Here is a 57,671-nt window from a genome sequence, read left to right as displayed (position 1 = left end):
AGGTCTATTTAATGTAATTGTGGCAACGTGGTCTTGCACTTCAAAAAGTAAATCAGTCATTGAAAACACTCCTTATCATGTCATAGTGGTTTGTCACAAATTAATGATGGTAATTTGCCTTATCCTTCTACTTTGAGAAGGGGAGAGCTTGCGCTACTTGAAGTTAAATATCCCCATAGACTATCTCCACTATTTTCTAATAGTTGAGTTGCTACTAAATTAGTCCAATAAGAGGTGCTGGCTCCTTCATCGCGCCATGACCAAAGTCTGCGTGTAAATTGATGCAAACTATGCTCGTGTGTCGTACCAATTGCAGCGTGTACTTGATGCGCAATTGTTGTCACTGCTTGAATAACTTCTTCGAAACGAATGCAGGCGTATGCAACTTCACTATTTTGATTATTCTTCTGAAGGGCTTCTGTTACATTATTAAATGCTGCAAGAGCAATCGCTGTTTCACCTGCTAAATGTACAATATGCTGCTGAACGAGCTGGAAGCGATGAATCGGTCGACCAAATTGCTCACGTTCTTTCGTATATTGAACGGTTAAATCATTTATTTTATCGATGGCGCCAGTCATCAGTGCTAATTGAAAGGCAGAATGGAATGTTGTTATAGCGTGTACCTTGTCAGGAGATAACGTAGCAGATACTTGTGAAACCGCAGCATAATGGAATATCACAGTATCACGCGGTTCGCCTGCTAAATTCGACCCTAGCTTAATTTCAGCTTGGCTTAAATCTATTTCTACAAGATGAGTACCCTCCGTGCTATAGGCAAGTGTAACTAAGTGTTTTGTATGACGTGCCCAAGGGATTTGGATTGCCTCACCCGTTAATTTGCCATTCTCTAACGTAAAGGCTTGGTTAGGGCAGAGCATATACGTCGCCAAGTCTTCAATTACTTGTAAACTAGTAAACTCTAATAAATAATTTGCAAATGTTGTTTCAGCAAATGGAATCGGTGCCGCGTATTTTCCAGTTAAACGAACAATATTCAATAAATCCTCTATGTCGCCACCTGCACCGCCATTTTCTTCTGCAATGGCTACAGCTGTCATACCGTTTTCTTTAAACAGATCCCATAGTTCTGGTGCCCAATGACCTTGTTCCACTGTATCGACTAACTCTTTATCGACTTTTTCTTTTAACATGCGCTCTACAACATCAAGAATCATATCTTTCATTTCACTCATTGTGCTACAACCCCTTTCGCTACAACGCCATACAGTACCTCTGAAGTTCCTCCTCGGATAGTGAAACCTGGTGCATGTAAAATGGATTCAGCCATAAAGCGATCAATTTTACGATGCGCGTCAAGAGTAGGATAAGTCTGTACGATTAAGCGTGTAATTTCAGGAATACTCTGCTCAAATTTCGTACCGAGTGCTTTCACAAGTGCTGCAGGAATAGATACATCTTCACCATTACCAGATTCTAAAAGCTGGGCTACTCCAATTGACAAATTACGTAGACCCCAAAGACGAGCTATTATTTTAGACGCTTGCTGTAACCCTCCTAAATTGTTTTGGCGTTTTAACTCTTGAATAAGTTCATCGATTAATGGGAACGTACTCAATATTCGCTCTGGACCACTGCGCTCAAAGGCAAGCTCTGCTAATCCTTGAGCCCAGCCATTACCGATCTCTCCAACAACCATATTGTCAGGTACAAAAACATTGTCAAAGAACACTTCGTTGTAATGATGCTCACCAGTTAAAAATTTGATCGGAACAACCGTTACACCTTCCGCATGTAAATCAACAATCAATTGACTGAGCCCTGCATGTTTACTTTTCCCATCAAAAGGACTTGTACGTACTAAAGTCACCATATAGTGGCAAAGATGTGCGTTACTCGTCCATATTTTTTGACCGTTGACAATCCATCCACCCTCTACTTTTTCAGCACGTGTGCTTACCGAAGCGAGATCAGAGCCACTATTTGGTTCACTTAAACCTATGCCGAAGTAGCATTCACCTTTCACGATTTTTGGTAAGAAATATTCACGCTGCTCTTCTGTTCCATACCGTAAAAGAAGTGGTCCTGTTTGGCGATCAGCAAACCAATGTGCAGCAACCGGAGCACCAACAGCTAAAAATTCTTCCGTTAAAATGTATCGATCAATAGTACTCCTCTCTTGACCGCCATATTTTTTAGGCCAAGTTAAGCCAATCCAACCTTTTTGACCAATTATTTTAGAGAATTCAGGATCATCTCCACTTAGCCAAGAGTCACATTTAGGCGTGAAAGTTCCTTTTGCTAATTCATCCTGTAGAAACGTTCGAACATCTAAGCGAAATTGCTCTTGCTCTTGTGTAAATTGCACAGTTGGTACATGAAACATTTAATCACTCCTTAAATTTTACCGTAATGTGGTAACTATTATTGTATATGTGTATTTTATGACCAGTTATAACTGTAGTCAATTACTTTTTTGGAATTATTAGAAAATTCATGTGAGTGGAGGGAAAAGGGTTTAAGATTTATTACCAAAAAACGTATGGCGGATTTTCGTTCTGACTGGGGTGTTGTCTTTATACTTTCCTTAGCTTTTGATGATAGCAATGTATATAAATAAAATTTGATTAAAAAATGGAAAATAGCAGAATAAACATGTTACTATGTAGAAAATTCTGTAATGGAGGTATGGGCATGCAAATAGCTATCAAAACTTCCCAAAAAATAATGCAAGTTTTATCACCACAATTAGTGCAGCATTTAGAAATACTACAATATTCAACAAATGAGCTAGAACAGTATATTTATGATAAGGCTAATGAAAATCCACTGTTAGTTGTCACGGATGCGACGGTTAAGACGCAATATGAGGAAATTATGCAATTAGCAAGTTATTCCGATAAGAGTAATTCTGCGCAATATTATGCACCGCAACATCATTCGTTTAATTCCATTGAGATGAAGTTTGCAGTAAAAGAAAACTATGAGCATTTTTTATTGGAACAAGTACCTATGCATAAAAATCTTTCTTCTGTAGATTTAAAAATCTTAACGTTTTTAATTCAATCGTTAGATGAACGTCTATTTTTAGATGTTGATGTAGAAATTGTCGCTGATAGATGTAATACAAATGTTTTGCATGTAGAGGCACTATTGGACTTACTTCAAACTTTTGAGCCAGTAGGAGTAGGGGCGCGTAATTACAAGGAATTTTTACTCATTCAGGTAGACAGTGATGCGCTTGCACCGAAATTGGCCTCTCGGTTTATCGAAGCGGATTTAGAGCTAGTGGCAGCACAAGCTATTAAACAATTAAGTAAAAAGTATAAGACGTCTCTACATGACGTGAAGAAAACGGTCAACTATATAAAAAATTTAAAACCAGTGATGACCGGAGATAAATTCGAAGCGATTCCATATGTCATTCCAGAAGTCGAAGTAGAAAGATTAGGAGAGGAATGGCTGATTAAATTAAATCGTGGATATTTACCAAGTGTCACTATCGATAAACATTATGTTGAAATGCTAAAGAATGATCCGAACTGTAAAACATATTTTAACGACACAATGAAAGATGCTCTTTTATTAATACAAGGAATCGAACAACGTGATAAAACATTGTACGAATTAGCTAGATTGCTAGTGGAATTACAAGAAGATTTTTTCCATAAAGGCATTGAAGCATTAAAACCTATGCGGTTAAAAGATGTAGCGGACATTTTAAGTCTACATGTATCAACGATAAGTCGAGCTGTACGTGGAAAATATATAAAAACCTCCCATGGCGTATTTACTTTACAATCGTTATTTACAAAAGGAGTAATGAATATTTCTGGAAAAATGGATTCGATTATGTATATTAAAAAACGACTCAAACAGTTAATTGAGAAAGAGGATAAACAAAAGCCTTTAACTGATCAGCAGCTTACAAATACGTTAAGTGCTGAAGGTATCCAAATATCTAGACGGACAGTAGCAAAGTACAGGGAAGAGATGAATATTACGAGTTCATTTAATCGTATATATGGATAAAAGTTGATGTAAATAAACTGTTAATGATGTATTTTTGCATCATAATTTGAAAAATGCATATAAAAAGATTCGTAGATTTTTTAAAGGCTCCTCACCATAACGTGAAGTTGATTTCCGTTCCGGCTGGGCGCTTTGTTGCTGTCGCCACGCTTTCGCACAGAGCAAAGCTTCCTGGGGGCGTCCGATGAGCCGCTTGGGCCAACAGATGTTTTTTGCGCGAAAGCGTAGTGTTAACGTAGCGGCAGCAGCACCGATGTTGGTCACGAAGGCGTTATCACAGGACGTGATGGTTTTAGCCTTCGTTCCTCTATATCGCTGATCCCCAAGGAGTCGCCCAGCCTCCACTCCAATCAACTAAAATTACTCCGTTTTATAAAATGTCATCGACAATTTTTGGTGATAAGACAGTTTTTAAATAACAACATAGATGGACAGATTGATAATTTTTTGAAATTTTTAATAATTAAGTAGGTTTGGCATCAGAATTGCTCATTAAACGGTAGACATTGATGTAGAGGAAAGGGGCTAGTAAATGTCTACATAAAACACAAAAGGGGTGGTTTAATGGGGGCTTTGCAAAAATCACTGAAAACACGGCATATTACAATGATTTCCATTGGAGGGGTTATTGGTACAGGGCTTTTTGTTGGGACAGGGAAAAATATATTAAGTACCGGTCCGGCAGCGGTGGTTTCATATGCGATTGCATGCTTACTCATTGTTCTGATCATGCAAATGGTTGGGGAAATGGCAGCTGGAGAAATAGTATTAGGGAAGAAATCCGGAGGTTCGGCAGAGCTAGGTTCATTTGCTTCTTATGCAGGGAAGTATATTGGCCCATGGGCAGGGTTTACAGTCGGCTGGCTTTATTGGGCAAGCTGGGTATTTATTGTAGGATTAGAAGCAGCACTCATAGGGGGAATGCTGCATAATTGGTTTCCGCTAATACCGACATGGCTCGGAAGCGTAGGTATAACGTTATTAATGACAATAGTTAATATTTATTCAGTAAAATCATTCGGTGAATTTGAGTATTGGCTGTCCTTTGTTAAAGTTACTGCAATTATTGTATTTTTAGTTGTTGGTATAACTATGATTTTAGGGATATGGCCAAATTCTGAACCGAAGGGATTAGGTATTTTAACGGAATTTGGTGGATTTGCACCAAATGGAATTGTCCCGATTTTTACGGCCATTGTCTTTGTTATTTTCTCGATATGTGGTGCTGAGGTTGCAGCCATCGCGGCAGCAGAGTCAGAGAATCCAGCGAAAAATATTGTCCGCGCCATTCGCAATGTTGTCTTTCGATTAGGTTTATTTTTTGTAGGCTCAGTAGCTATTATGGTTTTACTTATACCTTGGAATGATACAAAAATGTTGGCAGCACCCTATGCAAATATTTTAACAATGGCGGGGCTTCCAATTGCTGCTCAACTAATTCAAATCGTCATTTTTATTTCATTAATCTCTGTGTTAAATTCCGCTCTTTATACAAGCTCACGGATGTTACTTGAAATGTCGCGTCAAGGCGATGCACCAAAAATATTCTCGCAAATTAAAAATAATCGAGGTGTGCCTGTTCCGGCTGTTATTGGTAGTACGGTGGTTGCGTATATTTGTGCGATGTTATACTTCATTTCACCTGAAGTTATTTTCTACTTTTTAGGAAATTGCGTTGGAGGATTAATGATTGCAGTTTATATTTTCATTGCCATTTCACAAATTCGTTTCCGACGTCATTATGACAAAGTTTCAGATGAGACTTTATCGATTAGAATGTGGCTATTCCCATATTTATCGTATGTCACAATTGGTATTTTAACAGTCGTTTATTTCTGCCAGGCCCTCATCGAATCTTTACGTTCACAATTCTATTTAAGTACATTAGTATTAATTGGTTCAGTTGTGTTGTTCATGATTATGCGAAAACTGTCGACAAGACCAGCGGAGCAAATAGAGGAAAAGCTAGCCTCAGAGTAGAATACTATAAAATACAAAAAATTCGCGATATTTCTGCGAGATATCAAGCCATGAAAGAACTTAAAGGATACTTTAAGACCTTTTAGGCTTCCAGATGCCCCGTAGAAAGAGCGAATTTTTTTGTATGAAAAAGTTCTTTAAAGTTCAAGAGGGAGTGATCTAGATGTCGATGACTCAACTACATAAAGATGAGCATTTTTTTATTGTAAAAAATGATGAGGTAATGATTAAAAGTGATATCCAAATAGAGCTTCTTGAAAAAATAATTAAAAATTATCGTAAAGGAATAGAAACCTTTGAGGTAGAAGGCTATTTTATTCATGTATTAGAGACCTCGCAAGGTAGCTTATTTCATGTCAAACCATTCATGCAATATAGCTATATAGACTTTATGAATCCATTGTCAATAAAAGTATTAAACTCCATATCTGATGGTGTTACAGTATGTGATAGCGATGGCAAAATTTTATTTCAAAATGATATTGATATTGAAATTGTTGGCATTGATTTAATGGGGAAATATGCAAAAGACGCAATCGCTGAAGGATTAATGAGTGATTCCATTTCGATGAAAGTAATTGAATCAAAAGAAAAAGTAACTATTTTGCAGACGTTCATTAATGGCAAATGTTTTTTAGTTTCAGGTAAGCCAATATTTGATGAATACGGTGAATTACAATATGTAGTTGCTATTACTCGTGATATGACACAATTAAAACTGTTAGAGAAAGAAGTAAAAAAATTAGAAGTTCAAAATGAGAATTTTAAAAATAAGCTACATGCCTTACATAATAAAGAAAACACAAAAAGTAGTTTAATAGCTGTATCTTCAGCAATGATGCAGGTTGTAGAGCGTGTTATGAGAGTTGCAGTGGTCGACTCAACTGTATTAATTGGTGGGGAATCGGGCGTAGGTAAAGAGGAAATTACTAAGCTTATTCATGCAAATAGCCGACGTCACGATAAACAAATTTTAACGATTAACTGTAGTGCAATCCCTGAGAATTTATTAGAATCTGAACTATTCGGTTATGAGGCAGGAGCATTTACGGGTGCATCAAGAGGTGGTAAGGCAGGGCTATTTGAGATTGCGTCAGGTGGTACAGTGTTTTTAGATGAGATTGGAGAGATGCCCTTACTACTACAGGCGAAATTATTACGTGTGCTTCAAGAATCAGAGGTTCAGCGTCTAGGTAGTGGAAAGCCTATACCTATCGACGTACGCATAATCGCTGCGACAAATCGAAATTTAGCGGAGATGGTGAGACAAGGTAATTTTCGTGAGGATTTATATTATCGTTTAAATATTATTCCGATTGAAATTCCTCCTTTAAGACATCGTCGCCAAGATATTATCCCACTAGTCAACCACTTTTTAGCTGTTGTTGAAGAAAAATATAGTATCCATCGGACAATCGAGTCATCTGCAATGAAAATATTAGAGTTTTATGATTGGCCAGGAAATGTACGTCAACTTAAAAATATGGTGGAACGTATTTGCTTACTAGCAACACAGCCAGAAATAACATCATATATTGTCCAACAAGAGTTAGACAGTAACCCGATTATTACACGTGATCTAGAAAATCCTGTAGAAATACAAAGCATCCAGGAACAAGTTGTAACTTCGAAATTTAGTGGTACTTTAAAGGAGCAAGTAGCTTCATTCGAAAAACAAATTATTAAAGAAGCTTTATCTAAATATCCAAGTATTAGGCAGGCTGCTAAATCACTAGGTTGTGATCAGTCAACATTAGTACGGAAAATACAAAAGTTCCAATTAACGAAACAAATTTCATATGAGGACTAATGATGTATTTTTGCATCAAAATTTCATTCATGCACAATAAGTTGTAATATCGCATCATTCACTAATAAGTACAAAGTAAATGATGAAATACATCATAAATACTGTTAATTGATTTAGAAGAAAAGGAGCATTTTCAAAAATGAAAGCGTTCCTTTTTCATTTTGTTGCAGTTGTTGTGAAGCGTTTTGATTTTTTCACTCATTATCAAAAGAAAGGAATGTTTTGTTAAAACGTATGTCAATAATATAAGTTGATTGGAGTGGAGGCTGGGCGACTCCTTGGGGATTAGCGTCACAGATGAGACCCTGCAGCGCAGCGAAGCGGCTCATCGGACGCCCCCAGGAAAGCGCCCAGCCGGAACGGAAATCAACCTCACGCTATTGAAGTAAGGCAATATTTTTTCGTTAAAATAATTTTTTTCATCAGTTGGCATGAGAATTGCTACTAAAAAAATGTATGAAATTATAAACGAAAAGAGGTTGGCAATTATGACAATTCAACTAAAAGAAGAGCTAAAAACGTTAGATCAAAAACATTTTCTACACCCAACAACGTCGATTGAACAACAGCAAACACAAGGTCCGGCAGCCATTTTTACAGAGGGCAATGGCATTTATTTAAAAGATATAGAAGGAAATATCTACATTGACGGGATGTCTTCTTTATGGAATGTAAATATTGGGCATGGTCGTAAAGAAATTGCCGAAGTGGCAAAGGAGCAAATATCTACATTAGCATTTAGTTCCTGCTTCGCATCGTTTAGCAATGAACCAGCTATTCGTTTAGCGACGAAAATTGCTTCTTTAACTCCTGGAGACTTAAACACTGTGTTTTTCACTTCTGGCGGCTCAGAGTCGAACGATACAGCGATTAAATTAGCACGTCATTACTGGTTACTAAAAGGACAGCCAGAGCGCCAAAAAATTATTTCACGTACCCATTCATACCATGGTGTAGCTATGGGTGCTACAAGTGCGACAGGCTTACAGGCATTCCGTGACTTTACGAATTCGCACGCACCTGATTTCCACTATGTATACAGCGAATCCGTACGTAATTTACGTGAAACTATTGAAGCGTTAGGCCCTGAGACTGTAGCCGCATTTATTTCTGAGCCTGTGCAAGGTGCAGGTGGGGTTAATATTCCACAAAAAGATTACTTTAAAGAAGTACGAAAAATTTGTGATGAGTACGGTATTTTATTTATTGCAGATGAAGTCATTACCGGGTTTGGTCGTACAGGTAAATTTTTCGGTATGGAACATTACGGGGTAGTGCCAGATATGATGTCATTCGCTAAAGGAGTATCGAGTGGTTATGTGCAACTTGGTGGTGTGGCGATATCCGAAAAGCTGCATCAAGATCTTTGCGAGCTTTCTAAAGGAACATTAATGCACGGATATACTTACAGCGGTCATGCACTCGCTTGTCAAGTTGGGTTGAAAAATATAGAAATCCTCGAGCGTGAAAATCTAGTTGAAAATGCTGCAAAGATGGGCGATGTCATGTTAGAAGGATTCCGAGCACTGCAAGAAAAATATAGCTTTATCGGGCGTGTACGTACTCTTGGATTACTTGGAGCTATTGAATTAGTGAAGAGCCGTGAGACGGGTGAATTGTTTGAGTCACCTCTTAGTCCAATTTTTGTACAAGAAACGATGAAACGAGGATTGATTCTACGAACGGTTACGTATGATCAAGATACAGTTGTTTTTTCTCCACCTCTCATTCTATCAAAAGTAGAGCTAGATGAAATGCTACGTATTTTAGACGAGACATTTGAGTATATACGCAAAACAATTGTTGAAAAAGAGTAATGTTAACGAAGCGATCATTATTTGAAGGAGGAGTTTTATGACAACTATCGTTAGAGAAATACGAGAACAATTTAATCCTGCAAAGCCATCTCAATGTATTGGTCAAGTTGAGCTTTTAACAATAGATGAAACGAAAGACGTTATCGCTGCAGCTCAGGAAGCATTTGAAGGTTGGAAAAATACGTCTTCTGTTGCGCGCGGAGAAATTTTACGCGTGACAGCAGACTTGCTCGAGAAAAATATTGATAGAGTAGCTGAAATAGCTTCGAATGAAATGGGTAAAACGAAAAATGAAATGCTTGGAGAAGTTAAACGTGGCGCTTCCATTTTACGTTATTTTTCACAAGAAGGGATGCGAGCAACAGGTGAAGTGTTACCTTCTGCCAATGTAGCGAAACTATTGTATACAATGCGAGTACCACTTGGTGTCGTTGCTGCCATAACTCCTTGGAATTTTCCTGTCGCTATTCCGCTATGGAAAATTGCGCCTGCATTAGTGTACGGCAATACAGTTGTTTGGAAGCCATCTATTGAAAACGCTTTAACTGGTAAATTAATTGGCGAATTATTTCAACAAGCAGGCTTACCAAAAAACGTGTTAAATGTCGTACAAGGTCGCGGTTCAAAGGTGGGGCAAGTATTATTGGAGGCACCTGAAGTAAAGGCGATTACATTTACAGGTTCAAATAGTGTCGGGCAAAGTATTTTAGATACTGCTGGATCAACAAATAAAAAAATTCAGCTCGAACTAGGAGGAAAAAATGCAGCGATTATTTTAGCTGATGCCAATATCAATCAAGCTGCTAAATTAACGATTGAAGGTGCGATGAAGCAGACTGGACAGCGTTGTACAGCAACTAGTCGAGTTTACATCGAGGAAGCGGTTTATGAAAAGGTAGTAGAGCAATTAATTGAGGAAGCTAAAAAAATTGAAGTTGGTGTCACGATGGGGCCTGTGTCATCCAAAGGGCAATATGATTCTATATTATCTGCCATCGAAAAAGCAAAAATAGAGGGAGCAGAGCTAGTATTTGGCGGTGGTCCTACAAAAGGTATGTTAGAAGGATACTATATTGACCCAACAATTTTTACGAATGTAACACATGAGATGTCGATTGCCCATGAAGAGATTTTTGGACCAGTTTTAGCGGTCATCAAAGTAAAAGATTATGAAGAAGCGATTCGATTATCGAATGACTCTAATTTTGGATTGAGTGCTTCTATTTATACAAATAACATTCCGAAAGCATTTGATTTTATTAACCGTAGTGAAGTAGGACTTGTACAGGTTAACGATGAAACGGGTGGAGCTGAGCCTCAAGCACCGTTTGGAGGAATGAAAAACTCAAGTACTGGTGCCCGTGAGCAGGGGCAAGCAGCGAAAGAGTTCTTTACAACGTTTAAAACGATTACGATTGGCACAAAAAGTGAGTAAAAAGTTTAACATGAAAGAAATTTAAAATAGAAGATAAAAAAATAAATGTCACATATGCCTCGGTGTAATGGCTCAGATTTTTCTTAAATTGTACGCAATAACTTTAAAAAAATCTGGGGCATTCGCTTGAGGCATTAACTATATACAAAAAAAATTTGGGGTTTTAGATTTAATTAATTAAACGAAAGAAGGTAGAACTATGGCACAAAGTCGTTTAGCAATTGATGTCGGAGGAACGTTTACGGATGTATTTGTTTTTAATGAAGAGACCGGGGAAGTATTCGTTACAAAAACGTCGTCTACACCTTCAAATCCGGAGCAAGGAATTCTAAATGGAGTAGAAAAAGCAGCATTAAATGGTAAGGATATTAAAATTTTTTCCCATGGTACAACAGTTGGAACGAATGCGTTAATTGAGCGCAAGCTGCCAAAAACTGCTCTTATTACGACAAAGGGTTTTAGAGATGTCATTGAAATCCGACGAGGGACGAAAGAAGATATTTGGGACACATACAAAGATACTGCGAGGCCTTATATTCAACGACGTGATCGATTTGAAGTGACAGAACGAATAGATTATGAGGGAAATATTCTTCAAGCCATTGATGAAGAGGAAGTTCGTTTATTAGCAAAAAAATTAAAACGTCGAGGAACAGAGTCCATTGCCGTGAGTTTCATTAATGCCTATGTGAACGGGGAAAATGAGGCGAAAGTCAAAGAAATTTTAAAAGAGGAATTACCGGATGTCTATGTTTGTATTTCCAGCGAGGTGCTTCCGGAAATTTTTGAGCATGAGCGTATGAGTACAACTATTATCAATGCAGTTCTTGGACCAATTATGAGTAATTACATTAGTAAGTTAAGCACTGAAATGCAGAAAAAAGGTTATGACGATGAAATATTAGTTTTACACTCTGGTGGCGGTGTTATGACTTCTAGTACAGTACCACGCTATGCTGCTAGATTAGCAAGTTCAGGGATAGCTGCTGGAGCAATTGCAAGTAAGCATATCGCAAAGTTGTGCGGATTTGAAAATGCAATCGGCTTAGATATGGGTGGTACAAGTACTGATATTTCTCTGATGTATAAGGGAGATATACGAATTACAAAGGACTGGTCGATAGAATATGGCTATCCAATCGGTTTCCCAAGCATTGAAATATTAACAATAGGAGCCGGTGGAGGTAGTCTCGCCTGGAAAGATGAAGGCGGTTCTTTACGAAATGGACCACAAAGTGCAGGGGCAGTGCCTGGTCCAGCTTGCTATGGCCGAGGAGGCACTGAGCCAACCAACTCAGATGCAAATTTAGTGTTAGGACGTCTTGGTGTGGATTTGTTAGATGGGACGATGCAGTTAAACAAAGAGGCAGCTAGAGAGGCTGTGGAGAAAATTGCTAATTCATTCGATCAAACGGTTGAGGAAGCGGCAAGTGCCATTATAGAAGTTGCAAATGCCAATATGAGTGATGCAGTTCGATTAATATCGGTACGGAGAGGCTATGATCCCCGTGATTTCGCGCTTGTAGCTTTTGGTGGTGCAGGACCATTACACGGTGCCTATTTGGCAAAAGATTTAAATATCCCAAAAGTCATTATTCCTACGCATCCAGGTGTAGCAGCGGCAATGGGGTGCCTACTTGTAGATGTACGCCACGATATTTCTAAAACGTATGTGAAAAAACTAGATGAAGTAAATGCAGAGGAACTAACAAATCAATTTAGTGAATTGCGAGAAGAGGCAAGAGAATTATTAGAAGAGGAAGGAATTGCAGAAAATACATCAACATTAACAAATTATATTGACCTTCGTTATAAGGGACAATGGCGATCTCTAGCTGTTCCGGTATCCGATCAAATAACTTCCTTAGACGCTATTTTGGAAGCATTCCATCAAGAACATGAACGAGAATTTGCATTTTCTGATAAAGATCAAACCGTAGAAATATTTGGCCTACGTGTAACGGCTATAGGCACAGTACCAAAGCCTAATTTCCCGCAATATGTCTCTGAAGGGTCACTGGAAGATGCTTTTAAAGAAATACGTTCTGTTTATTTTGAGGGTCAATATATAAAAACAAACGTATATAACCGCGATAAAATACCTGTTAACACACAATTTGCTGGCCCGGCCATTATCGATCAGCTGGATACGACGACTGTTATTCCACCAGGATTTACTGCGGAAGTAGATGCCTATAAAAATATTATTATTACGGTGAACTAATACACGATAAGGAGGAAATGGCTTTGAGTACAACGAAATTGGAGACAAATCAAAAGGTCCAAAATCTAGACCCAGTAACATTTGAAGTGTTAAAAAACGGCTTTGTGAATTTAGTCGATCAAATGGCTGAACAAATGCTGCGTACATGCTATTCGTTTGTTATTTATAATCGAGACTTCAGCTGTGCATTATGCGATGCACAGGGGAATACCGTTATGCAAGGTACGCAAGATATTTCTGTACATGTAGGGACATTGCATTTAACTGCAAAAGCTGTCTTAGAGGATTTCGCTGATGACATTCACCCAGGTGATGTATTTTTAGTAAATGATCCTTATCGTGGGGGAACACATTTCAGTGATGTACGTGTAATTTTACCAGTATTCCATGATGATAAACTAATTGCACTTATGCAAACAAATGGTCACTGGGCAGATGTTGGTGGCTCTAACCCAGGTTCCTTTGATATTACAGCTAAAGAACATTACGGGGAAGGTTTACGTATCCCACCTGTCCGCATTTATAGTAAAGGTCAATATTTAACTGATGTTGTGAAGATTATTGTCATGAATATGCGTATCCCGGAAGAACGTATTGGAGATTTACGGTCTCAAGTAGAAGCTGCGAAAGTAGGAGAGAAACAACTAAAAGAAATGATAGAAAAGTACGGCATTCAAACGGTGCTAGTAGCTTTTGAGGAAGTCCAAAATTATGTAGAACGATTAATGCGAGCGAAAATTAAAGCTTTACCAAAAGGACAATGGGAAACGGTGGACTATATCGATATGGATCCACAATTAGGAGATGGACTTATCCCAATTCGTGTGAAAATGACCATTACGGAGGATGAAATAGCTTATGATTTAAGCGATTCACATCCTTATATTAGCTGTTTTTTAAATGCAGGCTTTGGCTCAGCGCTTTCTGGTACTTATGCAGGAACCAAAACATTTTTCCCAGATATTCCGCTGAACTCAGGATTTTATCGTGTTGTGAAAATATTTCTTCCTGAAAACTCTGTCGTCAACGCACCTAGCCCAGTAGCTGTCTCTGGCTATTGTTCAGGCGCATTTGAAAAAATTATGAATGCCTGCTTTGAATTATGGTCAAATATTATGCCGGAACGCGCTATCGCATGTTCATTTAATTTAGAGTATTTATTAATAGGTGGGTATGATCAACGGAGAGATAGTAGTGAATATTTTATGTGGTATGACTGGATGGCAGGTGGTCATGGCGGACGTATTGACCGTGATGGTGCGAATACTACCTCGCCGGTGTTCGGGGTAGGGTTGAGTGTTCAACCATGCGAAGGGCAAGAGCGTTTGTCACCAGTTGTTACAACGAAACATGAAATCATTATAGATTCAGCTGGTCCAGGTAAATATCGTGGTGGTTGTGGTGTAGAAAAGGGAGGCGTTTTAACGGATGTCAACCAAACAGTGATGTCCTATTGCTGTGATCGTTCTCGCTCCATTACATGGGGGATTATGGGCGGCTTACCTTCCATCGCACAGGGGGCTATTTTAAACCCAAACAAAGAGGATGAACAATTTTTAGGTACGATCTTCTCCAATGTCGAATTGAAGAAAGGGGATTCCTTTACACGGCCTTCAGCAGGAGGAGGTGGTTTAGGTGACCCATTAGCTCGAGATGTAAACGCTGTTTTAGAGGACGTAATTGATGAATATGTTTCGATTGAGCGTGCAAAGCTTGATTATGGCGTAGTTATCAATGAAATTGACCGCGATATGGATGCCTTCGAAATTGATGTGGCTGCAACATTAAAAGAACGCGATTATATTCGCAAAAATCGCCATAGTTGGCTGGAAACAGATCCAATAGAAGTTGAGCAGATGTATAACAACGGTGAAATTAATCAAATGGATGTTGTTCGTAAATATGGTGTCATTATGGATTATGAAACAAATAAAGCATTGCCAATCTCCACAGAGCAATACCGAGAAGCAATGAAGAAACGTTCTTTGGCATATTGGGGATAGACATAACTTTCTAGCGTATTGGATCAAGTATCAACTAACTTTAATCATAAATAAGAGAGTAGTTCACACTACTCTCTCCGCGAAATAAGGGTATATAAATTTTTAATGTCAAGTAATGCATATACTATGAAAAATATTACTACATAACTTAAAAAGTCTAAAGGTAAAGAGTTGTTGTTTAATATTCCGATATTACTTAGAATTTTTTGAATTACCAATGTAAGAAACATAGCTAATCCAATCGCTATAAGCTTACGGAGCAATAGTATCACATCCATTCTAGTTATGGATTTTTTTCTATATGCATGACAAACTTTTGGTACCCCAAACTAATAATTTATTAGCTAACTAAGTAAGAACAAAGTCCGAAATAAAGTGGTGGTATATTTTTTATTAATTAGGCAAATATAAACCAGAATTTTACCAATGACTTATATTCATTCTATCGTGGTATTGTAACTTCATGACCACAATATGACCACAAGATTTTTGACGGTTAGCACTGTATTTTTTCGGTTTTATGAATAGAGAGTCAGTTGACCATTCGATTATTTATTTTTATAACAATCCTATTTTTTTAATTTTTTCAACAGCTTCTTTTCTTGATTGTACTTGTAGTTTTTTGAAAATCTTTGTTAAACGATATTCGACTGTACGTAAACTGACAACTAAATTTTCTGCTATTTCTTTATTTGTTTTTCCAATGGCCACTAATTTAAGCACTGCTAGTTCATTTTTTAGAAGGTCATATTGAATGTATTGATTCATTATTTCCATGTTGTTCTTTTGGCTTTCTACTAGTTTTATTTGTCGTAATAATTTCACTGGAATCATGGCATTTCCATCTAAAGAGGAGCGTATTGCCATAATAAGATTTTCCTTAGAGGCTGTTTTGCTAACAAAGCTAGCAACATTTGATTCTATTAAAATATTGAAAAAAGGTTCAATGTCGTAGCCTGTGTAGATAATTTTAATTGCTTCAGCATTTAATTGTTCCACTTTTTTTACTAATCCTTGATCATTTAAAAAGGGCATGTTTACATCAAATAATAATATTTCAAATGTTTGTTGGGAGAGGGCATTCAAAGTTTCCTCACCAGTTCTTACAACTGTGACAAGGAAATCTACCTCTTGTTCTAATAATAATTTTATACCTTCTCCAACCGCTTCATGATTGTCCACTACTAAAATATTTATCAACTTATTACCCTCCCTTAATTCAAATGGACTATTTTTTATAAAATGTTATTTATAATGCATTATATCCAATTTTGGCCAAGAAAGGGATACAATCCATACATAGATTTAAAGGGGGAGTGTTTTATATACTGAAAACGGATTATTTCAAGGTAATTAAAAGAGAAGGGTGTACAAATTGTAGATAATTGAGAGGGTTATTATGTAATGTAGAAAGATTAAAGTGACTTAGATTTTACAACAGCAGTTTTTTTGCTTCTATAGCTCCGTTTATCTAGTTTTTAAGAAAAAGGAATTTGTCTCACTAACTATTGAGACAAATTCCTTTGATGGTTTTTTTATTTCGTAAAACGACTTAGCTTAAAGAGAGATAAATCCTGTTTACTCTTCCCATTAAGAGTTAAATCAGCTAATACCTCACCAACTGCACTACTAAATTTAAAACCATGTCCTGAGAAGCCCGCTGCAATGATTATATTTTGATGCTCAGGTAAAAAATCAATAATGAAATCTTCATCTGGAGTCATCGAATATTTGCATGTTTTTCCGAATTTCAATGCACCGTGCTGAGGCATAAAACGATTGATGAAATTTTGTAAATCTATTGCATCCTGTTCGTCAAATGGGCGTAGCGATTCGTTTGGATTGATAGTCTCGCCGCCATCATGTCTGCCAAGCTTCAGACCTGCTCCATCAATACTTGGAAAACCATAGTATGCGGAATCAGCAAATTCAAAACAATAGGCCGGGAAAAAATCTTCACGATAAAGCTGCTCATCAGCCTCAAACCATGCAAATGTTTTTCGCGTCGGTGTTACAGGGATGGCGATGTCCATTGTTTGTAGTAACTCAGTTGCCCAAGCACCAGCTGTCACAATTAAATGTTTAGCTTCGAAAATATTATTTGCTGTTTGGACACGGACAGTTTCTCCAGCTTTGATGTTCTGCACTTTTTCATTTGTATGTAAGGTTGCCCCTGCTTCAAGAGCTAATTTTTTATAAGCGCGAATGCAGGCTTCTACACGAAGGACACCAGCAGTAGGCTCAAAGCAAGCAACAAAGTTTTCAGGTAAGGATAATCCAGGCCATTTCTCCATTGCCTCAGCTGCAGTATACTGCTCTATTGCTAAATCATAGAGCTTTCCACTAGTTTTTACATTTTGTATAAAAGTATGGGTCTCTTCACCGACATTTATTACCCCTGTTTGTAAGAATAAAGCTTCATCCGTTAACGTTTCAAGCTCTCTCCATAATTCACCTGCTCTTTTGACAAAAGGTACATAGCTAGCACCTTCACCATACGCAAAGCGAATAATTCGTGTTTCCCCATGATGACTACCTTCTTCGTGAGGAGGATTAAAGGCATCAATCATCAAGACATTTTTTCCTGCTTTTGCTAAATGATAGCCCGCTGCCATCCCCATCGATCCTGCACCAATTACAATCACATCGTAAATCATTTTAATCCCTACTTTTTTACTCTAGTATAACAAAATAAAAGAAGCTTGGACAGAAATTTCAGAAAATATTTAAACTTCTTTCAACGGGTCTCTAAGCACCGTTGAAAGAAGTTTAAGTCTCCGGCGGATGTCACGGAATAGGAAAGGAGTTCACATAGGATGTTAGCCTAAGTTCATCGCATCCATGCGATAACGGCTAACTGACCTGCATCACGCAGGCCTAAGCACAAAGCCAATTCCGGACGCAATTTTGCCCAGGCATAATTGATATAAGAAAATGCACAATTTCCTAATAGAGTAGGAGTATTGTGCATTTTAGTTAAAAAGCTATTTCACACTTGGTAATACTTTGTTTAACAATATGGCTACTATAGCAGCTGTTGCTATTGGAGAGCCGAATAAGTATTGAATTGTTGTTGGTAATGAGTATAAGAAATCTTTAGGAAGTAATGTTAAGGCTAATGTTAAAATCACCGGTACTGAGATTACATACATTTCTTTTTCACCGATGCGTTCATTTTTCATTACTTGTAAACCACTGATGGCAATAATGCCACAAACGATAACGAATACACCACCGATAACTGCTGAAGGAATAGCAGAAATAAGAGCAGCTAGTTTACCAGAGAAGCCGAATAAAATAAACCAAAAACCGGCAGCAATAAAAACACGGCGGCTTGCGATACCTGTAATCGATATCACACCTGCATTTGTTGAATAGCCAGTGACAGGAGTTGAGCCTAGTAATGATGCGATGAAACAACCAATTCCTTCGCCAATCACACCGCGATTAATTTGTTTATCAGTTAATGGTTTATCGATGACGTTACTCACTGCAAACCACGTACCTGTAGTTTCTGCCATTAAGACGATATAAATAATAACCATTGTAATGATGGCTGAAAAATTGAATGTAAAGCCGAAATCTGCAAATGGAATATGAGGCATACTAAACCATTTTGCTTGAGATACTGCTGATAAATCTAAGACACCCATAATATCCGCGGCAATACTACCTGCGATTAAAGCAATGATTACTGAAGTGATACGAAATACGCGACCTTTTTTATGAAAGACTGCACCTAGCATAACGCAAACGATAAGAACGGTAGCTGAAATTAGAGCTAAATAGATGTTTTGGTTAATAGATGCACCTGCCGCATTAAAAATGTTATTACTTAAACCTACAGGCATTAATGAAAGGCCGACCACAAAGATAATTGTCCCTCCGACAATTGGTGGAATGAATGTTTTCACGATTTTATTGAATATACCTGTAAAACCTAAAATAATAACTAAGATGGCGCCGACTAAACTTGCACCTAGCACAGTGCTCCAACCAAGATCTCCACTACCACTTGCTGTATAAATACCTACAATGGCACCGATTGGAACGTATGAAGGACCTTGTGCTATCGGTAACTTCATGCAAAAGTGAGTTTGAATAATCGTTGCAATCCCGGCCGCAATGAAGGTCGATTGAATCAATGCGCTTGATTGGCCTGATTGTAGACCGATTAACATGGCAATTAAGAAAGGTACTACGTAGACATCCATCGCCATGACGTGCTGTAAACCAAGTAGGGTGGATTGACCGAGTGATACCTTTTCATCTGGTAAAACTGTTAACTGCTGAGTTTTTATTTTATCGTTAGCTAATTTGTTATGTTGCGTTTCCACTAAGATGTACACCTCAAAATTGTAAATTTAGAATTTTTATTTATGCTCTAGCGTGAACCATATTTCCTTGTACCCAAATTTCACGGATATTTTCAGGGCGCACAAGATACATAATTTTTTGGAAGATATCCTGTAAATCTTCCTTGCTATCAAAAATAGGAAGTTTTGCAGAAGGTATGTTAGTATCGATGATTTGTACATCCCACGTGTAGTTTTCTTGTAATCGACCAATTGGTAGGCTTAAGCTTTCTCCGCCACCTGCTGTTGCTAAATAAAATGCTTCATTAATCGTAATACGTGAATTTGGGACACCTCGTTTTTCAGCAGGAAGAGATGTATCGACACCGTCTTCTAGCATTCTAGATGACATGACTGCTTGTCTAGCATTATCAAATAGACTAGGTGAGAAACCGCCAGAGATATCTGACCCTAATCCGATATCTACGCCTTTTGCATGGAAGCGGGCAATTGGAATGACGCTATTTGCAAAATAAGCATTAGAAATTGGACAATGACCAATGGCTGTGCCTGTTTCAGCAAATAGCTGGGCATCATCATCATTTAAGAAATTGCAATGTGCCATTACAGATTTATCACCTAATAGACCAAAATCATGTAAGGCAAAGGCATCATTTTTCTTAAATCGTTCCTGTACGTAGCCATGCTCCCAATCGCTTTCACTACAATGTGACTGGATATGTGTATTGTATTTAGCAGCTAATTCTCCTAAACCTTTTAAAGCATCATCTGTACAGCTTGGAATAAATCGTGGTGTTACAACTGGATAAACACCTTGTTTCGTTGATTTGGCTAATTCCTTCACAGCTAAAATAAATTCTTCTGTATCTTTTAGTGCAGTCTGAGTATTTGCATCTCGATAAAAGTCTGGATTTTGTTCAGGATCATCCATCACAACTTTCCCAACTAGACCTCGTTGCCCTTTTTCAGCACAAATTTTCGCTAATAGCAGGCTTGCTTCTTTATGGACAGTTGCAAAATAGAGCGATGTAGTCGTTCCGTTTGCAAGAAGATTACTTACTAAATCTTCATAGACCTCTTGTGCAAACTCTAAATCGGAGAATTTGGATTCGATAGGGAAGGTGTATGTGTTCAGCCAGTCATAAAGTGGAATATCTAATGCAGTTCCAGCTTGTGCCCATTGCGGTGCATGTACATGCAAATCGACAAAGCCTGGTAGGAAATATTGTCCGTCAGTTAATTGATGGAAATTTTCTTGATGCTGATATGTAGTTAGCAGATTTTGATAATCTGGATGCTCAGGAGCAACTGTTTTCTCAATCATCCCGTCAGCATTAATGAAGAATAAATAATCCTTTAAAATTTGTACTTCAGTAGGAGACTTACTTGAAAAAGCTGTTCCTTTGAAAATTAACGTATATTCAGTCATAAAAACCAACTTAATGTTCGTGTATTGATGAATGTATGGATTATTATAGGTCATAAAAACTGTTTCGTCTACAAAAAAGCGAATATTAATAAAGATGTTGCAGGTTTTTTGAATGGATTTCACTATTTTTTTACAGCTTTTACAAGCATTAAGATGAATCACTGCTAAAAGTTAGGAGGATATTTGTAAAACGTATGTCATGCAGTTGATTGGAGTGGGGGACGGATGACTCCTTGGGAATTAGCGATAGAGGAACGAAGGCTAAAACCATCCCTGTGATCAAGCCTCCGGACCAACATCGTGTTGTTGCCGCTGCCGCTTCGCTTTCGCGCAGATAAAACCCTTTTGCCGCTGCCGCTACGCTTTCGCACAGAAAAAACAGGTTGTTGCTGTCGCTACGTTAGCACTACGCTTTTGCGCAAAAAACATCTGTTGGCCTGGAGCGTTATCGAAGCTGTCACTTTTGAAAAAAGATTGATTAAAATTTGCTAGCAACCCTCAGTTTCTTGATTAAATAAAACCTCGTATTTTGAACAAAGTTTGATCAAAATACGAGGTTTTATCTGTTTGTCTCTATTCATTTTTATAATAAAGATTGATTATTTTAGAACGCTAAAGCTCCCCGTGAGTTTAAGTAGACTTTTTCACAAATGATTAGTTCAATATGTAAATAAAAAAACCCAGTTTTCTCAAAATTAATGAAAACTGGGTTTTTAAATTAAAATTTTATTAAATTTCCTCTTGCTTAATCTGTTTAATTAACTCCTCAAGCCAATAAATCTTGTGTTCTACTTTAGTTGAAAAATAACCTACCATAAACTTTACAAATTTCTCGTTATTTTCGTCTATCATAATCTGACTGTCAAATTGTGAAACTTCATTCCAACGATTCGTAGTAGTTTTTAATTTTTTTTCTAATATTTCTGCTACCTTATTACGATCAACATATTTGATGTTTGCTAAAGCTATTACCATTTCAGTAATATCATCGGCATTTTCAAACAATTTATAGATTAATTTAGGCAGTTCTTCACGCCCTTTATCCGTAATCGCAAATACTTGTTTATCAGGTCGATGTTCTTCTTTAATGATTTCAATTGCCTCTATTAGACCTTTTTTTGCTAATGACTCAAAATGGTAGTAAAGTTTGCTTTCTGTTAAACCACTTAGTTCATCCAATGGAATTGGCTCTGAAAGCTGTTTCTTCAATTTATATGGATAATTATTATTCTCCATCAGCTTACTTAATATAAAAATTTGAATAGACATTCTTTCTGCTCCTTAAAGAAGAATTTGTCTTCTTATTATAGCAAAACTAAGATGTAACTTCAGCTACACTTTGTACTTTACCCATTGTTGTTTCTGCTTCCTCAGCTTCTAACGGCACTGGTTTATGGATGAAAGTAACGATAAGAATATTAATTGCCATTGCAATTGCCCCAACCGCAACCATTGACCAGATATATGGACTTGGACTAATGCTTCCAAATAGTTTTGCATAGTATCCCTGTACGGAATAATACATTGGAGAAATATGGCTCATCCACTCATATAGTTTATACATCATTTGACGTGACATTGTAGCACCATTTGCTAATGTTTGAATTAATAGAATCGGTAAGTTTAAAACCATTCCGCCTTCACCAACTAAGAATATTAAAACTGCTGTGAAGTTGAAGCATACCATATAGTTTAGTATTTGTTGTCCTACTATACTGAAGAATAGGCTACCACTTGGCTCATTAATTAAATAGGCTATCCCTGTACCAGCTAGTGAGGATACCACTGCAATCACTAAAGCAGTCAATTGTACATAAGTGAATAAACGTTTTTTACTTGCTTTTTTACGGCTTTCTCTAAAGGCAGATACCAACTGCATCGCCCCAATCATTGCACCAGTATAACCAGCCATTGTTAAGAACATTGGTAGCATATTATTATTCATACCCGCTGGTATTTTGTTGATTGTAATTACGTTTCCTTCATAAGTTGTTTCAATCTTTTTCGCTAATTCAGCAGCTTGATCTTTTGGAACATTAAAATTCATTAACACGCCTTGAGCTGTTTGTTGTGAGAATTGCGTGCTTAACTGATTGTTAATTTCCATAACTACTGATTTCATCGTAGAAGAAACAGTAGTTGCTCCTGCTTCATTAATTGTAAAGTCGATTTTGGATGATGTTTCTCCTTTTTGCATATCCGCAGAGAACGTTTCTGGAATATGTACAACTAACGCTAAATCATTCTTCTCTAAACCTTCTAAGGCTTTTTTATTTGTTATATCTGTTTCAATATTTTTAAACGGTAAATTCTTTTCTAATTGGTTGGCGATCTTTTCCCCATATTCACCTGCATCATCATTGACAATAGCAATTGGCAATTTGTCCACATTTCCTGGAATGGCTGAATATCCAGGTAAAAAGATGCCTAGCATTGCGATAGCATAGAAAATTCCCATAAAAATAGCAGCTATTGCACCTTTTGTTTTTAAGAATTGAGTAAATTTCATATATTTGTATCCTTTCTTCACTAACTATTTGTTTTTGCTTTAAATGAAGTACCTAAATTTAAAATACTTAATTTTAAGTACTTTAATTAAAGTACTTTGTTCAAAGTGCTAATTCAGTTTATGCTATTCTTTTTATAAAGTCAATGAGAATTCATAAACGAAAAAACTCCTTAGAAATTAATCTAAAGAGTTTTTCCCCATTTATTGAGCTAAGCTGCTGCGTTAGTTTAAGTACATTTTTTCACAATTTTTATAATGACATAAATATTTATCCAATAAAAAATCATCTCTCAACTAAGAATTTTCTAGAGGGGAGATGATTTTAATCAATCTTTGACTGCAATTTTGTACAAATGAAAAAACTACACATCAATAATTCGTTATTGTACAAATTTTGTGTAGTTCAAACTTTTGAAAAGAGGCTGTTATGAGATTGAGTCATTGATGATGTTAATAAAAGTATTAAAGGTCGAAGAGGTATTTTGTTCATTTTTTCTTGTGCAAAGATAAATAGGACGCTGGATATCGATGTCTTTTATAAACACTCGTGCCACTTGCTGTCGCTGAATAAAGCTAGAAGCTGCTATGGATGGAGCTAGCATCGTACCATAGCCAGCTGCAATGGCGTGAATGGATTCATTGATGCCGTCCAGTTGTAGCCCTACTCTTGGCGGTGGGATTTTATGAACTTTACATAAAGCGTTTAAATATTCTTTCGTAGAGCTACCATCTTCCCGTGAGACAAATGGCTGCTGCATTAATTCCGCTAATGTCACTTTCTGTTCTGCCAGCGGATGACCATATGGGACGATAAACCAATAATCGAGATTCATGAGAAATTGATAATTAATATCTGGATGATGACCATCCTCTTTTACGATAAAAGCCATATCAGCCTTATAGTGAAGTAATTCTTCAATAACCTGTTGGGAATTAGCAGTTTTTATGTGAATATTAGTTGTCGGATAGGCTTGTTTATACTTTGCGAGCCATTTTGGTAATAAAAAATGCGATGGGACATGGGTAGAAGCAATTTGTAATTCTTCATTACCTGTGTTTTTTAATTGCTCCAGTTTATTTTCAATATCCAATTCTAAATCAAATAATCGCTGGGCCTGTTTAAATAAAAATTCTCCGTTTTGTGTTAAGGTAATTCCTCTACCTTTTGATTCTAAAAGAGTTAAGCCTAGTTCTTTTTCTAAATTTCTCATTTGAATGGTAACGGCAGGTTGGCTAATCATTAGAGCTTGCGCCGCCTTAGAAACACTATTGAGCTCAGCTACTTTTGTGAATAATCTAAGAGCATGTAAATTCATTATGTATCCCACCTCTTATAAAAATTTTTTATCCTTTTATATAAATTATATATTAGATTTATTAATTTTCACTCTGTATCCTTTTAATTACAAAAAGTTTTTAGGGGGTGGGACATGATGAATCGACAGCACATCGGAATTTTATTTGGTGGGGTGCTATTACTTGTAGTGGCTATGGGGATTAGCCGCTTTGCATTCACACCAATTTTGCCGTTTATGCGTCATGATGTCGGGTTTTCGTTTGAAGTTGCAGGATTTTTGGCATCGAGTAATTATATTGGCTATTTCATTGGCGCTTTGTGGGCAGGATTTATCAATCGCCAGAAGAAGAACTTTTTATTGTTAAGTGTTGTTTTGAATGTCCTTTCTGTTGTTCTTATGGGAATCATTGAAATATATAGTGTTTGGCTTGCACTTCGTCTGATTGCGGGCATTACAGGGGGACTTGTTTTTGTATTAACATGTAGTATTATTATGGATTATTTAGCAAAGCATTCACTTACAAAATGGTCAGGCTATTTATTTGGTGGGATCGGATTAGGAATTGCTATTTCAGGTTTATTAGTCCCTGCTATTGAAGCACGTTTTGCTTGGCAAGGTACATGGATAGGCTTAGGAATATTATCTGCTGTTTTTTTAGTGATAACATTTATACTTTGGAGAGGTTTGCATGTACAGGATAGTGTGAAAATCGCTAAATCCTCAGATGCAAAAATGACAAAGGGCTTTATGCCATGGTTGATCGTCGCATATGGCTTTGAGGGGTTAGGCTATATTATCACTGGTACTTTTTTAGTGGATATCATTCATAATATTCCCTCACTGCAAGCATACTCTTCGTATAGCTGGGTCATTGTAGGGGTAGCGGCCATACCATCAGCACCAGTTTGGACAGTGTTATTAGAAAAGTTTTCAGCAATTAAAATTTTGTTTGTGGCATACATATTGCAAGTATTCGGCATCTTGTTACCAGTATTTTCACAAACAGTATGGAGCGTATTATTATCGTCATTTTTATTTGGCTTAACATTTGTAGGAATTGTGACGTTAACGACCTCCTATGCACGACAGCTATTCCCAACACAAAGCGGTTCAGTCGTATCATTGTTAACAACGTTTTATGCATTTGGACAAATTATCGGACCAATCATCGCGAGTCAGCTTGTGGCGGTATATAGTAGCTACAAGGCAGCGCTTGTATTTGCAGGAGTCATTGTATTCTTTGCATTGATTGTCATGGTATGTGGAAGATGGATCACTGTTAAACGACAGGCCACTTTAAATAATGCATTGCCTATCAAAACTCAATCCAGTCCTTAAATTAAAAAAGCCAGAAGTCCGATTAGGGATTTCTGGCTTGTATCTTTACATAAAGATGGCGAGCTTCTATCTACATGATATAAATAATATAAGTCTATATCTTTTTTCGTTAATGAAAAAAGATGAATGTGCACAAGAAACGTAACGTAAGTAACAAGGCGATTAAACTCTGGAATCAATATACGAATTTAATAGAAAATAAGGAGGGGAAACATGTGCGCATCTATCATGTCAGTGAGGAAAGTGATATTACAGTATTCCATCCTCGATTACCGGATCGGCTAGATTTAGATCCAGAAATAGGTCTAGTATGGGCAATCAACGATACATACTTGCCTAATTTTTTAACACCAAGAAATTGTCCACGAGTTTGCTACCATATTGGTGCAGATACAACCGAACTGGATAAACGAGCCTATATAGCATCAGCATCATGTGGACATGTTGTCGTAATTGAAAGCAAGTGGTTTGAGACGATGAAAAATACGAAACTTTACTTATATGAGTTCGACATCCACGAATTCACACTACAGGATCAAAATGCTGGTTATTATACTAGTGAAACACCCCAATATCCTATTGCTAAATTTGAAATAGAAAATTTATTTGAGGAACTATTTAAACGTAATGTTGAATTACGGGTAGTCGATAGGCTGTGGAACATCTATGATGAAATTCAAAAAACAACATTGAATTGGTCGATGTGCAGAATGCGATTTGCGCAACCAAGAAAATAATTAATCAAGCCTCGTAAACGCTACTGTCGTGTTTGCGAGGCTTGTTATATTTAGACAGTAAGTACTAATGGGGTACTCTTAACATCAATCAATTTATTATCTTTATATGTAAATATGTATTCATAGTTGGCTGTTTCATCCAGCATTTTCGGTAAATAATATTTTAAATCTGCTATACCTACATTTTTAGGATGGAAAATCCATGATAGATCTTTCCAATCTAAAATGCCCTCTGCAACTTTAATTGGTGTCACATAATGATAGGATTCTGGCAATTCAGCAATAAAAGCATACATACAGCCAAAGTCGGTCATTCCATCAGTCCATGTTATTTTTCCTTTGTATGTAATATCCTTCAGTACAATGCCCGTTTCTTCCTTAATTTCTCGTAAGGCACCAACCAGTGGAGTTTCATCTTTCTCAATCTTTCCACCTACACCGTTCCAAGCCCCCATCCACTCTGGAAAATCCCTATTTAGCAATAATATTTGGTCACCCTTCTTAAGAAAACAAATTGTAAATTCAACCAAGTCTTGTTCCTCCTTTTTAAACGATGATATGAAAATATAGATAATAAAATAGTAGCACAACCCAGTGAAATAGTTGTCCTACTACTAATAATAAATGGTTTTAAAAAATCAATATTAGATAATAGAGTAGGTCAAGGAAGTAACATAAGCCATGTAAAAACTATTGACAGACTCTTTTAATAAGCTAAAGTTTTACTTATACGATATTGATAATAAACGAGGTGCACATATGATTTTGATAAGTTCTTGCTTAGCAGGATTAAAGGTACGTTATAACGGAACAGATAGTTTAGATGAAAAAATACAAAAACTTGTGTTAGAAAATAAGGCCGTAACTGTATGCCCTGAACTTATGGGAGGTTTTTCGACGCCTCGTGAGCCCGCTGAAATTATTGGTGGAGATGGTGAAGATGTACTTGATGGAAAAGCGAGAGTAGTTGAAAAATCTGGCCGTGATGTCACGGAGCTTTATATAAAGGGCGCATATGCAACATTACAGAAAGCACTCGAACTAGGTGCGACAAAAGTTATTTTAAAAGAGTATAGTCCATCCTGTGGCAGTGCAGTTATTTACAATGGGGATTTTAATGGTACAAAATTAGTTGGCGCAGGCGTAACAACTGCATTGCTAAGAAGAAATAATATTGGGGTCTTTTCTGAAGAAGATTTTTTCTTAGATATCAAATAATTTAACTTCTTTCAGTGGGTGCCAAACATTTTTACCTGCGATACAAAAGACATCCGCTGAAATAGAGGAACTCAGTCTAAGAGCGCCACATCCTGTGGCAATTTTCCTTAATAAAAAAGTTGCTCTTTTTATTGAGCAACTTTTTTAAAAGTTAACTTATTGAAATTCTAGAAAATTTGGTTCCTCAGGATAGTATAGATCCTTACGTAAGCAGACATCCCGATGGGTGAGGGTTTCGCCTTTAAATCGAATCCAAATTTCATCATCTGCCATTACACCATGTGTTTTCCGCACGATACCCCAGCGATTATAGGCTTGCATATCTAGTGAAGCCAATAATTCTTTTGCATTGACCCTAGTAGGGGGGAAGGTTCTCCATTTTAGCCAACGTTCTAGTTCTTCTAAGGTTATATGCCCCTCCATCGTCGGTGAAAATTGCTTGTTAAAATCTTCAATATAGTTAATGACATATGGTGTGCCACCATCAGTCGGTTTTAACTCAACATTTGCAATAATGTCATCCATCCACATTACGTCAAAAGTCATGTAATCAATCAATAGCTTCACTTCTTTCTATGAATAAATGTTTCAAAACTGGATTACGCAACTGTGAAAGTAATACGTTCTTAGCACGTCCAAAATCATACGGTGATTGTTCGATTGACGCTACTAATTTCTCCTTATCAATAAAAGGAGGACCTTCGTAAAGAGCAAGTTGTTTTGTGAAAGATGAATTCAGTGGTTTTGCCTTTACCTTTCGCTTTAAAATCGTTAATGGTTTGCCAGGTGGATAGTCTTTTTCATCAGATAATAGGCTAAGCCCGTTATCGAAAATAGGCGCCAGCTCCCAAGTTTTTTCTTTTGGATCGTATAAAAATAAAATGTTATTTGTATGCCGATCTTCATTTAGAATAAGGGCATCAAAAGCGAATAGTTGTGCAATCTGATCATGTACAACGAGTCCTGTATACTGCTCAACCTGCGCCATTAATTGTTCGAATTTTTCTTTAGTAGAAATTGTTTTGTTATTTGTAATAGGGTCAGTAGAACTGAAATTTGCTTCAAACAAGCGCTCAAGTGTCACTTCCTGTTTTGTACCACGAAAGTCGAGTGAATAGCAGCCTTCAAATTGTTCACCGTCAGTCAACTGAATGTTACATGGCTGATAGACTACATATTTAGAGCAATCAAGAGTTGAGCATTCAAGAATGAGGGAAGCTAATACTTCTGCTCGCCCCTCATAACCTCGTGTATTTTGTTTGACCCACTTATTGCCTATACGCCATTTTGATTGATCGCCTTTACTAGAGGTACTAATAATATGTTCGGCATTGAGAGGAATATGAACTGTTTCCATGTCATCACATCCAGTCTAGTTTGAATTTCTTTTATTATATAGTGTCAACATCATTTAACGCACGAAAAATTGCCCAACCAGTATTGTTGTCGCTTCTTTAAACTTCGGCTTTTTTAGAATAAAAGTGATGGACTATAAGAAAAGGTTGGAGGTTGTATTGAATAAATTAAAAATATTGATTTTGAGCACGAATAAGTACCTCTTTATCCACGAGAATACCTCCTTCATATGATTTTATTTCTTTTAGTGTAAGGGGAAATATTATAAGGTCCTTATTAAATTATTAATAAATTCTTACAACATATTTGTAGATTTGAAAATCATATTTTATCCTGAATTAACAGCCGTAAAAGCAGATTGGTGGAGATCTTATAAACAGTGAGTATAAAATAGCGAAATTTTATATAAAGACAAAAATAAGCTTTGGATATAAAATGATGTCCAAAGCTCTTTCATAAATTATTTTGTCTTTACTTGCTCAATTTTTAATCCGAAAATTTGAGGCGGTTCAATCTTGTTCATTTGCAAATATGTAGAGATTTGTCCACGATGATGGATTTCATGTTCGGGGATTGACATAAGTATTCTCCAAGCACTAACTTCATGACCATGAAGGGTTAAAACCTTTTTTGACAACAAATCGTTGCCAATTTTCAATAGACCCTCTGTTAATTTAACTTGGCTTGACTCTAAATAATTTGAAATGTCCTCAAGAGATGCCCCCTTACTAGTATCATGTCCTGCGTAAGTCCACGTGCTATGTTCAAATATACCAAGAAACATTAAACGGGATGATGCGATATGTCGCAATAAATCACCTAAAGAAAATTTATCTTCAGAGGGCATCCATTCTAAAAGTTCATTAGGTATTGCCTTCGTATATTGTATCGTTCGTTTATGAACACCGTCTAAATATTTTACATATTCCCCTATGTCGTGAATCATTTCTTCACTCTCCAATTTTTTTCTGACTTCCATTACTTATATTCTTAATTTTTTGAAATTATCCTCTTGAGAAATTTACATAATAGGAAAAGTTATTGTAAATGTTGTTCTTACATTTTTAACACCTTGGCTTTTTTAACCATAAGAACTCTCCTTCTTTAAAAAGTTTATTTTCTCTTGCGATTTGATAGGAGGAAAAACAATATGATAACTAATGCTGAGTAGACGAAAATCCAAGCAAATCGCCAATAAAAAATGTTCGGTATTGACGTTATAGAGTCTTCTGAACTCATCGTTTCCAGCGAAAGACGGACAGGGGGAAGCAGCCAAATTAGTCCCTTGATCTGCAGAATTGTCTCTTTTAAAGTAGCGATGACGACAGATACAATTAATATGGCAAGTACACCCCACCAAGTATTTTGCTTGTTTTTAACGAGTTCTCTCGTAAAAATAGCTGAAAGTGCGATAGCTAGTACAGCTAAACTAAAATGAGAGAGAAATCCTAGTAATTGATGTATAAATCTTGGTTTTTCTCCAAAGGCGCCAATTAGAGTGGGGTAGATTACTGATACACAGCTTAAGAATAAACCAATCAATACACAAATTATGAAAATTCCTAAATTATAATGTGTACGGCTTTTAGCATGAAGTGTTGTTATTACTTTTTGTCCTTCGTCTTCTGCGTGAAATAGTGTCACTGTAAACCATCCCATTAGAAAAAAGAGAATAATAGCCGTAAACGAATAGCTACTTAATATTGGATTTGGGGTAAAGGTATAGTTGATAACGAGACATAAAATGAAAATTGAAAAAGGTGGAACATATTTATAGGTCCTTAAATAATTGATAAATTGATAGCGCACTAAACTTGTCATGTCAGCGTCTTTCCTCCTTAAAAATGGGTATAAAATTGTTCCTCCTTCTGATTGATTGGGATTAATTGTTTTATAGAGGCTTTTTTTTGTAGGAGATCCAATAATACTTGATCTGTATCTTCTGTCTTAATAACGGTAATGACCTCATGACAACCATTATTTAAAAGACTTTGATGTTGAATTTCAAGAAAAGGTAATAGGTTGTCCAATAATTTTTCACTTGATATTTCAAAAATTAATTTATTTTTCTTTATAACATTTTTATTGAATGATTCAGCTTGAATGACCTTATTATTTTGAATAACAAGTACTGTATCAACAAGATGTTGCAGTAATTTTGTTTCGTGACATGTTAAAACGATACTTAACCCTTTGTCCTTTAAAATAGAGAGAGTTTCTTCTAAGTCACTTTGGGCCTTAGGATCGAGTCCTGATAACGGTTCATCTAAGATTAATAGATCTGTGTCTTCAAGCATTGCCTGCATAATCATAACCTTTTGCTTCATACCCTTAGAAAAATTAACAATACGAATGTTACGAGCATCCTGTAATTGAAATAATTCTAGTAACTCATTTATTTTTTGCTGTAGTTGTTTTTTTGCCATGCCTCGAATACTGCCCATATGATAAAGATATTCTTCAGGTGTAAACAAAATATGTGAAGGGGTCACTTCTGGCACATAGCCAATTTTTAAAGATTGTCGATGTTTCACGATAGAACCACTGTCAGCATCGACTAATTCCGCAATAATTTTTAGAAGGGTACTCTTACCTGACCCATTCTTTCCTACTAGAGCCAAAATTTGATTAGAGCAAATAGAAAATGTAGCATTCTCTAAAATTTTCTTTCCTCTATACTGTTTAGAAATGTTCTGTAATTCCATAATCGTATACATCTTTACACACCTTTATTTTTAGGCTTTTTATTTTAACCACTAACTGTAAATTTAGTATAGATGAATAGTAGTTCCTTTGCTAATAAAAAATTGGTGTTATTTTCTATTTTTGGGTAGTTTGTGACCTACCAGCATAAAGTGGAGAGTTGATTTCCGTTCCGGCTGGTAGCTTCGCTTTCGTACAGACAAAACCCAGTTGCTGCCGCTACGTTAGCACTACACTTTCACACAATAAATATCCGCTGAGCTGCATGGTCTCGTCTGTGACGCTAATCCCCAAGGGGGCGCCCAGCCTCCACTCCAATCAACTTATAGAATGACTATGTAAAAGGTTCTGCCCAATTTTGAGTAGAACCCCTATGTTTTAACACTAATTAATTAAACTAAAATTTAACTTGAAAATAAAACAAAGGAAAAAGGCGAAAATACCAATAAAGGTATAATATTTATTAGTTGTTTATTTTTAACAAATTATATTTTACTGTGTTACAATTAAGAGCGTAAATACCAGATTATTAAGAGATTGAAATTATTTTATTCTTAATATTGAATGGAGTGAAATCTATGCAACGATTTCTAAATGATTTGTTAGGAGCAATAAAAGATAATTTAAAACTTATTGGTTATTTTTTTCTGGGGGTATTTTCAGTAGGAGCTTTTATGTATGCTGTTACTTTTGTTATAAAATTTATAACTGGAGATTCTTTTTTAAATTAAATAACCCCTAGAAAAAATCTAGGGGTTAAGTATGAAATAATATAATGTCATACATCCGAATTAATTTAGCTCAAAATTAAAAGGCCAAAACGTCGTCATAGTAAACGGTTTAAACGTTAATTCCGCTACTTCTGTATTTAGAGGTAGTTTTTTGTAGCAATACCCTTTGATTATAATGATCGATATTTTTTTAAACTTATAATATTTAATGTAATAAATACAAGAGCGAAGCAAGCAAGAATCGCTAAGTCCACTAGAATTTCACTAAAGGAATATCCCTTATACATAACCCCATTCAACGCGTCAGCGGCATAGTATAGTGGCATAATACGACCAAGATTTTGCAGCCACTCAACCATATTATCAAGTGGGAAAATACCTGAAAAGAAAATTTGCGGTACAATGACAAGCGGAATAAATTGCATCATTTGAAACTCTGATGATGCAAAACTTGATAAAAGAGCTCCTAATGATAATGATACAAGTGCAACGACAATATTGATTAGTAGCACAAGCCAGATGGAGCCAACGTGTACGATATCAAGGACATAAACCCCGAATAGAACAATAATAGTCGTTTGAATAAATGCAAACAATCCATAACCAATCATATAACCAGCAACAATTTCAGAACGTTTAACCGGTGTCGCTAGTAAGCGTTCTAATGTCCCTGAAGTTCGTTCTTTTAACAACGCTATACCTGTAATTAAAAAGACGAAGAAGAAAACAAAGAAGCCTGTAAGCATAGGGCTAAAAATATCAAAAGTAGCGGTATTTTCATCGCCATATACATAATCAGTCGTCAACTTCATCATTGCAGATTGTTCAGGCTGTAAAACTTGAGAAAGCTTCATCTTTAAAGCCTTGGCTGTAGACGGATCATCATTTAATAATGTGAGCTTCAATTGAGTTTGATGAAAAGCTAACCAGCCATCATATTTTTCATCTTTTAAACTGGCAATAGAAAAATCATTATTTTCAATAACATGAAAATCCGCCTCTTCAAGCTTTTCGATTATTGATGCAGGACCATTTGATACGACTAGTGTCATTTCAGGTTCATTACTATTAAAAACAAAATACATTAACGAAAGCACAAGAAGGGGTGCAAAAAATAATAAGGCGAGTGTACGTTTATCGCGGATCATTTGTTGTATAATTCTTGTAACAATTGCGCCGATTCTCATAGTGTTTCACCTCCAGCCTTTAAAAACACTTCATCAAAGTCCTTTGCCTGGTAATGTGCTTTCAAATCATGTGGTGTTCCATGCGCGATAATATGACCATTGCGTAGCATAGCTAACTGGTCACAGCGCTCTGCTTCATCCATGGCATGTGTTGTTACTAAAATGGTTTTATGCTCATCGTTTTTTAAACGAATTAACTCCAGCCAAATTTCTTTTTTCAATACGGGATCAATACCAACAGTTGGCTCATCTAAAATCAACAACTTTGGATTTTGGATAAGAGCAATTGCAAGGGATAATCTTCGTTTCATTCCTCCAGAATAATTCAACACCTTACCATTTAAATCATCCGTTAAATGAACAAGGCTTGCAGCATAATTGACACGCTCCAAACGTTCTTTTTTTGATAAACGATAAAGCTTTGCAAAAAAATGAAGATTCTCTTCACCGGTTAAATCCAAATACAGTGCATCAGATTGTGCCATATAGCCGATATCCGTCAGTAATTGCTTGTGAGGAACTGTATGATTTAACACTTGAATATTGCCATTATCGGGCTTGAGCATTCCCATAATCATTTTAATTAACGTCGTTTTCCCACAACCTGAAGGGCCAAGTAAGCCAATAAGCTGTCCCTTAGGAATTTCTAAGGATAGCGGTGCAATTACTTGTTTTTGGTGAAACTTTTTTTCAATGGAGTTTAATGAAATTGCATTGTTTCCCATATATCCATCTCTCCTTTACTAAACACAGTGTTGATACCTGAAATTTTAAGGCAGTGTTCTGAGAATTACAATAAACAGATAACTAAAAAGTGTTAAGTGATTTTTGTATTTCACATTTTGAGCTAGGTGAAATCAGAATGCCTAGGTCAAAAAGACTTACTAATACCCCAAAATCCATTGTAAATAGTAAAATGTTAACAAAAATTTTATAAATAACCATTTACTAAATTAGGTTGATGAAAAAAATAATGAGGAATACCGATAAATAAGGTAATACTGTAATTACAACACTATTTGACCTTGTTGAGATCATTGAGGTAACCATATAACTCCTTTCAGCAAATGTCTTTTGTACCGAAAGCATAGCGACAGGTAAAGGTGTCCAAACACCAGCTTAAAAGAAGTTAGCCTATTCCATACGCATTGTTTATCTGTGCGAAAGCGAAGCGACAGCAAATATGCCGAGGCATATTTGATCAACATCGCTAAATACTAATCAGAATAAAGTGATAATACAATGGGGGATCTAAATGTCTATTCACGATATTATGAATTTTGAAACTAAACGAGCTATAAAAAATGCATTACTTATACAAATAGAGGAAGTAGGTTTTGAACGAGTAACAGTAAAAAGTCTAGCTATTACTGCAAACATTAATCGAGGAACTTTTTATTTACATTATAAGGATAAATATGAAGTGATGGAGGATTTGCAGCAGGAATTATTAAATGAACTAGAAAGCTATGTAAAAAACGTTCAGCCACTAGAAGCCTTTCACACGATAAAAATAGGCCAACTTTATCAGCCATTTATAGCAGTGTTTGAATATATTAAAGAGCATGCAACAGCCTTTCGAGTTATTTTAGGGGAGCAGGGGAGTCCCGCTTTTAGTAAGAGGATGAAGAAAGTTTTTAGTAATCATATATTGGACAGAATCTCTGTTATGCGGAAAGAAGGGCTTGATCCAGAATTCCAACGATATTTTGAAGCGTTTTTAACTTCCGCGATTTTAGGTGTTATTCAAGAGTGGTTAGACAGTGGAGATGAAGATATAAACGTGGAGGAGTTAGCAATGATTCATTTTCGATTATTGCGTTTCCTTGGTGATTTGGCATCTTTGCAACAATAAGTTTTACAAGAATCTGCTTGCTCCAAGAAAGCAAGCAGATTTTAATATTTATAAATACAAATCTCGCTTAACGAAAATACGAATCGCCAGCATATAGCAAAGCATCCCAATTAAAAACAATGCTCCTAGCATCCAAATAGACGAGTTATTTTGAGTCATTAATTTTTCAGGTGCAAACAATGAGTAAATCGTGAAGTATTTAAGCTTTTTTAAGTCCAGTGGCATTTAATTCAAAGTATTGCATAAGTTCATGAGCTCTTGTTAAATCATTTAGCCCGCGCATTTTGGCGATAAATTTGATAAATTGTTGTCCAGTCATTTTATCGATAAAAGCAATTTCTCCCGGTAAATATCCTACAAATTTTTGAATATCAGCCGTAGATCGGCGACAATCTAAGCCCTTTATGAAACACTGTCCTTCTGTGGGTTGTAAGAAACCCATTAAATGCCGTATTGTAGTAGATTTACCGGCACCATTTGGACCTGAAAATCCAAATACTTCACCTCTTGGACTGTTCTTTATAATGATTATAAGACTATTTTTCAAAAAATAAATAACTATAAAAAAGAACATGAATGGCTTCTTTAAAAAGACCCCTTCATGTTCTCCGCATAGTGATTACAATTTTACATGTAATATCAATTGGAAGATATTTATTCTCCATAATAATTATTCAGTGCTACTTCTAAACGTTCTTCTAAGTGCTTCGAAATATAACTCAACACAAATTGTTCCTTTTCCATCTCAATTTGAGAGGAACGAAAAGTTTTTCTGAAAAAGCCTGCCTTATTTTCCATCGCAAATTGCTGTAATGCTTCTGTCCGTAATGTCGATACAATTTCATTTTCGATATGACGCTCACGCATTTTTTGAACAATATCCTTTACGCTACGCTCTTGCAACTCTGAAATTTGTTTTTGTAGATTTTCATTTTCTTGTTTAAGTTCAGCTGTTTCTTTTTGAATTTCTTCTACTTGAAGATCCGATTCTGAGGATACTAATTGAATTTTTTGTGCGAGAAAATCTTGATTTATCGTTACTTGTAAGGATCCATGTTCTTCGTTTGGAAGAATATTAAAAAGTCCTGTTTGAATCATTTGCTGAAGAACATTTCCTAGAACATCAACTTTATTCGCTAAATCATCAGTACCCATAGTTGTTGCAGTTATTTGATGATTGATGAGTTGACCGTTATCATCAATCCCAAGTAAATGTTTTAAGCCTCTAACGCGGTGTTTATCTTTTAGCAGTAAAATCATGCGAAGTCTTAAAATGGCAGGAAGGTTCAAACGAATATTGGTGTTTGGGCTATTTGAAGCATTATCAAAAATATACTGTTCAAATGGTTTAATGTAATAGCGAAGCATCGCATCCGTTATTTCAAACCAGCTAGCGACTTCTGATGTAGAATAATAATTTGTTTCTACAATATGCGCTAAATAGTCGTCGTTATAAAGTATTTCTTCCAAAGGTGTATTTTTTATTACGACAAACAATGGGTCATGTTGCACAATTCCAAGTACCATTTCTTTTGCATCAGTTAGTTTAAGCATCCTTTCACACCCCACTTTATTTTTCCGTATAACTCTATATAGGTTTCTATTCTACTGGAAGCAATTGTATGACTATTTTGTGTAGGAAAAAATTAATAGAACCGATGACCTGAAAACCTTTTCTGACTCTTAAGAAAAATTTAAGAAATCTCCCCGCAATTCTTTAAGAAATGCTCTTTATAGTAAAAGCATCTAATAATTACTAATGATCGGGGAGAAAATGAATGCAATTTATAACGTTTCTTATTGAATTTATAAAACATCCAAAAACTATAGGTGCAATTTCACCTAGTTCAAAAAAATTAGCAAAAAAAATGGTCGAAACAATTTGTTTTGAAAATGCTCAATGCATTGTTGAACTAGGTCCAGGTACTGGTTCATTTACGAAAGAATTAGTGAAAAGAAAAGAGCGGTCAACAAAGTTAATTCTTATTGAACATAATGAGATTTTTTGTGAAAAGCTACGTGAACAATTTGAACATGAGCCGAGTATAATCGTAATACATGGATCAGCTGAGGATTTATGCGAATATATGTCAGTATTAAATATCGAAAAAATTGACTATGTCGTATCTGGGTTACCTTTTACATCTTTGAATCCTGCCGTTTCCTCACGTATTTTACGAAATGTAAAGGAGTGCTTAGAAGACGGGAAATTTATTACATTCCAATATTCACTTGTTAGGAAATCCTTTATTCAAAAATATTTTGAGGAAATTTCACATAAAAAAGTATGGATTAATTTTCCACCTGCCTATGTGCTGAGCTGCAAACTTGGAAATGTGAGGGCTAATTAATGGGACTACAGGATCTTGTATCATATATCGAGCAATATGGTTATTTTGCTTTATTTTTTAGCTTATGGTTAGGAATCGTAGGTATGCCCCTTCCTGATGAGATGATCGTTATGAGCGGCGGCTTTATGTCTTCATTAGATAAAATGAGTGTGTTGAAAGCTTTTGTAATAACTTATCTTGGTGCAGTTTCAGGACTTTCCTTAGGATTTATCCTTGGTAAAGTGTTTGGCCATAAAATACTTGATAAATTGGTGAAAAAGAAAAAGGCTAAATATTTATTAAAGTCAAAAGAACTAATAGATAGATATGGTCATTTTGCATTAGTTATAAGCTATTTCATACCAATTGTGAGACATATACTTCCATACTTAGTAGGTATGAACAACATGTCATTTAAAAAATACGCTTTGTATTACTACACAGCAGGTTTTGTTTGGACATTAATTTACTTTACACTTGGTTTGTTCTTCGGAAAGCACATTGAAAACATTTCCATACTAGCAACAAAATACGGTATATATTTTGGCGCATTCGTCGGTATTGTGGGATGTTTTTATTATTTTTATAAACGAAAATTAAAGTCGGTAATGTAGAATGTTTTTTTATTTTTATATACGAAAAATAAAAAAATAGTTAAAATTAGGAACGGTAATTATTAATAGGAAATATATTGCAAGAATTAGGTTGATTGGAGAGAAAACTGGGTGATTCCTAGGGGATTAGCAATAGAGGAACGAAGGCTAAAACCATCACGTCCTGTGATAACGCCTTCGTGACCAACATCGTGTTGTTGCTGCTGCCGCTTCGCTTTCGCGCAGATATAACCCTTTTGCTGTCGCTCGCACAGACAAAACACGTTGCTGTCGCTTCGCTTTCGCACAGAAAAAACATCTGTTGGCCCGAGACTCTTGAGCGAAGCGACTCATCGGATGCCCTCAGGAAAGCGCCTAGACGTAACGGAAATCAACATCACGGTAAGATGATGGCTTTGATTAATATACCTGATTATACTTTGAAATTGGTGGGATTAGATGACTAAAGAAACAATACTTATAGTTGATGATGAAAAAGAGATTAGAAATCTTATTGCTATTTATTTAAAAAATGAAGGCTATGAAGTTCTAGAAGCAAGTGATGGAGATGAGGGCTTAAGTCTTTTAAAGAAACATCAAGTACATTTAATTGTCTTAGATATTATGATGCCGAACGTGGATGGTATCGAAATGTGTATGAAGGTAAGGGAAATAGCCGAGATGCCAATTATCATGCTGTCAGCAAAGTCTCAGGATATGGATAAAATCACCGGATTAACTTTAGGGGCAGATGATTATGTAACAAAGCCCTTTAACCCTTTAGAGCTAATTGCGCGCATAAAATCTCAGCTTCGTAGATATATCAAAATGGATCGACTAGATAGTATGAACGAAAATGAGATAGAAATTGGTGATCTGCGAATTAATACTGACACACATGAAGTAATCGTCAACAATGAAAAAGTGAAGCTGACGCCAAGGGAGTTTTCAATTCTTGAATTATTTGCAAGAAATCAAGGCATTGTGATGAGCGCTGAGCAAATTTATGAAAAGGTTTGGAAGGAAGAGGCTATTCAGTCTGAAAATACGGTAATGGTACATATTCGTAAAATTCGAGAAAGAATTGAGACAAATCCAAGAAATCCTCAATATATTAAAACAGTATGGGGAGTAGGTTATAAAATTGAGAAAGATCATTAAGCCATTTAAATACATACTAAGCAAACTTAAATTATTTATAGTGAATGCCATTACAAAGGTTCGGGAAAGTATTAGAATTCAACTTTTAACAACCTTTATCCTTTGTGCATTTCTCGGTTTACTTGCTGCGCGAGTTACTCTACCTTATGTTGGGAATCCAACACCTACCATTGACTACAGTGGAGATATGCAGCAAATAAATTTTCAAGCACAGCAAGCGGCAGATTTGGCTGTTAGTGAAAATAGTGTCGAAACTATACTGCAAATGATTGAAGCAGAAAATGAAAAACTGAAATTGACAGAGCATGCGCTGAAAGTGTTAGTTACCGATGAGCACGGGAAAGTTTTGTATAAAACAAAGCAAGCGGAAGAAGAACAAATTGATGTACATAATAAGATTCGTCAGGTAATGGATTTTGCAATCAATCATCCACTCTATAATTTTAATTATGATATACCTACAGTCAAGCAATCGCGTAAAGAAATTATTGCCTTTTATCCAATAACTATAGAAAATAAAAATTTATATTTATTTGTCAGTGGTATTCCAACAGGCATACTTATTAAAAGCATGGAGGGGCCTGTTCCTTTATTAATTGGAATTGCAGTTTTTACCCTTTCATTCTTTTATTTAACAAAACGAAAAATGAAACAAATTGAATCGTTAGCAAAGGGGGTTAAGGAAATCGCAAAAGGAGATTTAACTTATCGAATTGAGAAAAAGGGAATAGATGAAATCGCTTTATTAACAGAGAATGTAAATCATATGGCCGAAGCAATTATGACCAATATAGAGATGGAACGAAGGATTGAAAAACAAAAAAATGAATTAATTACTAATGTTTCGCATGACCTAAGAACACCTCTTACTTCGATTATGGGCTACTTACGATTGTTAAGAGATGAGAGATACGACACGAAGGAGCAATATGATGAGTATTTAAAGATTGCTTTCTCAAAATCCGAACAGTTAAAAAACCTAATTGATGATTTATTTGAATATACGAAGCTAACGAATGAAAGCATTGTCCTTGGGCAACAAGAGGTATGCATCAATGAACTTCTTGATCAGCTAATTGAGGAGTTGATTCCTCAAGCAGAGGAGAACCATCGTACCTTCGTTAAAAATTTCTCGGAGGAACGGATCTTTGCTTCAGTAGATTCTGAAAAAATTGTCAGGGTCTTTGATAATTTATTAATGAATGCAATCAAATATAGTATAGGTGAAGGCAAGATTTTTATTTCTCTTGAAAGAAATGAGGGTAATGTTCAAATCTGTGTTGCAAATGAAAGTAATGAATTTACATCCGAAGAGCTTATGAACTTATTTGAGCGATTTTATAAAAAAGATCAATCTAGAACAAGTGTAGCGGAAGGTTCAGGACTTGGCCTTGCTATTGCTAAAAGCATTGTAGAACTACATGGTGGTAAAATTGACGCGAAGTATAAGGAAGGAATGTTGCAGTTTAACATCGAACTTCCTGTTACAGTTTAACTTCTTTCAGCGGGTGTCCAAATATCCGCTGAAAGAAGTTAAAGCCTCGGACGCAATTATTCCAAGGCATAATTGATAAAAATAGTAAGGTAGCATTAGTGCAATGCTACCTTTTTTCATGGGCGAATGAGTTGCTCAATAGTGAGAATATGATTGGCATTAGAGTGGGGAAGGCTCTTTTGTAAGTGCATTAAAATATTTTTGTCTTTAATAATAATTTGAATTTCAGTATAGCTATATTGTTTTTGAACATCTTGAACATATTCTGTAATTTTCAATAAATGAAGTGGGTCTTTTATTTCTACTTCTACAAAAAAGGGCAGTGTTAATTGATGTAAACTTAAGCAACCGCGACGAATCCAAACCGCTTCATTGACGAAATATCGGATAGGTAATTGACGATTACTTGCGATAAATAAGTCCATTTATTTCTCCTTTTTTAAATCTTGTTGTTAATAGTGATGGATAGCCCCGCCTCAAAGCGTGGATAGAACTATCAAAAAGCTGGATAGCCCGCCTCCAAGTGTGGATAGAACTATCAAAAAGCTGGATAGCCCGCCTCAAAGCGTGGATAGACCGACAAAAAGATGGATAGCCCGCCTCAAAGCGTGGATAGAACCGACAAAAAGATGGATAGCCCGCCTCAAAGCGTGGATAGAACTATCAAAAAGATGGATAGCCCGCCTCCAGGTGTGGATAGAACCCTCAAAAAGATGGATAGCCCGCCTCAAAACGTGGATAGAACTATCAAAAAGATGGATAGCTCGCCTCAAAGCGTGGATAGAATCGACAAAAAGATGGATAGCCCGCCTCGAAGCGTGGATAGAACCGACAAAAAGATGGATAGCCCGCCTCAAAGTGACGGATAGAACCGTAGCCCCGTCTCAAACCGACGGATATTTGTATGCATCAATCGTCTCTAGAAAATATTTTAGCGCAGGTGATTGTACTTCGTCATTGCGATAAATAAACCAAGTCGGGATTTGAGCCTGCTTTGTTGCTAGTATGTGCAGCGACAGTGATTGAGTATCCATATATTTTTGAGCGACTGCACGTGGCAGTAATGTTACACCTAGTCCAGCAGCAACGCAGCCAATGATTCCGTCGAGGGTGCCAAATTCCATACGCTTTTGTGGTTGCACACCGTCTTCACGCAACCAATGCTCCCAAATAGCTCTATATGAGCAGCCATGAGGAAAAGTAATAAATGTGCTGTCCTCTAAATCTCGCTGGCTGTCAATTCGTTTATGCTTGCTAGATGTGATGACAACAAGCTCCTCACAAACAAATTCCTTCGCAAGGATATTTTCTTTATAAACGGGTCCATTTACAAACGCACCATCCAATTCATAGTTTTCTAGCCGTTTAATATTTTGTTGGGATGGACTTGTCAATATAGTGATATCCACCTGATCGTGTGCTTTATGAAAAGTCGTTAACAAGGTAGGTAGGTGCAGTGCCGCAGTCGTTTCCATTGAACCAATACGTAAAAGTCCTTTATTTTCCTCTGTATCCTGAAGTATTTCAAAGGATTTTTCATAGAGATGTAGCATTTTTGAAACTATCTCAAAAAATTGCTCTCCCTTTGCAGTCAAGCTTATGCCTCGATGTCCTCGATAAAAAAAAGTTGTATTATACATGTTCTCGAGATTTTGTATTTTCATAGAGATGTTGGATTGGGTGTAATTAAGTTCTGCAGCCGCCTTGGAGAAGCTACCTGATTGCACGACTGTCCGAAAAATTAAGAGATCATTAATATTCATAAGTTCCCTCCGGCCATCAGTTTATTTGATATCTATTATAACGAATTTGAGCTCTTTGTAATACCTGAACTTTCGTTATAGTGAGAGGAAGGGGAGAGGGAAATATGCACAAACAAACAGTTCAATATTTAGTAGGAGGCATTTTTACATTAATCATTGCCATGGCCATTGGTCGTTTTTCCTATACGGTTATCTTGCCGTATATGCAAGATACTTTTGCTTTTAGTCGTGCCACAGCAGGTTTTCTAGCAACTAGTAATTATTTCGGATACTTAGTAGGGGCATTGGTGGCTGGTCGGTTACAAATCGGGGATAAACGTATCCCCTTTTTACAAATAGCGCTTGTTATTAGCATTTTGACAACAGCTATGATGGGCTTTACTGATGCTGTTATTGCATGGTATTTACTTCGTTTTATTTCAGGGGTAATGAGTGCGTTGATCTTTGTAGTTGTTGCTAGCCTTGTACTCGATCAGTTAGCTGAGAATGGCAAAGCGCATTTATCAGGGCTTTTTTATAGCGGGGTAGGTACAGGAATTGCCCTAAGTGCGGTTATTGTATCACCTATTCATGCAATGTTTGATTGGGATGGAACATGGATTGCTTTGGCGTTATTTAGTGTCATATTACTTGTATTCGTCGTATTTTTCATTAAGCCAGTTACTCAACATACACAACAGAAATCAAGTCAGACAGTAGCAATGCGAAAATTCCCGCCTACGACATGGATGAAGTGGCTCATTTTAGCTTATAGCTTAGAGGGCCTTGGCTACATTGTCACGGGGACATTTATCGTATCAACAGCAGAAGAGTCAACAGGCTTTCATGGTGATGCAGCCTTTGTATGGTTTGTTGTTGGGATTGCAGCAATTCCATCTTGCATTGTTTGGTCTAAACTTGCACAGCGACACGGCTATGTGAGGACATTATTGATTTCTATGCTATTTCAAGGGCTAGGAATTGTTTTACCAGCATTTGCGACAAATACGATGACACTCTACACTAGTGCTTTTATTTTTGGAGCAACCTTTATGGGAATTACAACTGTGGCCACAACATTAGCAAGACAAATATTGCCGGTGAACAGTCATCAAATATTAGGTTATCTAACAGCTGGTTATGCTTTGGGACAGATGTTAGGTCCTTCACTTGCAGGAACATTAGCCAATTCTACAAATAGCTATCAGTTTGCCTTGTTTGGTGCAACAGCCGTTGTAATAGGAGGAGCATTATGTCTTATTAGTGGATTAAAATATGAAAAAGTAAACGTAGGAGAGCTAGCTACGCAAGTAAACCTAAGTAAATAGACAAAAAAGTAAGTAAGTCTACGAGCGACTTACTTACTTTTGTTTTAGTGGATATCACGTTTTTTGAAGTTCCCACCACGCACCTCTGAAACATCAGAAATAACTATGAAGGCACTTTCATCAATATCTTTAATAATCGATACAAGTTTATTTTCTTCCATACGGTTAATGACACAGTTTAATATATCAGTGGGTTCATTAGAAAAACCGCCAAACCCTTTTGTATATGTAACACCACGTCCTAAACGAGCTTGGATCGCATCACCAATATCCTCTGATTTTGCACTGACGACACGAACATCTTTTGATTTTTCTAAACCATCTTGGATAATATCGATAACGTTTTTTGCAATAAAGTATGTTAAAGCTGAGTATAGTGCGCTCTCTAAGCCAAAAATAAAACTTGCCCCTAAGAAAATAAAGGCATTAATAAATAATATAATATCCCCGACTGAAAACGGAACCTTACGTGAAAGTAACACGGCTAAAATTTCAGAGCCATCCAAAGCGCCGCCGTTACGTAAGACAATCCCAATCCCAACACCTAGTAGCATACCACCAGATAAAACAATTAATAATGGATCATTTGGGCCTAAAATTGTTTTAACATCATGCATAAGCACTGTGGAAATAGATAGAGCTGCAATCCCAGCAGTACTCATCAATGCAAAAGTTTTACCTACTTGTTTGTAGCCAATCCAAATAAAAGGAATGTTTAATACAAAGAGCAGTACGCCTAATGGAATACCAAAGAGGTGTGCGCCCATAATACTAAGCCCCGTTACGCCACCATCAATGACATCGTTCGGAATTAATACCGCTTCTAGTCCATATGCTGCGATGATGGCGCCAATTATAATCATGATAAATTTTCGTGTATTTTCAACTGTCTTTCTTCTTTTCATAAATCTTCTCCATTTCTTTATGTAAAAATATTACTTAAGGTTTTGGAATAATATTTATAGCAATTGTTTTTGTCTCAGTCTCTTTGCTTGAGTCGGCCATATTATAGTATTTATTTATTAAATCGTTTAATTCATTTTCAAAACTCATAAATTGATCAGTCGTTAATCTCAAATCAATAATAGAAAAAGTTGGTAAATCGGCAAGTCTTTTTTCTTCATCAAGTGAATTTAAATAATTTTGATATTGAGATAGTAAAGCTAATTGGTAGTAGGAAACATAATTTAATTTTTGTTTAATCGTTAGTTGTGTCCAATCCTCCTTATTAAGTTTTATTGCTCCTTCATTTACTGCATAAAATTTTTCTGTAACAGAACGTACTTTTCGCTCTTTCACAATTTTTATGATGTTTTCATCCACTAAAATTTGGATGTGGCGATACAAAGTAGCTTGAGGTACATCCTTTATGATAGAAATCATCTCCAAAGTGCTTAAGCCTTCTTCTTTATCGTGCATTAGAGCTTGTAAAATTTTCATTCTCACAGGGTGCATTAAAACTTCTGCTTTATTCCGCATAAAAACGATCCTCCTATCAGATGGAATCAAGGGAAGCAATCAAATGTTATCAATATGAGAACATTATCAATAAATATACTATATATTTTTTTTACAGATGTACAGTAGAAAGGTAATGAAATTTTTTACATCTTCTGTTATCATTATCGATAATGATAATGAATGGAGGTTTAAGAAATGAAATTACACTATGGTTTTGATGAGTTAAGCCAACTGGATTGGGCAAGTATACTTCCAATCATTTTGCCATTTTTATTCGTAGGATTTGTTCTAATCATTGTTGCTTTATTCGATTTATATCGGCACCGAGATACGCGGGAAAACATACTGATGTGGACAATTATTATTTTGTTCTGTAACTCAATTGGTTCTGTTCTATACTTCATTATTGGCAGAAAGGATGTAAATAAACGTGCGCTTAGAGATTAAAAATATTACGAAAAAGTTTAAACAAAAAACAGCCGTGAATAATTTTTCAATGGTCATTGATGCTAATGAGTGTGTCGGATTAATTGGACCAAATGGAGCGGGAAAATCCACGTTAATTCAAATCATTGCCGACATTCTGAATGCAGACAAAGGGGAAATTCTTCTTGATGGTCAAAAGATTTCATCTATGAGAAATCAAATTGGTTACTTACCTCAGTATCCTAATTTTTTCTCATGGATGACTGCATTTGAAACATTGTCCCTTATGGGAACACTTTCTGGCATATCAAAAAGTGAATTGCAGAAAGAAATTCCATTGCTTTTAGAAAAGGTTGGCTTAGGGAAGGAAGCACATATTCATGTCGGGACATTTTCAGGTGGTATGAAGCAACGCCTTGGCATCGCACAAGCATTATTGCATAAGCCAGCTTTAATGATTATGGATGAACCGGTATCAGCGCTAGATCCAATAGGGAGAAGAGAAGTATTAAATCTATTAAAAGAGATAAAAAAAGAAACGACAGTTTTAATATCAACGCATATATTGAGCGATGCGGAGGAAATTTGTCAGCGTTTTGTGATGATTAAAAATGGTCACAAAATAGAGGATGCTACAAAATCAGAGTTACTTAAGCGCCATCAAGAATCAGCCATCTTTTTAATGATTCGTAAGGTAGATTTTCAGTGGTTAGCAATGCTTGAACAATTATCTTATGTACAGAAAATCGAAAGCTGTGGAAATGGCTTCAAAATACACGTTGAAAATTTGGAAGCAGATGCTAATCGATTAATACAGCACGGCCTGGATTCAAAAGTGATGTTTACTAAATTTGAAGTGGGTATTCAAGACAATCTCGAAGAAATATTTTTAGAATTGGTGGTGTAAGTGCATGAGTGTCTTTATTGCATTAAGCAAAAAAGAAGTACATCAAATGGCAAGGGAGTTTAAAATATTGTGGCTCCCAATCGTATTTATTTTACTAGGGCTAACCCAACCGATTATGATGTATTATTTACCTGTTATTTTACAATCAGCAGGTGGTGTTCAAGGTATAATAATTGATCCTGCGATGGCAAAGCCTGTGGGACAGGAGGTACTTGCCTCAACTTTAAATTCACAATTTGATCAGCTAGGCATTATTATTCTTGTCGTTGCCACTATGAGTATTATCCAAGGAGAGAAAGCAAATGGCATGATGGCTTTTATCCTAACAAGACCAGTATCGATATCATCTTATTTAAATAGTAAAATCATCATCCATTATATTTTAGCTGTTATATGTATAGCTCTTGGCTATGCCGCATCCTATGGCTATTCAGCGTATTTATTTACTACTGTTCCTATGACACAAGCTATGTGGGCTTTTGTATTTTATTGTGTTTGGCTGTTATTCATCATAACGTTTGTTGCGATGATGAGTACATTTTTTAATAGTCCTGCATTTATAGCACTTATAAGTATCGTCGTTCTATTATTATGTCGTTTTATCGCGGGACTACATCCATTCATCGACGTTGTGAATCCTGCTAGTAATAGTATGTATGCAACAAATATTCTAACGACAGGTGATGTGGGATCTTGGTATGGCATCAATATTGTAGTAACACTGCTGTTAGTTCTATTGATGATCATTACTATGCAAAGTTTTATTGCGAAAAAGAAGTTTTAACTTCTTTCAGCCAAGTCTTCTGTGCGAAAGCGGAGCGGCAGGCACAGATGTCTTTTGTATCGAAAGCGAAGCGACAGATACAGATGTCTCCCGTCACTTTATGGGGTGATGAATACGGGTTTAAGTCACTTTTTCAGTAGGTGTTCAAACATTAGGCGGCATAAATGATATGGGATGAGGTGAAGAAAATGTTATCGATACAAAATTTATAGAAACCGTATGGACTGGTCCTCAAGGAGTCGTCTAGTCCCCACCCTGATGAACTTATTTTTGGCGAAGAACCATATGAAAGGATACGTGAACAATTGAATGTAAAAATAGATCCAATGAGTAAAGTTCCTTTTTATCACCAGTTAACCCAGCAACTACTTTTTGAAATAGCGACAGGGAAATTGCAAAATGGTGACCCATTACCTTCCATTCGTGATTTAGCAGCTCAAACAAACCTCAATCTTCATACCGTTCATAAAAGCTATAAGGAGCTTCAGAAGAAGGGGATAATCGATATAAAACCTAACTCTAAAGCAATTGTTAAAAAGTCTGCTGAAGCAAAGAGCGTTAACCTTCAACAAACTTCTATAAAGGTCGAACAAATGATATGTGAAGCTTTTGTTTTAGGTATTAGCGAACATCAACTACAGCAGGTGTTTCATGAGAATTTGCAAAAATATTATAGTGAATGTTAAGAGAGAAAGAGATGACTTCTGTAATGTGCAGAAGTCATCTCTTTCTAATTACAATGTATTTTAGTAAATTCATCCTTTGTCATTCCAAAATAGACCTCATCATAAAAGGTACCATTTGTATAAATCATATTTCTCAACCGACCTTCCTCAACAAATCGCAGTTTTTTATGTAGAGCTATAGAAGATGCATTAAAAGAGTAAATACAAATTGTTGCTTTCTGATAGCGAAGTTCAAAGAAATAATGCTTTAAAATCGTTAAAATCATATCTTTTGCATACCCTTTTCCTCTATGCGAGGGAAATACCGTTATAGCATAATCAAAGGTCCCATTCTTTGCATCACAGTCAGAAACCTCAATTGTCCCCACGACATTGTTCGAAGTATCCTCCGCAATCCAGTAAAAATCATCACTGTCAGTAGATGCCCCTTGTGATATTTCATTTATCCATTCTTCAATTTGCTGATTTGTCCGAGGGAAGGCGATTGAATCAAGGTTTTTAAGTATGTCATCATCTAAATTTTCAAATATATGAATGTCCTCAGATTTGGCTGCCCTCAACCGTATTTTTTCTCCACGCCAATAGGAAACTTTCATTGAACTCATCTGCCTTTCTAATTTATAGAGTTAAATTATACCATTATGATATGTGTGGAAAAGAAAAAGTAAGAAACCACTAAAAGAGTTCCTTACTTTTACAATGTTATATTAAAAACACCGCCACAATAGTTGTAATCACAAGGCCAATCGCCACTGGCAATAAATTACGCCTTGCAAGTTCGAATGGGCTAACATTGCATATAGCAGCAGCCGGGATTAATGCCCAAGGAATTAAAGTACCGCCTCCTACAAAAATAGCTGTTATTTGCCCTAAAGCTGTTAAAGTAGCAGTACCTCCACCAATAGCATTGCCAAACAGACTACCGACAGAACCTGCTAAGGAAATGCCTGAGAAGCCAGAGCCGTCTAAGCCTGTAATGGCGCCAACGACTGCTAAAGTGACGACTGCAATTCCCTTTGTTAATGGAACTACCGCAGCTAGACCCACACCGAGATCGTTGACAATACCGTGTGAAGTGGCTGGTAAGTAGTCACCAATAATTTGTGTAAATCCGGAATCTCCTAAATAGAAAAAGGCTGCGATTGGAATAACTGGTCCAAACACTTTAAATCCGAATTGGAAACCTTGAATGAAATAGCTTGTTGTCTTTTCAAGCCCTTGTTTTTTGTGGGCTACAACACAAAGCAACAGTAGTATAAAGACAGATGTGCCTCCTATTAAAGCTGTTGCATCTCCGCCTTGTAATTTTAAGATAGACATGGCGATGACATCGAGTACAAAGGCAATTGGAATAAGTACTGCGAAAAAGCGTTTTTGCCCGAGTGTTAGCAGGTTTTCAGCAGCTACTTGTTCTACATTTTCATTTGTGTCGTTTGTTGCATATAAATTCGCTGATCCACGCTTCATATCCCGGCGTAATAAGATATAAGCGACTACCGTAGTAACAACGCCCATTGTAATAACAAGGGGAATACTAGCAGTCATTACCTCACTTACTGGAATACCAGCAGCATCAGCCGTTAGCTTCGGAGCTCCTTGTATAACAAAATCACTCGATAGAGCGATTCCGTGACCAAATAAATTCATCGCCATCGCTACTCCAAAAGTGTGCATCAAAAGTATCTTTTTTATTGCAGAAGAGGGTTCTGGCAATCTTATACTTCGATAGAAAAAATCAATCGGTCAATAAAAAAGGGTATAAAAAACCCCAGTGTAATACTGGGGAGACGGTTTGTCAGGCAAAATATTGTTATTTTTCTGGGTAATCTACATGTAATGGCGGTGGAACTAACCAACCTTTAGATTTATTAAGACGTAATAGTTTTGCTCCAAGTTGAGCTTTTGCTGTATGGAACTGACCATACATTAGTCCAATATCTTCTCTAGTTGACATACCCATAACTTGGCTACATGTAACTAGCCCGGCAGCCATGTCACCTGTGATAGTAGCGCTAATCTCTGGATCATTAAATTTTGCACCAGGAGGGATATCCTCAATTCTTGCAACGGGTCTTTCTGGTGGTGCAGGTGGTAAAGCAATACCGTTAGTTTTTAATATTTTTTCTAACTGTTTTGTTTCTTCTCTACAAGTGTCGATGATATCTTCGATAATTTTTCTTAAATCATCATCGCCTGCATGATTATAAAACGTTTGATATCCAGCTATGAAGCCGTAATTGACAGTAAGGTGTGTCCAGATACTAAAAACTTCACCGTAATGTAACGGTTCATCTTTAGGGTTACCACTAAGTATTCCCATACTCGCACTTCCTTTCTTATTTGAACATTTTTAAACATGGATAGTATGGGTGTAAAAAGAAAAATAATTCGTTTTTTAAGAAATAAAAAAGGGTCACTTAGAGTGTGACCAACTATAAATCAATAAAAGATTTATGTTTTGAGATGAAAAAGACGTATTTGTGCATATTACATTTATAAATGCAATAAAAAACTGCGGCGCTCGCCAACGCCACAGTCTTTAGTTAGTTTGAGACATCTAAGACCTTCTTAGAATATCCAGATTTAAGGGAATTTATTCATTTAAAAAAGCTACAGCGTGTGTTTCTGTACAATATGACGAAAAGCCGTGACGGTCAACCAACGCCACAGCCTTTATAAGTGCGTGCGATACACTCAATTTTAATGTATGCAAATTAAGGTTACCTATACATTAAAAAAGCCGCATCATCACACCCTACAGCTCGGAAAAATGTTTGGAAAGGTAATTATGTAATAGTGGGATAGCTTAATGCAATAACAACTTGGGGCGATGCCATGCAACAGGTTGCTATCCCGAAACTAATGTATGTAATGGGATTTTAAAAATATTTATAACACTATAAAAATGTCAGAAAAGGACGAAAAAAAGAGCCATCTCCTTAAAAAGAAATGACTAAATAGTAATTATGGTGTGATCGCAATTGTGGGATTGCTAAGCGTATTTGCTTAACACTACTATTTATATGATTCGATAACTAAGTTTGTATAGTTAATTGACCTATATAAAAAAAGGATCACTGCTGGTCCTTCAGCGATCCTTCGAGGAGGGAAGCAATATGCCTCTTTTATACTATTCTAGATATGATATATGTAGTTTACATTTTGCACAAAGTGAACTGTCCATAGGAAAGAAAATGCATAGAAAGGAATGATTCTTTATGCAACAAACAATTGATTATATAAATGGATTGATCGAAGAATTATCTGACGTTAGTTGGGGAATTTCTGCAATTGTAGACTATAAAGAAGTTAAAGAAGATGATGATGTTTACGCTGAATATGATGGTTCTACATTTAAAAAACAAGATGATTATTATATACAACAAACTCAACATGGTGATGATTGGTTTTCGGGAACAATTATTTATCCAATAAATGAAAATAAAGCTTTGCAAATTAATTACAGTTGTTAACACGTTTTAGAAAGATATTGTTCAGTGTGCGAAACGTTTCCCTATAAATGTTTATTCATGAAATGGGAGGGCTGTTATTACAGCCACAACTGATTAACCGAAATTCGGAATGAAAGCCGTCATGTTGAGCTGAAACGAATTATCTGATACTCCTACATGCATGAACTGGTAATAGACAGGATGTGTATGAAGCTAGGTAAAGTCGGCTGAAGAGTACCTAAGTTGCTAAGAAAGGATAAGGTACTTAATAGGTCGGGATGCTATAAAATATCTATGGTGAGAATGCCCATTAGGGCTGACGAACTTGCGAATGTAAGGGTCTAGACAATAACTATGATTGAAAAACATAGTCTGATTTATTCAGAGTTAAACACCGAAAAGTAAGATTACTGAATATGAACTTCGGGATATTCGACAAGGAGAATATAGTTTAACAGGCTTATAGCAAGCACCTAAGGATATATGGAAAGCTAGGTTAATCGGAACGTTGTAAGCAAGGAACATCCATTTAACGACTATTATCGGGATGGTGGACATAAGGCATATGCCGAAATTTCTTTATCCTTGTGAAAGTAGGGGCACAGTACCAATGAAGCGAGTAATGACCGTGGAGGGATAGCCCCAAGTCTTGTTCTTTGAAAACTAAATCAACTAAATGAAACTCACAAGGTCGAGTAAGATGATGGGACTTTTCTTATGAAAGGGGCAACACACCATCGGTGAGTACAACACTACGACATGCAGAATATTATGATATGCAAAGTATATTTGATGACCTTTACGAAAGAAGTAAGAATAATGCAACCAAAGGTTTAAATTTATACGAACATATTATATCTAAAAATAATATTCTACTAGCTTATCGGAATATTAAGGCTAACACAGGTTCAAAAACTGCTGGTACAGATGGTATCACCATAGAGCAATATAAAATAGAAGATGTTGAAACATTTGTGGACGAAATAAGAACAACATTAAAGAACTACAAACCTCAAACGGTCAGAAGAGTAGAAATACCAAAACCAAATGGGAAAACCAGACCACTAGGGATTCCGACCATGAGAGATAGACTTATACAACAAATGTTTAAACAAATACTAGAGCCAATCTGTGAAGCTAGATTTTACAACCATTCGTATGGCTTTAGACCAAATAGGTCAACTCATCATGCAATGGGGAGATGTCAATTTCTTGCTAATATTGCATTAAATCAACATGTAGTAGACATAGATATAAAAGGTTTCTTTGATAATGTCAGTCACTCAAAACTGTTAAAACAAATGTACAGTATAGGAATTTGTGACAAAAGGGTATTAAGTGTAGTATCAAAAATGCTAAAAGCCCCTATAAAAGGTATAGGAATCCCAACAAAAGGAACTCCGCAAGGAGGGATTCTCTCACCTCTTCTATCCAATATTGTATTGAACGATTTAGATTGGTGGATAAGCAATCAATGGGAAAATATGAAAACCAATTCCAATTATAAAGAAAGAAAAAATAAAGTTTACATGATAAAAAGAACTACGACCTTAAAGGAAATGTATATCGTGAGGTATGCAGATGACTTTAAGATATTCACAACATCCCATAAAAATGCTACCAAAATCTATCATGCAGTTAAAGGTTATCTCAAGAATTACTTACATCTTGACATTTCCAATGAAAAATCAAAGATCACCAACTTACGGAGAAGAGCATCCGAATTTCTTGGATTCTCACTCAAAGTAATCAAAAAAGGAAAGCGATATGTAGCCAATACACACGTTATGGATGATAAAGTGAAAACAATTCTGCAAAAAGCCAGAAAGTTAATTCATGAAATCCGAAAAAATCCAACAGCTAAAATGGCTATGAATTATAACGCATATGTTCTTGGAATAAAAAACTACTACAAGATAGCAACGCATGTGAACACTGACTTCTCTGAAATAGCCTATCGGCTTTCTCGAACCTTATACAATCGACTCAAATCTATTGGGAAATATGGAATACCAATTAAACCCTCAGAAACATATAAAAGGTTTAACAAAAATAATTACAAGACATTTGAAATAGAGGGAATACACCTTTTCCCTTTAGCGGATATAAAAACTGTGAACAGTAGAAATTTTAGTCAAGACTTATGCAACTATACAAAAGAAGGAAGATTACAGCTATATAAACAGTTAAAAAGTGACGTAGCTATTGAAATAAATAAACTACTAAAAAGAATTCCTTATAGCGATAATCTTGAATATGTAGATAATCGAATTTCAAGATACTCTATGCAATCAGGTAAATGTGCGATAACAGGAGAATTCTTAGTGGCTGAAGAAGTTCATTGTCATCACAGAATCCCTCGACATATGGGTGGTACTGATGAATTCAAGAACCTCGTAATAGTGCATAGAAATGTTCACAAATTAATCCACGCTACAGAAACAGAGACAATTGAACGATATAAGAGCCTTCTCCGATTGGATGGTAAACAATTGGAGAAATTAAACCAATTTCGTAAGAAATGTAATTTAGTTGCTTTAGTCTAAAAGGATAAGATGGAACGCCTAATGCGGTGAAAGCTGCACGTTGGGTGTGGAGCAGGGGAAAAGATGGAGATAACTTCAAAATCTTACCTATTGCTATAAAGGAAGCGCGCATAAATATGAAAAGAAAAAAGGAGTAATTCCTGTGCAAAAGGTTAATCACTCCTAACTACGAAATCTATTTTTTTTTTGAAGTTTTGAATCAAAGAGAGTCTTTATATCTCTAGACAATTGGACTTAACATTTTAAGGATAATAGAAGCATTTACGTTAGTTTGTGTGCCTCCTGCCAAAGTTTGAAGGATTACTGCTGCAGCGGAGGAATGATTTCTAAGTGTAAGTATACCGCCAGACGGTATAGCAATTATTGCCTGACCATTGTTTTGTTGAGTACCAGCCCCTGAACCATAGACTGTTTCTGGAATCGGTACACCATTTAAAAATAATGTGAATTGGTTAGGTTCAACACCTGATACGCTGAAAGTAACCTCGTAGATTCCTGGTCTAGTAACAAAAATTTGAGAGGTTCCTGGAGCATGCGTAATTCCCGGAGTAACTATACCTGTTGAATCAAAAATAATATCTGCTTCTACAGCTACAGTTTCAGGACCTAGATTATATATATATCCATATTCGCAAAGACCACTACATGCTGTTGGTGTTATAGGGGGAATAGCGCCAGTAATTCCACAGAGATCAACGGCTGTGAATGGTCCTATTTGGCTTCCACATAAGCAGGAACGTTTATTACAGTTACTACAGTTATCCATTTTTTCACCTCCATTAGTAGTATTTTATTCGAATGAAATATGGAGTAAAGGGCAATAGGCTAACAATCGACTAAATTTAATCGTTCATTATTGAAGGTTAAGTTACTGCACATTTTGAGATTATTTTTCTGAGGAAGTGAGTCAAAAATGAACAAAGAAACAAGATGAAAATAAAAGAGATTCAAAGTACAATACTGCTTATTAAAAATTGCTAAATAAGTTAAACCTAGTGCTAATTAAATCCAATTTATGAGACGGTTTTATGTCTTAAGCAATATCTCATGTGACAAAGACCGCACCATAATGATGACTTTAAGATAGAGAGGAAGAGTCAACCAAATGCTAAAAAACATAAATAATCAAGGTGAGATATTGGATACTGAAAATATTTTAGGGAAATATAGGGATAATATAGAATTAATTCAACAGAAATTAAAACAACTTGAGATGGTCACTACTAAATTGCAAAGTGAAGGATTGGTTGAAATAGAAAAGTTGGCTAATGAATTAAATATGTTGCAGAAGCTCTCAACGAGTATAGAATTTAAAGCTAAGTGTCTTATTTGTAATAACGGTGAAACAATCGAGACATCAGCATCTGAATAAAATATAGTTCAAGTCATATCCAATAGGTGTGGCTTTTTATTATGCATAAAGCAAAACAATCATTATGTATTTTTTTATTTAACGTGTGACAACACTCATTTCAAGTGTCGTCATCTTCTTAATTTTTTATTAGAAGAAGAGAATTTTTACTAAAAGCAAAAGAATTATTAGCTGGTTAAAGGATGGTTTTATTACCAACTTTAAATTCATTTTTATCACCACCTTTTTATTTAATTATTCTGTGTGATGAGGGTAAATTTTATTCCAAATATGAAAATTGTGAAGGGATGAATACTTTGAGTAAGGAAAAATAAACAAGGCATCAGAGGAAAGTTACCCTTAGTAAAGATAGATATGAAGGTGCAAGGGAAAGTTAGTATTACCCTAATAATTATGAGCATTAGAGGCGGTATTGGGTATTAATAATATTTTGAAATGAAACTAGCACTCAATAATTAGAAGAATGAATAGAAAAACAATTAGAGCAAATGATGAACCAGATCCATAACCACTACCATAAACTCCTAAGCCTTTTTGGAGGTTTTCAATGAAAGAAAAGTTATGAATATAACATTGATTTTTTATGTATTTAAAAAGATTCCTTTGTTGGCGTTCGGTACACCAAGGATATGTACCAAAAGAATCTTTTTTCATTTAATGATTTGAAAACCCTATAAAAGTGAGTACCTAATTTTTTTGTTTTATATTAATTATCTTCACTATTCCATTATTTTAAATTCCAAATGTGACTCCTGAACATTGTAAGGACCCAACGAAACATATTGTTCAGAAAAAAATATTTAGTTATTGAATAGTTCTTTTTTAAAAAAAATTGAAGTTAATAAAAAAGCCATTCCTATAAAAATGTAAATTAGTGCAACAGATTGGTTCGGAATAAATGAAATGTAAGTACTTGAACCGATTGACGTAAAAAATCCACTCATAAACATAAAGACACCTATACAATAAAGGAATTTTCCGATTGTAGTACGTTTTTTCATATATAGATTCCTCCTGAAATATGGATAACCGTATATTGAAGAATATCTTAATTAGGAAGTTTTTAGAACTATGAATTGATTTCACACTTTGAGGAAAGTATGTACTTATTGAAATAACGGAGAGCTTTACTTGGAAATTATTTAGTTGCATAGGCAGCTCTTTCTTACGATTAGTCAAGTATCTATAATAACTTTCTTAACTCTCTGATATTATTTTGATAAATTGGACCATGCCGAATAAAGCCTAGTGATTTTTCGATTTTTCATAAGGCTTTAGTATGTTAAACTGATGCTACGAYTGTACTAGGGAGCCAACCTGTAGTCGTAGTTTTGATTATGTGTGACAAGAAAGAAGATCGTTTTCAATAACTTGTTTACACATGCGATGGAGGCAACCTTATGACATTTGTTATAGGGTTGCGTTTTTAATTTATCGTAGTACTCAACG

55 protein-coding genes and 2 pseudogenes (1 of these 57 running past the window's edge) are annotated in these 57,671 nt (G+C 36.0%); 24 read left to right on the top strand and 33 right to left on the bottom strand.

Translation table 11 applies throughout. The features are described from left to right. The 3 genes in view from AC1DCY_RS16080 to AC1DCY_RS16070 are tightly spaced (at most 59 nt apart) and all read right to left on the bottom strand, a layout consistent with a single transcriptional unit that may run on beyond the window. Positions 1–60, bottom strand: partial view of an enoyl-CoA hydratase/isomerase family protein gene (locus AC1DCY_RS16080; protein ID WP_477351701.1) — the 5' end (the start) only. The gene continues 747 nt to the left of window position 1, outside the view; the window shows 60 of its 807 coding nt (coding positions 1–60); it begins with the start codon at positions 58–60; its stop codon lies off the left edge, out of view. Positions 61–119: 59 nt separating this feature from the next. After that, positions 120–1,196, bottom strand: coding sequence for an acyl-CoA dehydrogenase family protein (locus AC1DCY_RS16075; RefSeq protein WP_477351699.1), 1,077 nt, complete (start codon positions 1,194–1,196; stop codon positions 120–122). Beyond that, positions 1,193–2,347 carry an acyl-CoA dehydrogenase family protein gene (locus AC1DCY_RS16070; protein WP_477351698.1) on the bottom strand — a complete coding sequence of 385 codons (1,155 nt, stop codon included), beginning with the start codon at positions 2,345–2,347 and terminating at the stop codon, positions 1,193–1,195. Before AC1DCY_RS16070 ends, AC1DCY_RS16075 begins: the two co-directional genes overlap by 4 nt. Before the next feature lie 308 nt (positions 2,348–2,655). On the opposite strand from AC1DCY_RS16070, the gene rpoN reads away from it, so the two are divergent. Continuing rightward, positions 2,656–3,993 carry an RNA polymerase factor sigma-54 gene (rpoN, locus tag AC1DCY_RS16065; protein WP_477351697.1) on the top strand — a complete coding sequence of 446 codons (1,338 nt, stop codon included), beginning with the start codon at positions 2,656–2,658 and terminating at the stop codon, positions 3,991–3,993. 39 nt (positions 3,994–4,032) lie between these two features. Here rpoN and AC1DCY_RS16060 read toward each other — a convergent pair whose 3' ends face one another. After that, positions 4,033–4,347, bottom strand: coding sequence for a hypothetical protein (locus AC1DCY_RS16060; protein WP_477351695.1), 315 nt, complete (start codon positions 4,345–4,347; stop codon positions 4,033–4,035). Positions 4,348–4,557: 210 nt separating this feature from the next. On the opposite strand from AC1DCY_RS16060, the gene AC1DCY_RS16055 reads away from it, so the two are divergent. The 6 genes from AC1DCY_RS16055 (at position 4,558) to AC1DCY_RS16030 (ending at position 15,262) form a co-directional block, all read left to right on the top strand. Then, entirely contained in the window at positions 4,558–5,973 is a 1,416-nt protein-coding gene (locus AC1DCY_RS16055; RefSeq protein ID WP_477351694.1) for an amino acid permease, read from the top strand. Positions 5,974–6,136: 163 nt separating this feature from the next. After that, complete coding sequence (locus AC1DCY_RS16050) at positions 6,137–7,783, top strand: sigma-54 interaction domain-containing protein (RefSeq protein ID WP_477351693.1); 1,647 nt, start codon at positions 6,137–6,139, stop codon at positions 7,781–7,783. A gap of 488 nt (positions 7,784–8,271) precedes the next feature. After that, a complete protein-coding gene (locus tag AC1DCY_RS16045) occupies positions 8,272–9,600 on the top strand; it encodes an aminotransferase family protein (RefSeq protein WP_477351691.1) in 1,329 nt (442 codons plus the stop codon). A 37-nt stretch (positions 9,601–9,637) separates the two neighbouring features. Then, on the top strand, positions 9,638–11,035 hold the full coding sequence (locus AC1DCY_RS16040; protein WP_477351689.1) for an aldehyde dehydrogenase family protein: 1,398 nt from the start codon (positions 9,638–9,640) through the stop codon (positions 11,033–11,035). Between the two features lie 199 nt (positions 11,036–11,234). After that, positions 11,235–13,259 (top strand): hydantoinase/oxoprolinase family protein, encoded by a 2,025-nt coding sequence (locus AC1DCY_RS16035; RefSeq protein WP_477351687.1) that lies wholly within the window; start codon positions 11,235–11,237, stop codon positions 13,257–13,259. A gap of 23 nt (positions 13,260–13,282) precedes the next feature. Continuing rightward, positions 13,283–15,262: a hydantoinase B/oxoprolinase family protein gene (locus AC1DCY_RS16030; protein ID WP_477351686.1), complete on the top strand. Its 1,980-nt coding sequence runs from the start codon at positions 13,283–13,285 to the stop codon at positions 15,260–15,262. A 558-nt stretch (positions 15,263–15,820) separates the two neighbouring features. Here AC1DCY_RS16030 and AC1DCY_RS16025 read toward each other — a convergent pair. From AC1DCY_RS16025 to AC1DCY_RS15995, 7 genes are all read right to left on the bottom strand, one after another. Then, positions 15,821–16,462, bottom strand: coding sequence for a response regulator transcription factor (locus tag AC1DCY_RS16025; RefSeq protein WP_477351684.1), 642 nt, complete (start codon positions 16,460–16,462; stop codon positions 15,821–15,823). 335 nt (positions 16,463–16,797) lie between these two features. Next, positions 16,798–17,919 carry an N-methyl-L-tryptophan oxidase gene (gene solA, locus AC1DCY_RS16020; RefSeq protein ID WP_477351682.1) on the bottom strand — a complete coding sequence of 374 codons (1,122 nt, stop codon included), beginning with the start codon at positions 17,917–17,919 and terminating at the stop codon, positions 16,798–16,800. A 327-nt stretch (positions 17,920–18,246) separates the two neighbouring features. After that, positions 18,247–19,599 (bottom strand): uracil-xanthine permease family protein, encoded by a 1,353-nt coding sequence (locus AC1DCY_RS16015; RefSeq protein WP_477351680.1) that lies wholly within the window; start codon positions 19,597–19,599, stop codon positions 18,247–18,249. A 40-nt stretch (positions 19,600–19,639) separates the two neighbouring features. Continuing rightward, positions 19,640–21,007 carry a guanine deaminase gene (guaD, locus tag AC1DCY_RS16010; RefSeq protein ID WP_477351678.1) on the bottom strand — a complete coding sequence of 456 codons (1,368 nt, stop codon included), beginning with the start codon at positions 21,005–21,007 and terminating at the stop codon, positions 19,640–19,642. A 729-nt stretch (positions 21,008–21,736) separates the two neighbouring features. Further along, complete coding sequence (locus AC1DCY_RS16005) at positions 21,737–22,276, bottom strand: PadR family transcriptional regulator (protein WP_477351676.1); 540 nt, start codon at positions 22,274–22,276, stop codon at positions 21,737–21,739. Positions 22,277–22,322: 46 nt separating this feature from the next. Continuing rightward, positions 22,323–23,516, bottom strand: coding sequence for a YhgE/Pip domain-containing protein (locus AC1DCY_RS16000; protein ID WP_477351675.1), 1,194 nt, complete (start codon positions 23,514–23,516; stop codon positions 22,323–22,325). A 425-nt stretch (positions 23,517–23,941) separates the two neighbouring features. Next, on the bottom strand, positions 23,942–24,832 hold the full coding sequence (locus AC1DCY_RS15995; protein ID WP_477351674.1) for a LysR family transcriptional regulator: 891 nt from the start codon (positions 24,830–24,832) through the stop codon (positions 23,942–23,944). Between the two features lie 117 nt (positions 24,833–24,949). Between AC1DCY_RS15995 and AC1DCY_RS15990 the strand changes: the two genes are divergently transcribed. Together AC1DCY_RS15990 and AC1DCY_RS15985 are read left to right on the top strand one after the other, a co-directional pair. Continuing rightward, positions 24,950–26,152, top strand: coding sequence for a YbfB/YjiJ family MFS transporter (locus tag AC1DCY_RS15990; protein ID WP_477351734.1), 1,203 nt, complete (start codon positions 24,950–24,952; stop codon positions 26,150–26,152). Positions 26,153–26,367: 215 nt separating this feature from the next. Beyond that, positions 26,368–26,889 carry a DUF6886 family protein gene (locus AC1DCY_RS15985; protein ID WP_477351673.1) on the top strand — a complete coding sequence of 174 codons (522 nt, stop codon included), beginning with the start codon at positions 26,368–26,370 and terminating at the stop codon, positions 26,887–26,889. Between the two features lie 50 nt (positions 26,890–26,939). On the opposite strand, the gene AC1DCY_RS15980 is transcribed toward AC1DCY_RS15985, so the two are convergent. Continuing rightward, positions 26,940–27,419 carry an NUDIX hydrolase gene (locus AC1DCY_RS15980; protein ID WP_477351672.1) on the bottom strand — a complete coding sequence of 160 codons (480 nt, stop codon included), beginning with the start codon at positions 27,417–27,419 and terminating at the stop codon, positions 26,940–26,942. Positions 27,420–27,648: 229 nt separating this feature from the next. On the opposite strand from AC1DCY_RS15980, the gene AC1DCY_RS15975 reads away from it, so the two are divergent. Then, positions 27,649–28,107 (top strand): 2-thiouracil desulfurase family protein, encoded by a 459-nt coding sequence (locus AC1DCY_RS15975; RefSeq protein WP_477351670.1) that lies wholly within the window; start codon positions 27,649–27,651, stop codon positions 28,105–28,107. A 156-nt stretch (positions 28,108–28,263) separates the two neighbouring features. On the opposite strand, the gene AC1DCY_RS15970 is transcribed toward AC1DCY_RS15975, so the two are convergent. The 5 genes from AC1DCY_RS15970 to AC1DCY_RS15950 all read right to left on the bottom strand — a co-directional run bounded on the left by AC1DCY_RS15970 (position 28,264) and on the right by AC1DCY_RS15950 (position 32,180). Further along, positions 28,264–28,665: a hypothetical protein gene (locus AC1DCY_RS15970; protein ID WP_477351669.1), complete on the bottom strand. Its 402-nt coding sequence runs from the start codon at positions 28,663–28,665 to the stop codon at positions 28,264–28,266. Further along, positions 28,658–29,464: a hypothetical protein gene (locus tag AC1DCY_RS15965; protein WP_477351668.1), complete on the bottom strand. Its 807-nt coding sequence runs from the start codon at positions 29,462–29,464 to the stop codon at positions 28,658–28,660. The genes AC1DCY_RS15970 and AC1DCY_RS15965 overlap by 8 nt, the downstream gene beginning before the upstream one ends. Positions 29,465–29,923: 459 nt before the next feature. Next, positions 29,924–30,442 carry a DinB family protein gene (locus tag AC1DCY_RS15960; RefSeq protein ID WP_477351667.1) on the bottom strand — a complete coding sequence of 173 codons (519 nt, stop codon included), beginning with the start codon at positions 30,440–30,442 and terminating at the stop codon, positions 29,924–29,926. Between the two features lie 134 nt (positions 30,443–30,576). Then, positions 30,577–31,284, bottom strand: a complete 708-nt coding sequence (locus AC1DCY_RS15955; RefSeq protein WP_477351666.1) for an ABC transporter permease — start codon at positions 31,282–31,284, stop codon at positions 30,577–30,579. Between the two features lie 17 nt (positions 31,285–31,301). Next, entirely contained in the window at positions 31,302–32,180 is an 879-nt protein-coding gene (locus tag AC1DCY_RS15950; protein WP_477351665.1) for an ABC transporter ATP-binding protein, read from the bottom strand. Between the two features lie 564 nt (positions 32,181–32,744). On the opposite strand from AC1DCY_RS15950, the gene AC1DCY_RS15945 reads away from it, so the two are divergent. Next, the gene (locus tag AC1DCY_RS15945) at positions 32,745–32,897 is read left to right on the top strand and encodes a hypothetical protein (protein WP_477351663.1); all 153 of its coding nucleotides are present in this window, start codon (positions 32,745–32,747) and stop codon (positions 32,895–32,897) included. Positions 32,898–33,067: 170 nt separating this feature from the next. Here the strand turns inward: AC1DCY_RS15945 and AC1DCY_RS15940 are convergent, their stop codons facing one another. Both AC1DCY_RS15940 and AC1DCY_RS15935 read right to left on the bottom strand, forming a co-directional pair. Then, positions 33,068–34,084: an ABC transporter permease gene (locus AC1DCY_RS15940; RefSeq protein ID WP_477351662.1), complete on the bottom strand. Its 1,017-nt coding sequence runs from the start codon at positions 34,082–34,084 to the stop codon at positions 33,068–33,070. After that, entirely contained in the window at positions 34,081–34,809 is a 729-nt protein-coding gene (locus tag AC1DCY_RS15935; RefSeq protein ID WP_477351661.1) for an ABC transporter ATP-binding protein, read from the bottom strand. Before AC1DCY_RS15935 ends, AC1DCY_RS15940 begins: the two co-directional genes overlap by 4 nt. Before the next feature lie 530 nt (positions 34,810–35,339). Here AC1DCY_RS15935 and AC1DCY_RS15930 point away from each other — a divergent pair. Continuing rightward, complete coding sequence (locus tag AC1DCY_RS15930) at positions 35,340–35,939, top strand: TetR/AcrR family transcriptional regulator (protein WP_477351660.1); 600 nt, start codon at positions 35,340–35,342, stop codon at positions 35,937–35,939. A gap of 199 nt (positions 35,940–36,138) precedes the next feature. Here AC1DCY_RS15930 and AC1DCY_RS15925 read toward each other — a convergent pair whose 3' ends face one another. Next, positions 36,139–36,513, bottom strand: a complete 375-nt coding sequence (locus AC1DCY_RS15925; protein WP_477351658.1) for an ATP-binding cassette domain-containing protein — start codon at positions 36,511–36,513, stop codon at positions 36,139–36,141. Between the two features lie 80 nt (positions 36,514–36,593). Next, on the bottom strand, positions 36,594–37,493 hold the full coding sequence (locus AC1DCY_RS15920; RefSeq protein WP_477351657.1) for a hypothetical protein: 900 nt from the start codon (positions 37,491–37,493) through the stop codon (positions 36,594–36,596). A 224-nt stretch (positions 37,494–37,717) separates the two neighbouring features. On the opposite strand from AC1DCY_RS15920, the gene AC1DCY_RS15915 reads away from it, so the two are divergent. Both AC1DCY_RS15915 and AC1DCY_RS15910 read left to right on the top strand, forming a co-directional pair. Beyond that, the gene (locus tag AC1DCY_RS15915) at positions 37,718–38,290 is read left to right on the top strand and encodes a class I SAM-dependent methyltransferase (RefSeq protein ID WP_477351656.1); all 573 of its coding nucleotides are present in this window, start codon (positions 37,718–37,720) and stop codon (positions 38,288–38,290) included. Next, entirely contained in the window at positions 38,290–38,883 is a 594-nt protein-coding gene (locus AC1DCY_RS15910) for a DedA family protein (protein ID WP_477351654.1), read from the top strand. The genes AC1DCY_RS15915 and AC1DCY_RS15910 overlap by 1 nt, the downstream gene beginning before the upstream one ends. A gap of 86 nt (positions 38,884–38,969) precedes the next feature. Here the strand turns inward: AC1DCY_RS15910 and AC1DCY_RS15905 are convergent, their stop codons facing one another. Beyond that, positions 38,970–39,170: a hypothetical protein gene (locus tag AC1DCY_RS15905; RefSeq protein ID WP_477351653.1), complete on the bottom strand. Its 201-nt coding sequence runs from the start codon at positions 39,168–39,170 to the stop codon at positions 38,970–38,972. Positions 39,171–39,321: 151 nt separating this feature from the next. Between AC1DCY_RS15905 and AC1DCY_RS15900 the strand changes: the two genes are divergently transcribed. Continuing rightward, positions 39,322–40,023 carry a response regulator transcription factor gene (locus AC1DCY_RS15900; protein ID WP_477351652.1) on the top strand — a complete coding sequence of 234 codons (702 nt, stop codon included), beginning with the start codon at positions 39,322–39,324 and terminating at the stop codon, positions 40,021–40,023. Then, the gene (locus AC1DCY_RS15895; RefSeq protein WP_477351651.1) at positions 40,007–41,518 is read left to right on the top strand and encodes a sensor histidine kinase; all 1,512 of its coding nucleotides are present in this window, start codon (positions 40,007–40,009) and stop codon (positions 41,516–41,518) included. The genes AC1DCY_RS15900 and AC1DCY_RS15895 overlap by 17 nt, the downstream gene beginning before the upstream one ends. Positions 41,519–41,634: 116 nt before the next feature. Here the strand turns inward: AC1DCY_RS15895 and AC1DCY_RS15890 are convergent, their stop codons facing one another. Both AC1DCY_RS15890 and AC1DCY_RS15885 read right to left on the bottom strand, forming a co-directional pair. Continuing rightward, the gene (locus AC1DCY_RS15890; RefSeq protein WP_477351649.1) at positions 41,635–41,943 is read right to left on the bottom strand and encodes a hypothetical protein; all 309 of its coding nucleotides are present in this window, start codon (positions 41,941–41,943) and stop codon (positions 41,635–41,637) included. Between the two features lie 459 nt (positions 41,944–42,402). Then, the gene (locus AC1DCY_RS15885; protein ID WP_477351648.1) at positions 42,403–43,281 is read right to left on the bottom strand and encodes a LysR family transcriptional regulator; all 879 of its coding nucleotides are present in this window, start codon (positions 43,279–43,281) and stop codon (positions 42,403–42,405) included. A 104-nt stretch (positions 43,282–43,385) separates the two neighbouring features. On the opposite strand from AC1DCY_RS15885, the gene AC1DCY_RS15880 reads away from it, so the two are divergent. Next, positions 43,386–44,588 (top strand): YbfB/YjiJ family MFS transporter, encoded by a 1,203-nt coding sequence (locus tag AC1DCY_RS15880; RefSeq protein ID WP_477351646.1) that lies wholly within the window; start codon positions 43,386–43,388, stop codon positions 44,586–44,588. 44 nt (positions 44,589–44,632) lie between these two features. Here AC1DCY_RS15880 and AC1DCY_RS15875 read toward each other — a convergent pair whose 3' ends face one another. Further along, positions 44,633–45,493, bottom strand: coding sequence for a YitT family protein (locus tag AC1DCY_RS15875; RefSeq protein ID WP_477351644.1), 861 nt, complete (start codon positions 45,491–45,493; stop codon positions 44,633–44,635). Between the two features lie 34 nt (positions 45,494–45,527). Next, the gene (locus AC1DCY_RS15870) at positions 45,528–46,067 is read right to left on the bottom strand and encodes a helix-turn-helix domain-containing protein (RefSeq protein ID WP_477351642.1); all 540 of its coding nucleotides are present in this window, start codon (positions 46,065–46,067) and stop codon (positions 45,528–45,530) included. Between the two features lie 177 nt (positions 46,068–46,244). Here AC1DCY_RS15870 and AC1DCY_RS15865 point away from each other — a divergent pair, with 177 nt between their 5' ends. From AC1DCY_RS15865 to AC1DCY_RS15850, 4 genes are all read left to right on the top strand, one after another. Beyond that, positions 46,245–46,496: a PLD nuclease N-terminal domain-containing protein gene (locus AC1DCY_RS15865; RefSeq protein ID WP_370044272.1), complete on the top strand. Its 252-nt coding sequence runs from the start codon at positions 46,245–46,247 to the stop codon at positions 46,494–46,496. Next, a complete protein-coding gene (locus AC1DCY_RS15860; RefSeq protein ID WP_477351639.1) occupies positions 46,480–47,382 on the top strand; it encodes an ABC transporter ATP-binding protein in 903 nt (300 codons plus the stop codon). The genes AC1DCY_RS15865 and AC1DCY_RS15860 overlap by 17 nt, the downstream gene beginning before the upstream one ends. A 4-nt stretch (positions 47,383–47,386) precedes the next feature. Beyond that, positions 47,387–48,166: an ABC transporter permease gene (locus AC1DCY_RS15855; RefSeq protein ID WP_477351637.1), complete on the top strand. Its 780-nt coding sequence runs from the start codon at positions 47,387–47,389 to the stop codon at positions 48,164–48,166. A 305-nt stretch (positions 48,167–48,471) separates the two neighbouring features. Continuing rightward, the gene (locus AC1DCY_RS15850; RefSeq protein ID WP_477351635.1) at positions 48,472–48,852 is read left to right on the top strand and encodes a GntR family transcriptional regulator; all 381 of its coding nucleotides are present in this window, start codon (positions 48,472–48,474) and stop codon (positions 48,850–48,852) included. 44 nt (positions 48,853–48,896) lie between these two features. Here AC1DCY_RS15850 and AC1DCY_RS15845 read toward each other — a convergent pair whose 3' ends face one another. The 3 genes and pseudogenes from AC1DCY_RS15845 to AC1DCY_RS15835 all read right to left on the bottom strand — a co-directional run bounded on the left by AC1DCY_RS15845 (position 48,897) and on the right by AC1DCY_RS15835 (position 51,172). Then, positions 48,897–49,448, bottom strand: a complete 552-nt coding sequence (locus AC1DCY_RS15845) for a GNAT family N-acetyltransferase (RefSeq protein WP_477351732.1) — start codon at positions 49,446–49,448, stop codon at positions 48,897–48,899. Positions 49,449–49,554: 106 nt separating this feature from the next. Then, positions 49,555–50,514, bottom strand: a pseudogene (locus AC1DCY_RS15840) (hypothetical protein); the annotation flags it as partial. A 148-nt stretch (positions 50,515–50,662) separates the two neighbouring features. Then, the gene (locus tag AC1DCY_RS15835) at positions 50,663–51,172 is read right to left on the bottom strand and encodes a DUF3231 family protein (RefSeq protein ID WP_477351633.1); all 510 of its coding nucleotides are present in this window, start codon (positions 51,170–51,172) and stop codon (positions 50,663–50,665) included. An 898-nt stretch (positions 51,173–52,070) separates the two neighbouring features. Between AC1DCY_RS15835 and AC1DCY_RS15830 the strand changes: the two genes are divergently transcribed. Further along, a complete protein-coding gene (locus AC1DCY_RS15830; RefSeq protein WP_477351631.1) occupies positions 52,071–52,325 on the top strand; it encodes a hypothetical protein in 255 nt (84 codons plus the stop codon). A 719-nt stretch (positions 52,326–53,044) separates the two neighbouring features. Continuing rightward, on the top strand, positions 53,045–54,850 hold the full coding sequence (gene ltrA / locus AC1DCY_RS15825) for a group II intron reverse transcriptase/maturase (protein WP_477351629.1): 1,806 nt from the start codon (positions 53,045–53,047) through the stop codon (positions 54,848–54,850). A gap of 220 nt (positions 54,851–55,070) precedes the next feature. Here ltrA and AC1DCY_RS15820 read toward each other — a convergent pair whose 3' ends face one another. Beyond that, entirely contained in the window at positions 55,071–55,616 is a 546-nt protein-coding gene (locus AC1DCY_RS15820) for a BclA C-terminal domain-containing protein (protein WP_427108199.1), read from the bottom strand. Between the two features lie 339 nt (positions 55,617–55,955). On the opposite strand from AC1DCY_RS15820, the gene AC1DCY_RS15815 reads away from it, so the two are divergent. Then, complete coding sequence (locus AC1DCY_RS15815) at positions 55,956–56,222, top strand: hypothetical protein (RefSeq protein WP_427108198.1); 267 nt, start codon at positions 55,956–55,958, stop codon at positions 56,220–56,222. A 441-nt stretch (positions 56,223–56,663) separates the two neighbouring features. On the opposite strand, the gene AC1DCY_RS15810 is transcribed toward AC1DCY_RS15815, so the two are convergent. The 3 genes and pseudogenes from AC1DCY_RS15810 to AC1DCY_RS15800 all read right to left on the bottom strand — a co-directional run. Then, a complete protein-coding gene (locus AC1DCY_RS15810) occupies positions 56,664–56,876 on the bottom strand; it encodes a YjcZ family sporulation protein (protein WP_477351626.1) in 213 nt (70 codons plus the stop codon). Positions 56,877–57,022: 146 nt separating this feature from the next. Continuing rightward, entirely contained in the window at positions 57,023–57,223 is a 201-nt protein-coding gene (locus AC1DCY_RS15805; protein WP_477351624.1) for a hypothetical protein, read from the bottom strand. A 303-nt stretch (positions 57,224–57,526) separates the two neighbouring features. Next, a pseudogene (locus tag AC1DCY_RS15800) lies at positions 57,527–57,671 on the bottom strand (IS110 family RNA-guided transposase); the annotation flags it as partial.

The organism is Lysinibacillus sp. 10T31 (genome assembly GCF_056394365.1).
This window is presented reverse-complemented; position numbering and strand designations above follow the sequence as displayed.

Excerpts from the sequence above, each read along its gene's own strand:
- AC1DCY_RS16075 (WP_477351699.1), bottom strand. The coding sequence starts at position 1,196 with ATGAGTGAAATGAAAGATATGATTCTTGATGTTGTAGAGCGCATGTTA.
- AC1DCY_RS16070 (WP_477351698.1), bottom strand. The coding sequence starts at position 2,347 with ATGTTTCATGTACCAACTGTGCAATTTACACAAGAGCAAGAGCAATTT.
- rpoN (WP_477351697.1), top strand. The coding sequence starts at position 2,656 with ATGCAAATAGCTATCAAAACTTCCCAAAAAATAATGCAAGTTTTATCA.
- AC1DCY_RS16055 (WP_477351694.1), top strand. The coding sequence starts at position 4,558 with ATGGGGGCTTTGCAAAAATCACTGAAAACACGGCATATTACAATGATT.
- AC1DCY_RS16050 (WP_477351693.1), top strand. The coding sequence starts at position 6,137 with ATGTCGATGACTCAACTACATAAAGATGAGCATTTTTTTATTGTAAAA.
- AC1DCY_RS16045 (WP_477351691.1), top strand. The coding sequence starts at position 8,272 with ATGACAATTCAACTAAAAGAAGAGCTAAAAACGTTAGATCAAAAACAT.
- AC1DCY_RS16040 (WP_477351689.1), top strand. The coding sequence starts at position 9,638 with ATGACAACTATCGTTAGAGAAATACGAGAACAATTTAATCCTGCAAAG.
- AC1DCY_RS16035 (WP_477351687.1), top strand. The coding sequence starts at position 11,235 with ATGGCACAAAGTCGTTTAGCAATTGATGTCGGAGGAACGTTTACGGAT.
- solA (WP_477351682.1), bottom strand. The coding sequence starts at position 17,919 with ATGATTTACGATGTGATTGTAATTGGTGCAGGATCGATGGGGATGGCA.
- guaD (WP_477351678.1), bottom strand. The coding sequence starts at position 21,007 with ATGACTGAATATACGTTAATTTTCAAAGGAACAGCTTTTTCAAGTAAG.
- AC1DCY_RS16005 (WP_477351676.1), bottom strand. The coding sequence starts at position 22,276 with ATGTCTATTCAAATTTTTATATTAAGTAAGCTGATGGAGAATAATAAT.
- AC1DCY_RS16000 (WP_477351675.1), bottom strand. The coding sequence starts at position 23,516 with ATGAAATTTACTCAATTCTTAAAAACAAAAGGTGCAATAGCTGCTATT.
- AC1DCY_RS15995 (WP_477351674.1), bottom strand. The coding sequence starts at position 24,832 with ATGAATTTACATGCTCTTAGATTATTCACAAAAGTAGCTGAGCTCAAT.
- AC1DCY_RS15990 (WP_477351734.1), top strand. The coding sequence starts at position 24,950 with ATGAATCGACAGCACATCGGAATTTTATTTGGTGGGGTGCTATTACTT.
- AC1DCY_RS15975 (WP_477351670.1), top strand. The coding sequence starts at position 27,649 with ATGATTTTGATAAGTTCTTGCTTAGCAGGATTAAAGGTACGTTATAAC.
- AC1DCY_RS15965 (WP_477351668.1), bottom strand. The coding sequence starts at position 29,464 with ATGGAAACAGTTCATATTCCTCTCAATGCCGAACATATTATTAGTACC.
- AC1DCY_RS15960 (WP_477351667.1), bottom strand. The coding sequence starts at position 30,442 with ATGGAAGTCAGAAAAAAATTGGAGAGTGAAGAAATGATTCACGACATA.
- AC1DCY_RS15955 (WP_477351666.1), bottom strand. The coding sequence starts at position 31,284 with ATGACAAGTTTAGTGCGCTATCAATTTATCAATTATTTAAGGACCTAT.
- AC1DCY_RS15950 (WP_477351665.1), bottom strand. The coding sequence starts at position 32,180 with ATGTATACGATTATGGAATTACAGAACATTTCTAAACAGTATAGAGGA.
- AC1DCY_RS15945 (WP_477351663.1), top strand. The coding sequence starts at position 32,745 with ATGCAACGATTTCTAAATGATTTGTTAGGAGCAATAAAAGATAATTTA.
- AC1DCY_RS15940 (WP_477351662.1), bottom strand. The coding sequence starts at position 34,084 with ATGAGAATCGGCGCAATTGTTACAAGAATTATACAACAAATGATCCGC.
- AC1DCY_RS15935 (WP_477351661.1), bottom strand. The coding sequence starts at position 34,809 with ATGGGAAACAATGCAATTTCATTAAACTCCATTGAAAAAAAGTTTCAC.
- AC1DCY_RS15930 (WP_477351660.1), top strand. The coding sequence starts at position 35,340 with ATGTCTATTCACGATATTATGAATTTTGAAACTAAACGAGCTATAAAA.
- AC1DCY_RS15925 (WP_477351658.1), bottom strand. The coding sequence starts at position 36,513 with ATGTTCTTTTTTATAGTTATTTATTTTTTGAAAAATAGTCTTATAATC.
- AC1DCY_RS15920 (WP_477351657.1), bottom strand. The coding sequence starts at position 37,493 with ATGCTTAAACTAACTGATGCAAAAGAAATGGTACTTGGAATTGTGCAA.
- AC1DCY_RS15915 (WP_477351656.1), top strand. The coding sequence starts at position 37,718 with ATGCAATTTATAACGTTTCTTATTGAATTTATAAAACATCCAAAAACT.
- AC1DCY_RS15910 (WP_477351654.1), top strand. The coding sequence starts at position 38,290 with ATGGGACTACAGGATCTTGTATCATATATCGAGCAATATGGTTATTTT.
- AC1DCY_RS15900 (WP_477351652.1), top strand. The coding sequence starts at position 39,322 with ATGACTAAAGAAACAATACTTATAGTTGATGATGAAAAAGAGATTAGA.
- AC1DCY_RS15890 (WP_477351649.1), bottom strand. The coding sequence starts at position 41,943 with ATGGACTTATTTATCGCAAGTAATCGTCAATTACCTATCCGATATTTC.
- AC1DCY_RS15885 (WP_477351648.1), bottom strand. The coding sequence starts at position 43,281 with ATGAATATTAATGATCTCTTAATTTTTCGGACAGTCGTGCAATCAGGT.
- AC1DCY_RS15880 (WP_477351646.1), top strand. The coding sequence starts at position 43,386 with ATGCACAAACAAACAGTTCAATATTTAGTAGGAGGCATTTTTACATTA.
- AC1DCY_RS15875 (WP_477351644.1), bottom strand. The coding sequence starts at position 45,493 with ATGAAAAGAAGAAAGACAGTTGAAAATACACGAAAATTTATCATGATT.
- AC1DCY_RS15870 (WP_477351642.1), bottom strand. The coding sequence starts at position 46,067 with ATGCGGAATAAAGCAGAAGTTTTAATGCACCCTGTGAGAATGAAAATT.
- AC1DCY_RS15865 (WP_370044272.1), top strand. The coding sequence starts at position 46,245 with ATGAAATTACACTATGGTTTTGATGAGTTAAGCCAACTGGATTGGGCA.
- AC1DCY_RS15855 (WP_477351637.1), top strand. The coding sequence starts at position 47,387 with ATGAGTGTCTTTATTGCATTAAGCAAAAAAGAAGTACATCAAATGGCA.
- AC1DCY_RS15845 (WP_477351732.1), bottom strand. The coding sequence starts at position 49,448 with ATGAAAGTTTCCTATTGGCGTGGAGAAAAAATACGGTTGAGGGCAGCC.
- AC1DCY_RS15835 (WP_477351633.1), bottom strand. The coding sequence starts at position 51,172 with ATGGGAATACTTAGTGGTAACCCTAAAGATGAACCGTTACATTACGGT.
- AC1DCY_RS15830 (WP_477351631.1), top strand. The coding sequence starts at position 52,071 with ATGCAACAAACAATTGATTATATAAATGGATTGATCGAAGAATTATCT.
- AC1DCY_RS15820 (WP_427108199.1), bottom strand. The coding sequence starts at position 55,616 with ATGGATAACTGTAGTAACTGTAATAAACGTTCCTGCTTATGTGGAAGC.
- AC1DCY_RS15815 (WP_427108198.1), top strand. The coding sequence starts at position 55,956 with ATGCTAAAAAACATAAATAATCAAGGTGAGATATTGGATACTGAAAAT.
- AC1DCY_RS15810 (WP_477351626.1), bottom strand. The coding sequence starts at position 56,876 with ATGAAAAAAGATTCTTTTGGTACATATCCTTGGTGTACCGAACGCCAA.
- AC1DCY_RS15805 (WP_477351624.1), bottom strand. The coding sequence starts at position 57,223 with ATGAAAAAACGTACTACAATCGGAAAATTCCTTTATTGTATAGGTGTC.